Genomic DNA, 57671 nt, shown 5'->3' with positions numbered 1-57671 from the left:
CGGTCCACCTGGTAGGCGTGCAGATGGGTGTCGGCGGGCGCGAGCTGCCAGTAGCGCCAGGGGTTCGCGGGCGTGCCGAGCAGGGCCGGCGCCGCCTCGGGTGCCAGCAGCAGCCCGCCCACCCAGTACTTGTCGCCCTGGCCGCCCGGGACGAGGTTCAGGCTGGGGGTGCGCAGGAGGGGCTGGGTGGCCCAGTAGGCGCCGTCGGGGTCGCGCGGGGTGACGATGCCGGTGACGCGGACGGCGAGCGCGGGCCGGCCCTGGCCGGGCACGTGGATCACCGAACCGACCTTGATGTGCAGCGACCTGGCCGTGCTCTCGGTGACGGCGGCCTCCACCTGGGGCGTCCTGGCCGTCACCGACGCATTGGCGCGGGGCAGCCGGCCGGTGACCTTCCCGACGTGCGCGCCGAGGCCGTTCTGCGCGGCGAGCGAGAACAGCGCGGGCAGCCCGCTCGGCTGCGGCAGCCAACGGTCCGAGGAGGCCAGCGGCAGGGCGGTGCGCACTCCGTACGTCGACTGCGTGCGGTCGGCGACCAGGGGGCGCGGGAGGGCGCGCAGGACGGCGGCGTACTGCGCGGCGAGGATGTCGGGGCGCAGCGCCTGCTCCCGCTGTTCGGGCGACCGGAGCGGTGAGGGTCCCTGGGCCCACAGGCCCACGCTGGTGCTCTGCGGCCGTGCCCGCTCGACCGCCCGCCTGAGCCCGGCGTCCTCGTACCGGTCGACCGCCCGCGGCAGGGCCGCGGCCAGACACGCGGTCAACGCCACGAGCAGGGCCAGCGCGAGCGAGGCGAGCGGAGCGGAGCGCAGCCGCGTACGGACCCAGGGAGCAGGCACCGCGCTCACGTCACGCACCGCCCGCCGGAGCGGACTGCCCGCGCGCCGGTTTCCCGCGACCACGCCATGTCACTCGCCCCCCTGCTCCCGCAACGACACCACCGGGTCCCCGCGCCGCACCGCCAGCGCGGCCGTCACCACCAGCGGCGTCACCGCCACCGCCGCCAGCAGCGAGGCCACCTCGGGCAGCGGCAGCCGGACCAGTACCGTCGGCACCGGGCGGGTCGCCCGGGTGGTCAGGACGATCAGCGGGATCACCGCGCGGGTCAGCACCGTGCCGAGCGCCGTCCCCACCACCAACGCCAGTGCCACCAGCACCCCTTGCTCGACGGCGATCATGCGGGCCAGGCGGCGGCGCGGGGCGCCCAGGGCGCGCAGCAGCGCGAGTTCCGCGCGCCGTTCGCGCAGCGAGCCCGCCGCGCTGACCGCGAAGCCCACCGCGGCCAGGGCCGCCGCCACCTCGGCCGCCGCGGCGAACGCCGCCTCCGGGCCCGCCCCGAACGGGTCGTCCCGCAGCTGCGCGGCGGCCTCGTCCCGCACGACGACCTGCCCGGAATCCAGCTCGGGCAGCGCGCGCAGGGCCGCGGCGACCCGGCCCGAGGCGCCCGCGTCGGTGCGCAGCCACCATTCGGTGGGCGTCACGCTCACCCCGTACCGCGCCTGCAGCACCCGGTTCACCGCCCGCAGGTCCATCAGCAGCGCACCTCCGTCGGCGTCGCCGGCCGTCGGCAACTGCCGCACGGCGCGCACGATCCGCACCGGTACGGTCTGCCCGGCGAACGTCACGTCCAGGCGCTGTCCGGGGTGCGCGCCGGCCGAGGCGAGGAAGCGGTCGGTGGCCAGCGCGGTGATCTCGGGTGGGGCGGGCCGCGCGACCTGGAGCCGTAGCGTCAGCGACGCGAGGACCCAGGTCTCCTCGACAGGCACGTACCCCGTGCCGTAGGCGACGGTGAGCGGACGCGTCGAACTCACCTCGGGCGGCGTGGGGTTGGTGCCCGCATCGGGTGACGGCTCCGCCCCGTCGGTGGTCGAGACGGCCTCCCAGGAGGCCGGCAGCGCGATCCGCCGCTCCGTCCCGTCCGCTCCCGTGGCGGTCAACCCGTCGATGACGAGCCGCTGTTGCTCCCGCTTCCCGAACGGCACCGGCACCACCAGCTGCACCCCCGTCAGCTTCAACGGCCCCTTGGACCCGGGGAGTTCGAGGACGTGCGGACGGCCGTCGGCGGGGAGTTCGCCCGCCGGGACCGCGTAGGGGGTGCCGTAGGAGTCCTCCAGGGTCACCGTCACGTCGGCCGGCGTGGCCACGGCACCCGAGCTGCGCAGGGTCGCCGCCAGCCGCAACCGAGCGGTCCCCGCGGGCACTTGGGCTCCGGCGGAGGACGACTTCGGGCCCAGGGGAGCCAGCAGCCGCCGTACCGGTTCGGGAGCCAGGTCGCGGCGCAGCAGCAGGGTGTCCTTCGCGTGCGCGGTGTCCACGGCCAGCAGGGCCGCCGTACGGTCGCCGGAGAGCGGGAGTTCGGTGCGCACCGCGGGGGCCGCCTCGCGTACGCCGCTCAGGGCCGCGTAGCTGTCGGTGCGGCCCACCTCGTCCTCGCCGGCGGCCAGGACGCGGATCGGGGCACCCGCCGCGAAGTCGGCCTGGTCGCCCTGCGAGCGGCTCCAGGAGGCGTCCTGGCCGATGGCCAGCATGCCCAGCGCGACGGCCAGGACCAGCAGCAGCACCGGGCCCGCCCCGCGCATCGGACGGCGGCTGAGCTGCCAGCCCGCCAGCGCCGCCGTCAGCCCACGCCCGCCGGCCGCCCGGCGCTCGGCGAGCCGCGCCACCAGGGGCAGCAGGCGCAGGGTCAGCACCGTGCCCGCGAGCAGGGCCAGCGCGGGAGCCGCGACGAGGAGCGGGTCGATGCCCAGCGTGCCGGACCGGCCGGCGGTCACCGCGCCCGACGTCTGCCGTCCCAACTGCCAGTACGCCACCCCCGCCACCGCAAGCAGCCCCAGGTCCGCGCCCGCCCGCACCGCACCGGGCAGCACCCGCGCCCGGCGCGGCCCGAACCCCTCGGCCGTCAGCGCCGGCAAGGTCACCGCCAGCGCGCACCCCAGGGCCACGCCCACGGCCACCAGCCACACCGCGAGCCGCCCGCCGGCCGGCGCGTCCAGCCGCAGCCCGATCCGGGCCAGCGCCCCCTGCCCGGCCAGCCACCGGGTCAGCGGCCCCGACAGCAGCGGCGCGCACACCACCGCGGGCAGCGCCAGCAGCAGTGCCTCCAGGGCGGCGAGCCCCGCGATCCGGGCCCGGGAGGCGCCGCGGGCCCGCAGCACCCGGGTCTCACCGGTGCGTTCGGCGCTCAGCAGCCGGGCCACCAGCAGCAGCGCGCAGCCGGCGAGCAGTCCGAGCTGCAGGGCGATGATCAGCAGGGTCGAACGGGCCACGAGCAGCGAGCGCTCCACCCGGTCGAGGACCTCGGGCAGGTCGGTGGTCGCCGCTGTCGAACCGCTGAGCGCGGACTTGGTGCGCAGGGCCGCGGCGCCGGAGCGGGCCGCCTCGCGCAGGTCACCGATCCCCGCCGTGGTCAGCTGCGAGAAGTCGGCCGAGGCCAGCCAGCCCGAGGGACCGGCGCTCACCCGGCCGCCGGCCAGCACCTCGGGGGCGGCGAGCAGGGGGCCGTAGGTCGTGAAGTCGACGGTCCTGACGCCCCGGCCGCCGAGGTCGTCCAGCCTCCAGTAGGGCGCGTTCGCCGCCGTCGGCCGGTACAGGCCGGTCAGGGTGATGTGCAGCCGCGGGCCGCCGAGGCGGTCGACGAGGGTCAGACGGGCGCCGGGACTCAGGCCCAGGGCCCGGGCGGCGGTCTGCGGGAGGGCCGCCTCGACGTCGTGCGCGGTGTCCCGGGGGGCCCGGCCGGCGACGATGCGCACCTGGGTCGCGTCCAGCGCCGCGACGTACGTCAGATAAGGGTCGCCGGAGCGGGCGGCAGGGGGCTGCAGCGAGCGGGGCAGGGCGTACGGGCCCGACCGCACGAGCGTCCGCACGGTCACCGGCAGCCCCTCGAAGGTGCGGCGCGCGCCCTGCCGTACGGCGGCGTCGGCGGCCCCACGACGGGAGGCGGGCACGTCGGCCTTGACGATCAGCGCGCTGTCGGCGGCGTTCTGGGGGCTGCGTAACGAGTGGCGCAGGGCCGCGTCGCCGATCGCGGAGGAGTAGGCGGTGAGGGCGGCGAGGACGGCCGTGGTCAGCAGAACGGTGAGCAGGGCCGCGGCCAGCAGCAGGCGGTGCGCGCGGGCACGCAGCAGGACGAGACGCGTCACCGCCGCCAACGCCGTCACCCCGACCCCCCGTGGTCGTCCGGAAGTGGTCCGGACCTGCGGGTGATGCTGTCAGAGGGGCAGGCGGATGAGTAAGCGCTTGTGGATCGACCTTGACCGGATTGTGACCGGGTTCAGTCGGGAGTGTTGATCATCGAGGCCGCGGCGTAGGTCAGATACCGCCACAGCTCCTCCTCGTGCTCCTCGGACAGACCGAGGTCGTCGAGGGCGTCGCGCATGTGCCGCAGCCACGCGTCGTGCGCCTCGCGGTTCACGGTGAAAGGGGCGTGGCGCATCCGCAGCCGGGGGTGGCCGCGGTTGTCGCTGTAGGTCGTGGGGCCGCCCCAGTACTGGATCAGAAAGAGCGTCAGCCGCTCCTCGGCCGGGCCCAGGTCCTCCTCGGGGTACATGGGCCGCAGGACCGGGTCCTCGGCCACACCCTCGTAGAACCGGTGCACGAGGCGACGGAACGTCTCCTCCCCACCGACCCGCTCGTAGAAGGTCCGCGTCTCAACCGTGCCTCGCCGGATCTCAGTCACGTTCCCATGGTCTCAGACGCCGGGAACCAGGACCCGAGCCCTAGGACCACCACCGGACCGGCCGGCTCCGGTACTCGCCCCGGGCCGCGTCCGGCAGGACAGTGGAGGTATGGGCACGCACGTACTCGACAAGGACCTGGGGGGGCTCGCCGCGTCCGCGCGGGCCGCGCTGGTGCGGGAGATCGCGGCCAGTGGGGCCTGGGACGGGGACCCGCTGTGGCGAGAGGCGTTCGAGGCGGTGCCGCGGCACCTGTTCGTGCCGTACTACTACGCCGGCGTCCGGGGCGGGTACGAGCGGCGCTGGGGTCAGAGCCCGGACCCGCGCAACCGGGAGCGGTGGGTGCGCGGTGCCTACGCCGACGTGCCGCTGGCCACGCGGCTGCGGGACGGGGAGCTGATCTCCTCCAGCAGCCAGCCCTCGCTGATGGCGCGGATGCTCGCCGAACTGCGGGTCGAGGACGGCGACCGGGTGCTCGAGGTCGGTACCGGCACCGGCTACAACGCGGCCCTGCTGGCCCACCGGCTCGGCGACGACGACCTGGTCACGACCGTCGACCTGTACCCGGACATCACGGAGGCGGCCCGGCAGCACCTCGCCGCCGCCGGGCATCATCCGACGGTCATGACGGGTGACGGCGCGCGCGGTGTGCCCGAGCGGGCCCCCTTCGACCGGATCATCGCGACCTGCGCGCTGACGTCGGTTCCGCACGCCTGGGTCGCCCAGTGCGTCCCCGGCGCCCGCGTCCTTGCCCCGCTCGCCACCGGACTGCTCGCCCTGGCCGTCTGGGACGCCGGCTATGCCGAGGGCCGCTTCCTGGACACCGCCGCCTACTTCGTGCCCCTGCGCGGGGTGAGCCGCCCCGAGCCGGAGCCCGCGCGCCTCGGCGGGGTCCCGCAGCCGGCGCGGGACAACGAACTCTTCCGCTTCCTGCTCGCCCTGACCCGCGGCAGCCTCGACCCGCGGGAGGCGTACGCCCTGTGGGAGCGCGAGCACCGGCCGCCGCGCGAGCGGTACGGCGTCACGGTCGCCGACAGCGGCCAGTGGGCGTGGCTGGACGACCCGGAGGGGCCGTACGTCTGGCCCCTCCCGTCCTAGTGCCCGGGGCGCTCAGCCCCTGCGGATCGTGATCGTCGTCCAGGCGCCCACGTGGACGCGGTCGCCGTCCTGCAGCGGTATCGGGACGAAGGGCTGGATCGGCTCCTCGGAGCCGTTGACGGTCGTGCCGTTCGTCGAGTTCTGGTCGACGACGGCCCAGGTGCCGTCCGGCTGCTGGACCAGGACCGCGTGCTGGTGCGAGACGCCCGGGTCCTCCGGCGGCACCGACAGGTCGATGTCCGGGGTGTCGCCGGTGGAGTGCCGGCGGCGGCCGATGGTGATCTGGTTGCCGGACAGCGTGCGCTGCTGCTCGGGCGAGTACGCCGGCAGGTTCAGGCCGGCCGCCTCGGGGCCGGAACGCTGCATCATCGCCATGAAGTACTCGCGGTCCGGGCCGATCGTGGCCGTCCAGGTCGCCGGACCGGCGGACGGCTGCCCGTAACCGGGGCCGGGCTGGGGCGGGGCCTGGGTGGCGCCGGGCTGCGGGTAGCCGTAGCCGCCGCCCGGGCCGCCGGGACGGCCGGGGGCGGACGGACCACCGGGGCCGGAGGACGGCGGGGAGATCACCCAGTCGTCGTCACCGCCGCCGAAGGACGGACCGCCCTGCGGTGGGCGCTGCGTCTCCTGGGGGAACGCGGGCGGGGCGGGCGGACCGGACTGGAACGCCTGCGGGCTGCCACCGGGGCCGCCGGGGGCGTTGGCCGGCGTCGGGCCGGGCGGGGGCGGGACCGGGCGGGACGGATCGGGGCCGAAGTTGGACGGGCCGCCGGGACGCGGGTCGCTGCCGAAGCCGCCGGGACGCGGGTCGTTGCCGAAGCCGCCGGGACGCGGGTCGTTGCCGAAGGCGCCCGGTCCACCCGGACCGCCCGGGCGCGGGTCGTTGCCGTAACCGCCGGGGCGTGGGTCGCCGAAGGGGGTCGGGCCGGAGGGTTCGCTGGTGAAGGGCGGGATCGGCTCGGCGGGGCGGTTGACCTGGGAGGGACGGGAGCCCTGGTACTCGTAGGAGTCACCGCCGCCGTACGACGGGCCGGGCTGCTGCTGGTAGCGCGCGTTCGGGCCGGGGGCCGGCGGGCGCGGGGCGGCCGGGGTGTACGAGGTGGCCGTGTTGGTGAGGAAGTTCCACCGGCACTCCTCGCAGAAGGGCGCGCCGCCCTCGCGGGGCGTACGGCACTGCGGGCACAGCTCCGGTTCCGGGTCGGGGACCGCGGACAGGTGCGGGCGGCCGCCGCCGGGCTGGGTGGCCTGCGGAGGCGGGAAGCCGTAGCCACCGCCGGGCGGGGGCGGGGGCGGCGGGGGCGGAGGCACGGCACCGGCCATGCGGTGACCGCAGACCTCGCACCAGTCGTCGGAACCCGACTGGTGTCCGTTCGGGCAGGTCGGCATGTCGGCGCTTCCCCCTCTCCTTCAGGGTCCTACGGTCGTAGGAGGGTCGTACTCGGTGGGTGATACGTCACTTCTTTACACGAACTGTCTTTGTGGACCGAGTCTCGAGAGTCATCTCGTCGGCCTCCTCGACCTTCGCCTTCAGTCGCACAGTACCGGTCGCGGCGTCGACCACGTCCACCACCTTCGCAAGCAGTTTCGCAGTATCCGCGTTTCCGGACGCGCTGGCGAGCTGAACGGCCCGGCCCAGTTTGGCCGTTGCTCCATCCATATCGCCCGCTTTGCGGAGATCGAGACCCTGTTGGATGACCTGGGCCAGTTCGGCCTGGCCGGTGTAGTGGGCGACCTGCGGGTTGATCGACGTCGAGGCCGCCATGTCGTCCGTCCACACCGCCCTGACCAGGCCCTGGGCGCCCAGGTTCTCGGTCGTGCCGTCCGGCCGCGGGACGACCAGGGAGACCCGCGCGGCCAGCATCTCCTGACCGACGCTCGCGACCGGGACCTCGACGCAGACGTGGTAGTCACGGGACTCGTCTCCCCAGGAGCCGGTGGGGTAGTCCCCGGCCCGCGGGCCGGCCTCGGTGCGGCGGTCGGTCAACTCCTCCACGGTGGGAGCCACTTGCTTGACGAACCTGATGGTCGTGCCCACCGGCGTCCACACCCTGAGGGCGACGTCGGCGACCTCCTTGCCCATCGCCGTCTCCATCATCTGCGTGAAGTCGGCGGCGAGGGCCGCCGGGTCGGCGACGATGTCGGCGGTGCCGAGCAGGGCGGAGGCGATCCCTGTGACTTCTTTCACTTCCCAGTCGGTGCCCACGCCCCGTGCGTCACAGGTGAACCGTCCGGCGCAGTCGTCCAGCGCCCGCTTCAGGTCCTCCGGCGACTCGTGCTCGTTGCGGCCGTCGGTGAGCAGGATGCCGTGCCGGATGGCGACGTCCGCGGAGGACAGCAGCCGGTCGGCCAGCCGCAGCCAGGTGCCGATGGCCGTGCCGCCGCCCGCGCTCAGCTTGCGCAGCGCCTCCTTGGCCTGCGCCCGGGTGGTCGCGTCGGCGACGGCGAGGCGGCCGCCGCCGGGATACACCTCCTTGGCCACGTGCGTGCCGCCGATCACCGCGAAGTGCACGCCGTCGCGCAGGGTGTCGACGGCCGCGGCGGTCGCGTCCCGGGCGTTGCGCATCTTGGTCGGCGGGTAGTCCATTGAGCCGGAGCAGTCGACCATGATCGCCACCCCCGCCGAGGGGCCGTGCCCCCGCGAGTAGAGCTGCGGCGCGGCGACCGCGCCGCCGATCGTGCCGCCGCCGGTCGCGGTCACCGTGACGATCGCGTTGACCTCCCGGCCGCCCTCCGGCAGGAACTCGTTCTGGTACACGTCCATCGAGAACGTCGGCACGTTCGACTTCGAGAAATTGGCCATGCGTACTCAATCCCCCTCGAGACCCCGCGTTCGCGAGGCGACGACTGTGAGCGGACCGGTCCCCTCCGGCCCGCCGAGACCTTCCCCGTGCTCGGCCTCAGGCCGATCCTGCCCCCTGGGACACGGCCGGGAACGGGACGACGGCCACTGTTACGTTGTCGTGGCCCCCGCCGTCCAGGGCGTGACCGACCAGCACCTGCGCGCCGTGCAGTGGCCGCGCGGCGGCGTCGAGGGGCACGACCTCGGCCATGTCCTCGGCCGCCTCCGCGTAGTTCCACAGCCCGTCCGTGCACACCACCACCACTCCGGGCCGGTCCGGCTTGAAGGAGGCGGTGTGCGGCTCCAGTTCGTAGGCGTCCGCGCCGAGCCAGCCGGTGATCGCGTGGGCGCGCTCGTCGGCGTACGCCTCGGCCTCGTTCATCAGGCCCGCGGCGACCATCTGCGCGGCCCAGGAGTCGTCTTCGGTGAGCCGGGCCGGCGGTGTGGTGCGGTCCACCGGCACCCAGTAGGCGCGGCTGTCGCCGACCCAGCCGACGATCAGCAGACCGGAGGTGACGACGGCGCCGACGATGGTGCACGCGGGCGCGTTCTGGTGCGGGGAGTGCTCGCGGGCGGTGGCGGGCTCGGCGGCCAGGGCGTTGACCGCGTGCGAGGCGGCGACGATCGCCTCGTGCATCGCCTGCTGCGGGTGCGTGCCGCGCGGCAGGGCGGCCAGCAGGGACTCGCTCGCCGCGCGGGCGGCGGCGAGGGAGGCGTCGTCGGGGCGGGTCGCCGAGGAGACGCCGTCGCAGACGATCGCGAGGGTCGCCGGGGTGCCGTCGGGCAGGGCGGTGTGGCCGAGGCCGAAGGCGTCCTCGTTGCGGTGGTGGCGCAGCCCGCGGTCGCTGACGGCGGCCGTCGGGCCGCACTCCTGTTCCATGTGGTCGCGCTCCCGTGGCTGGGCGTGCCCGCAGTTCTCGCAGTAGCCGTCGCTGTCCACCCGCCCGGCGCGGCAGGCCACGCACAGCTTGGCCTCCCCGGCGGGCGCCGCGAGTTCGGCGAGGCGCGGGTCGGGCGCCTGCAGCGGGTACTCGTCGGGCTCCGGCGGCCGGTCGAAGCGCACCCCGGAGGCCGGGGAGACCGGCGATCCGGTCGGCGGCCGCTCCGGCGGCAGCGGGGTGCCGCCTGAGTCGGTGCCGCGCAGGTCGGTCGGCAGATGCGTGACGGCCGCGACACCGGAGCCCGGTTCGGACGCGCTGGGCCAGCCGGTGCCGTCGCCCTCGGGCGCCGGGCCGCCCAGCGTGATCGTGGGGTGGTCGTCCGGCCGGGGCGGCACGGCGGACAGGTCGTATCCGCACGCACCGCAGAAACGGTCACCCGACTCGAGCGGCCACTCGCAGCTCGGACAGTTCGACAGAGCTGCCTGCTGGGGCATCTGCGACATCAACTACACCCACGTCCGGGGGCGGTAACGGTTGGCACGTTCCACCAGGTCGATCCTCTCCTCGCCGCCCCGCGCCAGCCGGGCCAGCGTGCGGTACGAGCGCTCCAGGCCGAAGCGGAGTCCCCGCTCGTCCAGGTCGTTGCCGAGCACGCGCCGTCCGGCCGGCGCGGAACCCTGGCCCCCGGAGAGTATCCAGTCCAGCGCCGAGCCGAGGACCTCGGCCGACAACTGCTCCCTGCGGGCCGGGTCCAGACCGTACGCGTCCAGCGCCTCGACCTGCCCGGCGGCGGCCGTCAGGTCCTCCAGGAACGGCGCGTCGGAGGCGGCGGCGGTGCGTTGACGCAGCCGCGCCCGTACGGCCGCCACCCGCGCGGCCGTGTAGTGGATGGACGACTCCGGCACCGACTCCAGCGTCCGTACCGCGCCGCGCCGGTCGCCGCCGGCCAGCTGGACGCGGGCCAGCCCGAAGGCGGCGCTGACACAGCTCGGGTCGGTCGACCACACCAGGCGGTAGTACTCGGCCGCGTTGTCCAACTGGCCCAGCACCTCGGCGCACAGGCCGAGGGCCAGCTTGGGTGCCGTCTCGCCGGGGAAAGCGTCGTAGATCGCGTCGAAGGCGAGCGCGGCGCCCTCGTGGTCGTGGGTGACCAGCGCGGCCACGCCCCGGTACCAGACCACCCGCCAGTCGTCGGGCCGCTCGTCTTCCAGCGCGGCCAGCGAGGTCAGCGCCGCCTGCGAGTCGCCGTTCTCCAGCCACGCCCGGATCTGCCGGAGCCGGGTCTCCACCGAGACCGAGGGCGCGGCGGCCAGGGCGCCCAGCAGTTCGGCCGGCGCGGTCGCCATCAGCCCGGCGAGGAAACCGGCGTTGGGGTCGGCGGCATCCACGCGCGGCACCGGGAGGGCGAGGGCGGCGGCGGGGGAGTCGACCGGTTTGACGATGGCCTGGGTGCCGTCGGGCGAGGCCGCGAGCCGGGCCCGCTGCTTCTTCGGCTGCACCGCCCGCGCCCCGAGCCGTGAGACGTCCCCTTCGAGGCGGGGGAACAACTCCGCGTCCGTGACGCGCAGTTCGGGCCCGAAGAGGGTCGACAGGGCGGGCCGGGCGCGGCCCGTCTGCAGTGAGACGACCTCTCTGAGCACGCCGGTCAGCTGCTCGCCCATCTCCTGCGCGGAGGCGAACCGGCGGGCCGGGTCGGGATCGGTGGCGCGGACCAGCAGGCGGTAGAAGGACTCGTACTGGCGGAAGACCTCGATGTTGTCCGGGTCGGGCAGGGAGTCCACGAAGACGTTGGTGTAGCCCTGGAAGTCGAAGGTCAGCACGGCCAGCGTGCGGGCGACGGTGTACAGGTCGGACGCCACGGACGGGCCGACCTCGGCGACCTCGGGCGCCTGGTAGCCGACCGTGCCGTAGATGGCCGACTCCTCGTCGTCCATCCGGCGCACCGCGCCCATGTCGATCAGCTTGAGCTGGTCCTCGGTCTGGATGGCGTTGTCGACCTTGAAGTCGCAGTACAGCAGGTTGCGGCTGTGCAGGTGGCCGAGCGCCTCCAGGGCCTCGATGCCGTACGCGCAGGCCTGCTCCACCGGCAGCGGGTCGCGCTTGCCGTCCGGTGTGCGGCGGCCGTTGGCGATCTCCTTCAGGGACTTGCCGCCGACGTACTCCATGACGATGTAGCCGTCCAGGGAGCCGGTGCGCTTGTCCAGGTGCTCGACGAAGTTGTAGATCCGCACGATGTTGGCGTGCTCGATCTCGGCGAGGAAGCGCCGCTCGGAGATCGCCGCCGCCATCGCGTCCTGGTCGCCGGTGTCCAGCAGGCCCTTGAGGACGACCCAGCGGTCGGAGACCGCCTTGTCCACGGCGAGGTAGACCCAGCCGAGCCCGCCGTGCGCCAGACAGCCCACGACCTCGTACTGGCCGTGTACCACGTCGCCGGCCTTCAGCTTCGGCACGAAGGAGTACGGGTGCCCGCACTTGGTGCAGAAGCCTTCGGTGCGGCCCGGTCGGTCGCCGCGTGAACGGCCCACCGGCGCCCCGCAGTCGGAGCGCGAGCAGAACCGCTTGCGCTCGGGCACCTCGGGGTCGTCCTGCACCATCGCCCGCGGGTCGGGCCGCGGCACGTCCGGCACCTGCACCAGGCCCGCGCCCAGCCGGCCCCGGCCGGAGGAGGTGTTGGTGCCGGAGCCGGAGCTGCGCACCGACACCGAGCGGCCCGTGGCCTTGCCCGACAGGGAGCGCGAGAGGCGTCCCGACACCGAGCGCCGCGACTTCGAGGACTGCGAGGACGTACGGGAGCTGCCCCGGCTGCCGGTGCGGGAACTGCCGCTGCCCTGCGAGCCCTTGCCGCCGGCGGTGATGCCGGTGGGCGGCGAGGACACCATGCCGGACGACGAGACGACCGGCGCGTGGCCGCACGTGTCGCAGTACAGCGCGCCGCCGCCCACGTCCTCGTACGTGCCCTCGCAGTCGGGCCGCTGGCAGGTCTGCTGTGCCTGGCTCATGACTCCCCCCGACGCCTCATGACGACTCACCCCTGTGGTCGTGGCTGTCCCGCGGTGCGCCCTGCTCCGGCACCCGAGAGGAGCCGAGCGCCTCGGCGGCCGCCCGCTGGTAGCGCAGCACGGCCTGCTCGGCGACCCGCAGGTCGCAGGGCGCGCTCCACAGCATGCGGCGGGCCGCGTCGTACCGCTCGATCAGGAACGGGTCCTCGGCCAGCCCGTGCCGGGCCACCTTCGCCTTGTACGCGTCCAGCCGGCCGCGCAGCTCCGCACGGACCGCGAGCGGCGCCGTGACGGCCGTCAACGACTCGCGGGCGCGCAGCAGTTCGTCCTCCGCCTTCTGCTCCAGTGACTCCAGGAGCGGGGACAGCCGGTGCCACTGGGCGTGTCTGCGGTACTCGGCGGCCGTCGCCAACTGCTCCTGCAGCGCGGTCGGCGGGCCGCTGACCACGGGCACCTCCGTGGCGGCGATCTTCGCCAGGACCTCACCGCGCGCGGTGCGCGCCTCGGCGAGGGTGCGGTCCGCGCGGGAGAGCACGTCCCGCAGCCGCACCAGGCGCTGCTCGGCGTCCTGGCGGACGGTCAGCACGGCGTCGATCTCCCGGCGCACGTCCTCCAGGGCGCGCGCCTCACGGTCGTACACCGTGGTGTCGGGGCGGCCGCCGCCCGGCGCGGAACTGCCCTGCGCGGGGATCCAGTGGGCGAGCGGGTCGGAGATGACCTGCTCGCGCAGGGACGTCAGGGTGCGCGTGATGCGTTCGAGGTCGTCGCCCGCCGGATGCTCGCCGGGGCGCACGCCGACGGAGTGGGCGAGCGTGCGGGTGCGCTGGAGCTCGGCGGCCAGTAAATCTATCCGGGCGGGCAGCGCGGACCAGACCGCGTCGGCGGCGACGACCATGTCCAGGCTCTTCGCGTACAGCTCGTTCATCCGCTCGACCAGGTCGGTCAGCGAGAACTGCTCGCTGAGTCGGCCCGAAGCGCCGTGCAGCGTCTGCGCGTTCGCCAGGGCCGTCGCGGAGCCCGCGACCGTGACGGAGGAGCCGCGCAGCAACTCGGTCAGCTCCACCAGGTCCTCACGGCTGGACCAGCGGCGCCGCGAGCGGATCTCCCGGGCGGAGCGCAACGCGTCCGTGTACGCGTCGAAGTACGTCCACAGCAGCGTGATGGACGCCTCCGCGGCCGTCCAGCGCTCCTTGGTGACGCCGGTGAGTTCGGCGCCCTCGAGGAGCCTGCGGCCCGCGTGGTCCTGCAGGGCGAGGAGCGAGGTCTCGATCGCCTCGTGCTCCGCGCCGAGCCGCGCCAGCGCACGGTCCACCTCGTCCCGGTCCATCACCGGCCCGGCGGGGTCCGTGACGCCCATCGATCACCTCTCGCTGCTGTCGAGTTCCGTCTGCTGCCTGTCAGTCTCGATGGTCGGTCACCTGTAGTGCGCTTCGGGAGGGGTCGCCGAGGCCGACTTGGTGCCGGGCTGGTCCAGGGTCGGGTGCAGCCAGGTCGCGTACGAGGCCTGCCAGCCGCCGTCCTTGACGTAGTTCTGCAGGGTGCGGTTGACCTGGCGTACCAGATCGTCGGAGTGCAGCTTCATCGCCACGCCGTAGTACTCGTGGGTGAACAGCCCGCCCTTGAGTTCCACCGTGGGGTCCTGCGCGGCCTGACTCGCGGCGAGCGCGCCGTCGGTCACCACCGCGTCGACCTCGCCGAGCTGCAACTTCACCAGGCAGTCGAGCTGGTTGGGCACCTGGGTGGAGATGTCGGTGGAGGCGGGGATCTTGGTGCCCCGGTCCGCCTTGAGGGCGTCGTAGGCGGTGGACCCCTGCGCCGAGCAGACCTTTTTGTGCGCCAGGGACTGGTCGTACCCGGTGATCGTCGAGGTCTTGGGGGCGAGGACCTGCTGGCCGGTGCTGAAGTACGGGGCGGAGAAGGCGACGTCGGCCAGTCGCTTGCAGGTGATCGTCATGGTGCGCACCACCATGTCGACCTCGTCGTGCTGGATCGCCGGGATGCGCTGGTTCGTCGGTATGGCCTTGAAGGAGACCGCGCCCGGGTCGCCGAGGAGGTCCTTGGCGATCCGGTGGACCAGGTCGATGTCGAAGCCCTCCAGCTCGCCCTTGACGTTGTTGGGGTTGAGGTAGCCCCAGCGGTAGCTGTTGGTGTCGACGCCGACGATCAGCCGGCGGTCCTTGCGGGCCTTGATCCGGTCGATGGTCGGCGTGCTGCCGTCACCGCCGGACGGTGACAGGCTCTGGTCCTGCGGGTCCTTGCAGTCGTCGGCGGCCCTGGCCTGGGTGCCGTGCGCCAGCCGCTGGCCGGCGCTGTCAGTACCGCCGTCGGACTGGGTCAGCGGCAGCAGCAGCGCGAAGGCGACGGCGAGGGCGCAGACGGCCGCCATCGCGCCGACCCCGCCCCAGCCCCGCAGCCCCGACCGCAGACGCCTGACGAGACGCTGTGCGTTCATGTTCGCGCCCCCTCTCACCGGTACTCCGACAGCCTGCGCCCGATGCCGACGACGGCGCCGGCCGCGCCGAGCACCGCGAGGACCGCGGCGCCGTACGGCAGCCCGGTCAGCGCGTCCCGGCCGCCGCTCGCGGCCTGCTTGAACTCGGTCTGCTCATGGTCGAGGGCCTGCACGAGGGCTTTGTCGACGTTGTCGAAGCACACGCTCGTGGGGTCCTTGCCGACGCCGATGACCTTGTCGCGCGCCTGCTGGTACTCGCCCTTGTCGTTCAGGCTCTGGGCGACGCCGTGCCGGTCCTTCCACGCCTGCATGAAGCTGTCGGCGTTCTTCACCGGTGTGCGGCCGGCGGAGTCGTCGGCGAGGGCGTGCGCCTTGGTGAGCGCCTGGGAGAGCTTGCCGATCTGGTCGTCGTAGCCCCAGGAGTACGCGTCCAGCGTGGTACCGCCGACCGTCTTGGTGTCGGCGCCGCGGCGGATCAGGCTCAGGTTCTCGTCGCTGCGGGCGGTCAGGGACGCGATGCGGGCGTCGTGCAGGACGTTCAGGGAGCGCACGCCGTGGTCGTAGGAGTCGTTCAGGCCCATGCGGGCGACGGTGTGGCCGACGACCAGCCACAGCACCACCACCACACAGGCCGCCGACGCGGTGACCAGGCCGTGGTTGAGGACGCGGTTGGTGTGCAGGAAGGTGCGCCGCTGCGCCCAGGCCAGCGCCGCCAGGACCACGACGCCGAGGCCGACCGCAGCCCACGGGAAGGCCTTGGCGTCCGCGTAGTCGGAGTTCAGCCGCTGGTTCTCGCGCTGGTACAGGGACTCGGCCCGCGGCAGCATCTGCTGCTGCATCATCTCGTTCGCCGCGCGCAGGTAGGCGCTGCCCACCGGGTAGCCCTGCCGGTTGTTGGCGCGGGCCGTCTCCACCAGGCCCTTGTAGCGCGGCAGCAGTTCGTTGAGCTGGGCGATGACCGTGGCCGAGTCGGAGCCGGGATCGGAGTTGGAGGCCGCCGTGACGAGCTTGTCGGCGGCCGTGCGGATGTCGGTCTCGTACCCCTGCCGCACCTCGGGCTTCTCCTGGGGGCCCGCGAGATAGCCGCTGGCGGCGGCCGTGTTGGCGTCGGCGAGCGAGCGGTAGATGTCGGCCGCGTCAGAGCTGAGCGGCTGGCTGCTGGTGAGGACGTCGTTCGCGGCGTTCGAACGCTCCGTCATCTGCCAGGCGGTGACCGCGCCGAAGGCCACGACGACCACGGCGAGCAGCGCGCCGATGATGCGCAGCCGCCCCGGCTCGGTGGTGGCGGCCGTGCGCAGCCGCTCCACGCCCTCGGCGAAGGCGGTACGGCGCGCGGCTCCGGTCCCGGCTACGGCGGCGGGGCCCGGCGGCATGGGGGGCTCGGGCGGGCCCGGCTGCGGCGGCACGGCCGGGATCGTGGGCACCGCGGAGCCCGGTGGCGCCGCGCTGCTCTTCGGCGGGTGTGTCACTGTTGACCTCCCCCATGGTCATCCGTCCCCGCAAGTATCGCCGCCGCGACCGACATCCGCACCGGCCTTCACGGGATCTTGATCGGATCGCAGTGGCTTCGCCGCCCCACCGGCGCACGACACGGCGCTCCGTACCACCCCCCTGCCCATGAATACGCCGCCGGAATCAGTTCGGTTCCCACCGGGGTCACCTGAGGTCAACCCTCGAAGTGGGCCCGCACCCGTTCGTGCACCTCCCGCTGAGCCCCCACCCGGTCGAGGCCCAGCAGCGCCGCGCCCAGCACCGGGCTCGCCGTCACCACCCGCGCCACCGCCTTGGGCGCGCGGACCGCCAGCAAGTCCCTGATCCCGTCGTTCAGTCGGGGGTGCTGGGCGGCCAGGACGCCACCGCCGAGCAGCACCGGGGTCTCCTCCGCCAGCAGGTCGAGGCGGGTCAGCGCGACCGTCGCCATGGTCACCACCTCGTCCGCCAGCCGGTCCACCAGCGCGCGGGCGATCCGGTCGCCGTCCGCTGCCGTCGCGAACAAAACCGGCGTCAACTCGTGCCTGCGGACGGGCTCGACCTGCTCCAGGTGCAGCGCTTCGACCAGCGCGAGCATGCTGGCGTAGCCGAAGTGCGCCGGGAGCGTGCGGGCCAGCGCGGTCTCCTCGCCCCGGCCGTCCTCCGCGCGCGCGGCGTGCCACAGGGCCTCCTCCGCCAGGCCCCAGCCGCCGCCCCAGTCACCGGAGATCCGGCCGAGCGCGGGAAAACGGGCGGTCCGGCCGTCGGGGCGCATGCCGACGCAGTTGATGCCCGCGCCGCACACCACGGCGACCCCGCGCGGTTCGGTGATGCCCGCGCGCAGGATGGCGAAGGTGTCGTTGCGGACCTCCACCGAAGTCCCCCACGCGCGTGCGTGCAGCGCGGCCGCCAACTGCTCCTCCTCCACGGGGAAGTCGGCGTTGGCGAGACAGGCGGAGACGTGATCCACCGACGCCACTCCGGCGGCGGCGAAGGCCCGGCCGACCGCGTCGGCCAGCGCGTCCACGGCGGTCTCCACGCCCACCACCGGCGGCCGGAACCCGCCGCCGCGGGCCGTGGCGAGGATCGTCCCGTCGGCCGCCACGACCGCCACGTCGGTCTTGCTGTTGCCCGCGTCGACGGCGAGGACACGTGCGATCATGCCCACGCGAGGTGCTCCCGGTTGTGTGCGATCAGTCGGTCGGTGAGGGTCTCCGCGTACGCGTACTGGCCGATGAGCGGGTGGGCGAGCAGCGCCCTGAACACCCGGTCCCGGCCGCCCCGCAGGGCCGCCTCCAGGGCCAGGTCCTCATACGCGGTGACGTTCGCCATCAGGCCCGCGTACAGCGGGTCCACTGCGGGCACCGGCAGCGGGGTCGGCCCCTTCGGCCCCACCGCCGCCTGTACCTCGATCACCGCGTCGTCGGGCAGGAACGGCAGTGTGCCCCGGTTGTAGGCGTTCACCACCTGGTACGGCGACCCGCCCGCGCCCAGCAGCGAGGCCGCGAGGTCGACGGCCGCCTCCGAGTAGTAGGCGCCGCCGCGCTTGGCCAGCAGCTCCGGCTTCTCGTCGAGGGCCGGGTCGCCGTACATCTTCAGCAACTGCCGCTCCATCTCGGCGACCTCGGCGGCCCGGGACGGCTTGGTGCGCAGTTCCCGCACGACCTCGTCGTGCGCGTAGTAGTAGCGCAGGTAGTAGGAGGGGACCACGCCGAGGCGGTCCAGGATCTCGCGCGGCAGGCGCAGGTCGGCGGCGACGGCGTCGCCGTGCTCCGCCAGCAGCCTGGGCAGCGCGTTCTCGCCCTCGGGGCCACCGAGGCGGACGCCGGTCTCCCAGGTGAGGTGGTTGAGGCCGACGTGGTCGAGGTGGATGTCGGTGGGGGAGACGTCGAGCAGGTTCGCGAACTTCCTCTGGAAGCCGATCGCCACGTTGCACAGGCCGACCGCCTTGTGGCCGGCCTGCAGCAACGCGCGCGTGACGATGCCGACCGGGTTGGTGAAGTCGATGATCCAGGCGTCCGGGTTCGTCCGGCGCACCCGTTCCGCGATGTCCAGCACCACCGGCACCGTGCGCAGCGCCTTGGCGAGGCCGCCCGCGCCGGTGGTCTCCTGGCCGACGCAGCCGCACTCCAGTGGCCAGGTCTCGTCCTGCTCGCGCGCCGCCTGCCCGCCTACGCGCAGCTGCAGCAGCACCGCGTCGGCGCCCTCGACGCCGGCGTCCAGGTCGGAGGTGGTGACGATACGGCCGCTGTGGCCCTGCTTGGCGAAGATGCGCCGGGCGAGCCCGCCGACCAGCTCCAGGCGCTCGAAGGCCGGGTCGACCAGCACCAGCTCCTCGATGGGCAGGGTGTCGCGCAACCGGGCGAACCCGTCGATGAGTTCGGGCGTGTAGGTCGACCCTCCGCCGACCACGGTGAGTTTCATATCGGGGTTAACCCTTCACTCCGGTGAGCGTGACGCCTTCGACGAACGCCTTCTGGGCGAAGAAGAACACGAGGATCACGGGGGCCATGACCAGCACGGTCGCGGCCATGGTGAGGTTCCAGTCGGTGTGGTGCGCGCCCTTGAAGGACTCCAGGCCGTAACTGAGGGTCCACGCGCCCGGGTTCTCCGAGGCGTAGATCTGCGGGCCGAAGTAGTCGTTCCAGGCGTAGAAGAACTGGAACAGGGCGACGGCGGCGATGCCGGGCCTGGCCATCGGGATGACGACCTTGAGCAGCGTCCGCAGGTCCCCGCAGCCGTCGACCTTGGCCGCGTCCACGTACTCGTTCGGGATGGTCAGCAGGAACTGGCGCAGCAGGAAGATGGAGAACGCGTCGCCGAAGGCCATCGGGATGATCAGCGGCCACAGCGTGCCCGACAGGTCCAGCTGCTTCGCCCAGAACAGGTACATCGGGATGATGATCACCTGCGGCGGCAGCATCATCATGGAGATGACCAGCATCAGGGAGAGATTGCGGCCCCGGAAGCGGAACTTGGCGAGCGCGTACGCCACCGGGATGGAGGAGACGACGGTGAGGACCGTTCCCAGTCCCGCGTAGATCAGCGTGTTCTTCCACCAGGTGAGGAAGCCCGGGGTGTCGAAGACCTTCCGGTAGTTGCCCCACTCCCAGGTGTGCGGGATCAGGTCCCGGCTGAGGGCCTGACTGTCGCTCATCAGGGAGGTCAGGAACACGAACACGAACGGCAGGGTGAAGAAGAGCGCGGCAGCCACCCCGAGGGAGTGGACGGCGATCCACTCGAACAGGGACCTGCGGCGGGCCGTGCGCTCGGCGGGCGAGACCGGGGCGTGCACCTGCACCGGCTTGTCCAGTACTTGGGCCATGGTCAGTCACCTGCCAGGTTGAGACCGCCCCGGCGCCGCATCAGGAACGCGGTGAACACCATGGACAGGGCGAACAGGACGAGGGCGACGACACACGCGGAGCCGTAGTCGAAGCGCTGGAAACCGAGGTTGTAGACGAGCTGCGGGAGGGTCAGCGTGGACTTCTCCGGGTAGCCGGGCTCGAACTGGGTGCCCGCGCCCTGGATCACCCCCGAGGCGACCTTCCCCGCGATCAGCGGCTGCGTGTAGTACTGCATGGTCTGGATCACGCCGGTGACGACGGCGAACATCACGATCGGCGAGATGTTGGGAAGGGTGACATACCGGAACCGCTGCCAGGCGGAGGCGCCGTCCAGCTCGGCGGCCTCGTACTGCTCCTGCGGGACGTCGAGCAGCGCGGCCATGAAGATGACCATCAGGTCGCCGATGCCCCACAGGGCGAGCAGGGTCAGGGCCGGCTTGGACCAGGACGGGTCGTTGAACCAGCCGGGGGCGGGGATGCCGACCTTCTCCAGGATCGAGTTCACCGGGCCCGTACCGGGGTTGAGCAGGAACGCGAACGCCATGGTCGCGGCGACCGGCGGGGCGAGGTAGGGCAGGTAGAACAGGGTGCGGAACACCCCCGTGCCCGTCTTGATCTTGGTGATCAGCAGGCCGACGCCGAGTCCGAAGGCGACCCGCAGGGTCACCATGACGACGACCAGCCACAGGGTGTTGCGCAGCGCGGGCCAGAAGTAGGGGTAGTGCTCGAAGACGTACGTCCAGTTCTTCGCGCCGCTCCACGTCGGCGCCTTGAAGCCGTCGTAGTGCATGAACGAGAAGTAGACCGTCGAGATCAGCGGGTACGCGAAGAACACCGCGAAGCCGATCAACCAGGGCGACATGAAGGCGAGGGTGCGAAGCGCCTGCTTCCGCTGCTTCGCGGCGAGGCCGGGGGTGCGGCGCTTCGACGCCAGGGTGATGGTGCTCATCGTCGGGACTACTTCGCCTGCGCGATGTCGGTGTCGATCTGCTTGGCCGTGCTCTGCAGGGCCGACCGGAGGTTGGTGACCTTTCCGCTCTCGTAGTCGTAGCCGAGGTTCTGGATGGTCACGAGGTACGAACCGCCGTTGATCGAGGCGGGTGTCGTGGTCGAGTTCGGGTTCGCGGCGATGTCGAGGAACGTCTTGAAGCGCGGGTCGTACTTCAGCTTCGGGGACTTCAGGGCGGCCAGCGTGGAGGGCACGTTGTGGATGCCGTTGGAGAAGTTCACGACCGCGTCGGTGTCCGTGGTGATGTACTTGACGAACTCCCAGGCCGCGTTCTGCTTCTTGCTGGTGGCGGCGATACCGGCGATGGTGCCGGTGATGTAGCCCTTGCCGTACTGCGAGGCCTGGTTGTCGGGTACGGGCAGCGGGGCGACGCCGATGTCGAGCTTCGGGTTGGCGTCCGTGGCCATCCCGAGCCGCCACTCGCCGTCGAGCTGCATGGCGACCTGGCCGGTGTGGAAGGGGTGCTTCTTGCCCCACTCGTCGCCGAGCGTGGAGCGGTAGGTCTCCAGCTTCTTGAAGCCGCCGAGTTCGTCGACGAGCTTCTTCTGCAGCTGGAACCCGGCGGCGAACGCCGGGTCCTTCGCGAGGTCGGACTTGCCGGCCTGGTCGAAGTACGTCGGCGAGAACTGCGCGAAGTAGTGCTCGGTCGTCGTCTCCCAGCCGTGGTAGTCCGGCATGAAGCCGAGCTGCTTGTAGGTGTCGCCCTGGGGGATCGTCAGCTTCTTGGCGTCGGTCTCGAACTCGGACCAGGTCTTCGGCGGGCTGGTGATGCCGGCCGCCTTGAACTCGGTCTTGTTGTAGTAGAGGCCGTAGGCGTCACCGAGCAGCGGCACCGTGCAGCGGTTGCCGTTGAACTGGGTGTACTCGTTCATCGGCTTCGGGAAGGTGGTCTGCGGGTCGATGCCGTCCTTCTTGAAGAAGGGGTTGAGGTCGACCAGCGCGCCCGAGGAGCAGAACTTGCCGACGTTGTTGGTGGTGAAGGAGGAGATGACGTCCGGCGCCTTGTCGCCGCCGGTGCGCAGCGCCTGGTTGATCTTGTCGTCGGTCACGTTGCCGACGACGTTCACATGGATGTTGGGGTGGGCCTTCTCGAAGCCGCTGATCAGTGCTTTGACGGCCGCGACCTCGTTCGGGGCGCTCCAGGCGTGCCAGAAGTTGATCGTCGTGTTCTTGGAGGCGTCGTCGCTCGAGCCCGAGCTCGACTGACCGGTACAGGCGGTGGCGAGGAGGGCGAGGGAAGCGGACGCGGCGAGCGCGACCACCGTCTTCCGGGTCGCTTCGGGGGTGACTTTCCTGGACTTTTCGGGCATGGCAGGGTCTCCCAGGGGCGGGACGGGACAGGTGAGGAAGGCGCGGGGGGTGAGTGCGAGGTGCGGGGCGGGGGTGCCGCGTCAGCGCGAGGTGTCGAAGACCTCGTCGCGGGTGGCCGCGAGGGCGCTCTCCAGCGCGCCCCGCAGCACGGGATGGTCACGGACGTCACCGACGACGAGCCGGGGACGGGCCGCGGCCAGTTCCTCCAGCTCGTCCTGGACGAGGGAGCGCAGCAGCTCGCCGCCCGAGGTCAGGGAGGCGCCGCTGAGCACGACGAGTTCGGGGTCGAGCACGGAGACGAGGGAGGCGAGACCGGTGGCCAGCCGGGTCGCGTACGTCTCGAGGAGCTTGCGGTTCAGGACGGTGTCCTCGGCGGCGGCCCGCTCGAGGAGCGCGGCGGCAACCTCGGCGTACGGCCCCGAGGGGATCCGCTCGATGCCGAGCTGGCGGGCGAGGTGCGGGACGGCCTGGGAGCCGGCCAGCTCCTGGTAGCCGCCACTGTTGGCTTTGGTGACCTGCCGGACCAGGGGTGCGCCCGGAACCGGAAGGAAACCCACCTCGCCCGCGCCGCCGGTCCAGCCGCGGTGCAGCCGGCCGCCCAGGACCAGGGCGGCACCGAGGCCCCCCTCGTTCCACAGCAGCACGAAGTCCTCGTGCCCGCGGGCCGCGCCCAGCCGTTGTTCGGCGACGGCGACGAGGTTGACGTCGTTCTCGTACTCCACCGGCATCGGCAGCGCGGCGGCGATCTCGTCGAGCAGGGCCGGGGTGTGCCAGCCCGGCAGGTGGGAGGCGTAGCGCAGCCGGCCCGTGTTCGGGTCGAAGGCGCCCGGGGTGCCGATGACGAGGCGGTGCACGTCGTCCCGGGCCAGCCCCGCCGCCTTCACCGCGCCGTCGAGGGCGTCGGTGACCTGCCGCACGACGGGCTGGGCCGGACGCCTCCCGGGGGTGGGGAGTTCGTACGAGCCCACCGTGCGGCCGGTCACGTCGGCGACGGCGGCGAGGATGCGCTCCGGGGTGACGTCCAGGCCCGCGGCGTACCCGGCGGCCGGGTTGACCTCGTACAGCTGGGCGTTGGGTCCCGGTCGTCCCTCGGTGGTGCCGGTGGCGAGGACCAGGCCCGCCGCTTCGAGGCGGGCGAGCAGTTGGGAGGCGGTCGGCTTGGAGAGGCCGGTGAGCTTGCCGATCCGCGTGCGGGACAGCGGCCCGTGCTCCAGGAGGAGGTCCAGGGCGGCGCGGTCGTTCATGGCGCGCAGGACGCGCGGGGTGCCCGGCGTACCGGCGGATCCTGCCATGTGTCGACACCTGCCTTTCGACTGTCCAGCTTCTCATCCAGCCACTGTTAGGAAAGTTTCCTATCGGCTGGAGAGGAACGTAATCCCAGGGCGAAGGGGGCGTCAATAGACGCCGCCCCCGAGGCAACACACTCGTTACCTCGGGGGCGGTGGGACTTCGGTGGGACTGCGGTAAGACTGCGGGGGGACTCCGGTGGGGCGAGGAGAGCGGGCGGCTACTTCGGCACGGTCCGCTGCTGGACCATGGGTGACGCCGCCGCCGACTGCGGGGAGTCCGGGGCGGCATGGACCGAGGGGGCCGCGACCGCCTCCGTCGCGTCGGGGGCGTTCGTGGCGTCCTCCACGGCCGTCTCGCCGCCCACGATGTGGATGTCCGCCGCGTCGAAGGCCCGCTTGACGCGCCAGCGCAGCTCGCGTTCGACGGCCAGGGACTTGCCCGGCATGGTCCTCGCGGAGATGCGGATGACCATCGAGTCCAGCAGCACGCTGTCGAGGCCCAGGACCTCGATCGGGCTCCACAGGAGCTCGTTCCAGGGCTCCTCCGCGCTCATCTTCTCGGCGACCTCGTCGAGGGTGGCCTTCAGCCGGTCCAGGTCCTCGTTCGCCTTCACGGTGACGTCGACCCCGGCCGTGGCCCAGCCCTGGGAGAGGTTGCCGATCCGCTTGACCTCGCCGTTGCGGACGTACCAGATCTCGCCCTCGGAGCCGCGCAGCTTCGTCACGCGCAGGCCGACCTCGATGACCTCGCCGGATGCCACGCCCGCGTCGATGACGTCACCGACGCCGTACTGGTCCTCCAGGATCATGAAGACACCGGAGAGGAAGTCGGTGACCAGGTTGCGGGCGCCGAAACCGATGGCGACACCGGCGACACCGGCGGAGGCCAGCAGCGGGGCCAGGTTGATCTGGAAGGCGCCCAGCACCATGAGCGCCGCCGTGCCGAGGATCAGGAAGGACGCGACCGAGCGCAGCACGGACCCGATGGCCTGGGAGCGCTGCCGGCGGCGTTCGTTGTTGACCAGCAGCCCGCCGAGCGCCGTGCCGTCCACGGCCTGCGCGGTGCGGGTCATCCGGTCGATCAGCTTGGTGATCGCCCGCTGCACGACCGCTCTGAGTACCGCCGCGACCACCAGGATGAGCAGGACCCGCAGGCCGATGGCGAGCCAGGTCGACCAGTTCTGCTCCACCCAGCTGGCGGCGTTGGTCGCGCTCTTCTGGGCGTCCTGCACGGTGGGGAGCGTCACGGCCGTCGACTCCGAGGAGGACGGGGACGGCGACGAACCGGCGGCCAGTAGGACGGCGGTCAAGGACACGGCGGGTACCTCCAGGTGCACACGTCCGCCCTCCGGTACGCGACGCGGTCAAGGTCACGAAAAGGTCACCGGGCGGGCAGGTTCACCACACTATCGGGGCACCGTGTGTGAATCCTTGCCAACTTCCGAGGAGAGACCGTGCGCACTCCGAGATGAGCAGGTGGGATAAAGCGCAGCCGGTCCGGGGGATGCATCAGATGTGGTCGAAAACACTCCCAGCCCGTTACCGGGACATGGTGGCGCTTCCACCAGGCAAGAGGGGAGACTGACTACAGATCGTCCCGGCGCGAGCCACGCGCCGCCGACGCCCAAGGAGGCATCCGTGCCGCATGTCCTGGTCCTCAACGCGTCGTACGAGCCACTCGGCGTCGTACCGCTCCGCCGCGCGCTCGTCCTCGTCCTGGAGAACAAAGCGGTCTCCCTGGAGGAATCGGGCGCCTTCATGCACAGCGCAACCGTCACAGTCCCCGCACCAAGCGTGGTCCGGCTCAAGCGATTCGTCCGGGTTCCCTATCGGGGGCCCGTTCCTCTTACCCGCAGGGCGCTCTTCGCCCGTGACGGGGGCCGGTGCATGTACTGCGGTGGCGTCGCAACCAGCGTCGACCACGTCATCCCGCGCAGCCGCGGGGGCAAGCACGTCTGGGACAACGTGGTGGCCTCGTGCCGCCGCTGCAACCACGTGAAGGCCGACCGGCACCTCTTCGAGATCGGCTGGCGGCTGCGCCACAAACCAGCCCCGCCCACCGGTCTGGCCTGGCGCATCATCGGCACCGGCCATAGGGACCCGCGCTGGCTGCCGTACCTGCAGCCGTACGGCGCGGACGACGCCCTGGCCCGGATCGACGGCATCTCCGCCTGACGTCCGGGCCTTCGCACAGCCGTGCGCGCGCGGGCCATGCGGCCACAGGGTGTCCGGCCCCGGGGCTCCCCCCCCCGCGCCCCGGGGCCGGAACGTCATGAGCGGCGCAGCTCGGCGGGTGGGCCGTGCGCCGCGGAGCCAATGGAGCCCAGAATGTGAGGAGAGGCACGGAGTTCCTCGTTGTACGTCTGCCGTCGCGTTCGCTGGGTAGGGCTGCGTTGATCCCGCAAGGTCGCCGTACTCAGCCAAAGGAGGCCCTCGTGGCCGCACCGGCATACCCCCTCTCCAAACCCGTGGCGCAGTTGCCCTCCCTCGAACCCGAGCCGCGCTTCTGCGTCTTCAGCGCGGAGGGCGCCTGTGCCGGGACCCCGCTCACCAGCGAACCGCCCCTGCCCGACGCCGAACCCCTGACCAGCGAACCCCCGCTCGCCGAGGCCGCGCCGCTGACCAGCGAGTCGGTGGCCCCCGAGCCGGACTGCACGAGGCCGTAGATGGCAGCGCAGGGGCCGGCCGAACCGCCCTCCGAGGAGCTGACCAGGCTCGCCGAGCTGCACGGCGTGGCCACCTCCTACAGCCCGTCGCCGGACCGTACGGTCGCGGCCTCGGCCACCGCCGTCACCCTGGTCCTCGCCGCCCTCGGCGTCGACGCCGGCACGGAGCAGGCGGCCCACGCCGCCCTCGCCGCCCGCGAGCGGGAGCTGGCCGAGCGGCTGCTGCCGCCCACCGTGGTGCTGTGGAGCGGCGGTACGTCCCCCGCGCTGGACGCCCTCCCGTCCGGCACCCGGCTGAGCGTCGAGACCGAGCAGGGCGAGACGCGGACCGGCGTCGACCAACTCCCGCCGGGTGTCCACCGGTTGACGGCCACCGCGCCCGACGGCCGCACCGCCGAGGCCCACCTGGTCGTCGCCCCGCCCCGGCTGCCCACGCCCACCGTCCGCTCGTACGGACTCCTCGTCCAGCTCTACTCCCTGCTCTCCCGGCGCTCCTGGGGCATGGGCGACCTCGGTGACCTCGCCGAGCTCACCGCCTGGGCCGGCCGTGCGCTCGGCGCCGGCTTCGTCCAGGTCAACCCGCTGCACTCGGCCGTCCCCGGCGCCCCCACCGACCCGTCCCCGTACCGCCCCTCCTCCCGCCGTTTCCCGGACCCGGTGTACCTGCGCGTCGAGGACCTGCCCGAGTACCCGTACGTCGAGGACCGCGAGAGCCTGCGGGCGCTGTCGTTGAAGGCCGCCGCACTGCGCGACTCCGTCCTGGAAAAGGGCGCCCTGATCGACCGGGACGCCGTGTGGGAGCTGAAGCGGGAGGCGCTGGAGCTGGTCCGCGAGGTGCCGCTGGGGCCGGGGCGGCGGGCCGCCTACGCCGACTTCCTGGCCCGGGAGGGCGAGGCGCTCGAGGACCACGCAACGTGGTACGCCCTCGCCGAGGTGCACGGTGCGGACTGGCGGAGCTGGCCGGAGGGACTGCGCGATCCCCGGTCGGCCGAGACCGCGCGCGCCCGGGCCGAGCTGATGGACCGGGTGGACTTCCACTGCCGGCTGGCCTGGCTCACCGACGCCCAGCTGGCGGCCGCCCAGCGCACCGCGCGCGACGCCGGCATGGCGGTCGGCGTCGTGCACGACCTCGCCGTGGGCGTGCACCCCGAGGGCGCCGACGCCTGGGCGCAGCAGCGGTACTTCGCGGCCGGTATGTCGGTGGGTGCCCCGCCGGACGCCTTCAACGCCCGCGGCCAGGACTGGGGTCTGCCGCCCTGGCGCCCGGACCGCCTGGCCGAGTCCGGGTACGAGCCGTACCGCCGCCTGCTGCGCGCCCTGTTCCGGTACGCGGGCGCCCTGCGCATCGACCACGTCATGGGCCTGTTCCGGCTCTGGTGGGTGCCGCAGGGGCATCCGCCCACCGAGGGCACCTACGTCCGCTACGACGCCGAGGCCATGCTCGCGGTCCTGGTGCTGGAGGCCTCCCGCGCCGGGTCCGTCGTCATCGGCGAGGACCTGGGCACCGTGGAGCCCGGCGTGCGGGAGAAGCTGCGCGAGCGCGGGGTGCTCGGCACGTCGGTGCTGTGGTTCGAGCGGGACTGGGAGGGCGACGGCCGGCCGCTGCCGCCCGAGGCCTGGCGCGCCGACTGCCTGGCCACCGCCACCACCCACGACCTGCCGTCCACCGCCGCCCGCCTCACCGGCGAACATGTCGAACTCCGCCACCGCCTGGACCTGCTGACCCGCCCGCTGGAGGAGGAACGCGCGGAGGCCGCGGCCGACACGGGGGAGTGGCTGGCCGTGCTCACCCGGCTCGGGCTGTTGCACGCCACCGGCGGCGGGCAGGCCACCTCCGAGGAGGAGGCCGAGATCCAGGCCGTCCACCGCTTCCTGCTGCGCACCCCGTCCCGGCTCGTCGGCGTCTGGCTGCCGGACACGGTCGGCGATCGCCGCCCGCAGAACCTGCCGGGCACCTGGGACCAGTACCCGAACTGGCGGCTGCCGGTCGCGGACGCGGAGGGCAGAGCGGTGACCCTGGAGGAGCTGGCCGGGTCACCGAGGCTGCACGCCCTGATCGACGTGCTGCGGACCGGGTAGCGGCGGGGTGGGGCCGTACGGTACCCCCCGCACGCGCGGCCCCGTTCGTCGTTCGATACTTTTGTCACCGTGGACAAGAAGAACGCCCTGCGCGCCGGCGCCCTGGCCGCCGGTACGACGCTGATGATGCTGCTCATGTCGTCCCCCGCGCTCGCGCTGACCCGCGACGACGGCGACGACCCCGGCCACGGCCTGAGCGTCATCCAGACGCTGGGCCTCTATGTCGCCATCCCGCTCGCCCTCTTCGGGACCATCGCCGGGCTGGTGATGGTCCTGGACAAGTCCAAGATCCGCACGGTCAAGCCCGGCGCGGAGAAGACCAGGGCGAAGGCCTGACTTCACACTCCGTCGAGGGCACCGGCCCCGCCGCCCGTTCGCGCACCAGGCGTACGAGGGCGAGACCGGTGCCCTCGACGTGTTCCGGCGGCTAGGGGCTCGGCGCCGTGAGGTACCGCTGCAGCGTGGGGGCCAGCCAGGCGACGAGCTCCTCCGGGTGCAGGTCCACCGCCGGCGTGATCCGCAGCACGTAACGCGTCAGCGCCAGCCCCAGCAGCTGCGCCGCCACGAGCGCGGCCCGGGCCGGCACCTGTTCCGGGTCCGGGCACACCTGACGGGTGGCCGGCAGCAACTGCTCCCGGAAGATCCCCTGCATCCGCTCCGCCCCGGCCCCGCTGGCCGCCGCGACCCGCAGCAGGGCGGTGAGCTCCTCGTTGTTCTCCCATACGTCGAGGAAGTGCGTCACGAGCGCCCGGCCGACGTCCTGGCGGGGCACCGCTCGCAGGTCCGGCAGCTCCAGGTCGACGGCGACGGCCGCCGCGAACAGACCCTCCTTGTTGCCGTAGTAGCGCATCACCATCGACGGGTCGATGCGCGCCTCCCTGGCGATGGCGCGGATGGTGGCGCGCTCATAGCCGTCGGCGGCGAAGCGTTCACGGGCGGCGGTGAGGATCGCCTCTCGGGTGGCGTCGGAGCGGCGGTGGGATTGCCTCGGGTCAGGGCTGGATCTCATGCCAACAAGCGTAGGCCAACGAGTGTGGGCCAACAAGTGTTGACTCCCCTGAGTCGCCCGCGCTACCTTCGTCAACGAGCGTTGGCAAACAACCGTTGGCAAACACGCGTTGGCCCCGGAGGTCCTCATGAACGGCACCCCGAACCCCGTGATCGTCGTCGGCGCCGGCCCCGCCGGTCTCCTGCTCGCCGGTGACCTCGCCACCGCCGGCGTCCCCGTCACACTTCTCGAGAAGCGCCCGCACGGCATCAGCAACCTCTCCCGTGCCTTCGTCCTGCACGCCCGCACCCTCGAACAACTCGACGCCCGGGGCCTGGCCGACCAGTTGGAGGCCGTCGGCCGCCCCCTCGACCGCCTGAACCTCTTCGGGCGCCTCACCCTCCGGCTCGAGACCCTCCCCTCCCGCTTCTCCCACCTGCTCGTCATCCCGCAGTACGAGGTGGAGAAGGCGATCGAGCGGCGTGCGGTCGAGGCCGGGGTGGACTTCCGGTACGAGACCGAGCTGACCGGCCTGACGCAGGACGCGGACGGCGTGACGGTCGAGGTGCGCGGACCCGGCGGAACCGCGCGGTCCCTGCGCGCCGGGTACGTCGTCGGCACCGACGGCATGCGCAGCGCCGTACGCGAGGCGGTCGGGCTGCCCTTCCCGGGGCGCTCCGTGATCCGTTCCGTCGTCCTCGCGGATGTGCGGCTGGCCGAGGAGCCCGGCAGCCTGCTCACCGTCAACGCCGTCGGTGACGCCTTCGCCTTCCTCGCGCCCTTCGGCGACGGCTACTACCGGCTGATCGGCTGGAACCGCGCCCGTGACGTCGCGGACAGCGAGCCCCTCGACCTCGACGAGATCAAGGAGGTCACCCGTCTCGCCCTCGGCCGTGACTTCGGCATGCACGACGCCCGCTGGATGTCCCGCTTCCACAGCGACGAACGCCAGGCGCCCGCCTACCGCGTGGGCCGCGTCTTCCTCGCCGGGGACGCCGCACACGTCCACACCCCGGCCGGCGGTCAGGGCATGAACACCGGCCTGCAGGACGCGGCCAACCTGAGCTGGAAGCTCGCGCAGGTCGTGAACGGCCACGCGGACCCGGCCCTCCTCGACACCTACCAGGCCGAACGCCACCCCGTCGGCAGGTCCGTCCTGCGCAGCAGCGGCGGCATCGTCCGCCTCGCGATGGCCAAGGGCCCCTGGGAACTGGCGTTCCGCGCCGCGCTCACCACCTTCCTCGACACCGTCGCCCCGGTCCGCCGCAGGATGGCCGCCCAGATCACCGGCATCGGTTACCGGTACCGGGCCCCGCGCGGCGCCCACCGCCTCACCGGCACCCGGGTCCCCGACGTCGCCCTCGGCAACGGCCGCCTCCACGAGGCCCTGCGCGGCGGCCGCTTCGTACTGATCACCCCGGACGCGGACGCGTACGGGGACCAGGGCGGCCGCAAGGACCGGCTGGCCGTGGACCGCTGGGCGAGCGGCCGCCGTACGACCGTGCTGGTGCGGCCCGACGGGTATGTGGCGTGGGCGGCGGACTCGGCGGACGCCCCGGCGGTCGAGCGGGCCCTCGCCGCCCATGTGGGGTGAACGGCTCTTCGGCCACGGGACTCCCACGTCCCGGCGGGCGGCCCACTCATCGCCCCGCCCGCCCCTCGCCTACGCGCTGAAGTAGTGCCCCTCCTCCAGGTCCTCCAGCAGCTCCGGGCCGGTCGGTTCCCAGCCCACCCACTTGCGGGTCAGGACGTTGGACGCCGGTACGTCGAGAGGGGCGACGTGCGCGAGCCAGCCGAAGTGGGAGGCCGCCTCCTCGGGGGAGACGGAGCGGACCGGCAGGTCCAGGTGACGGCCGATGACGGCGGCGATGTCGCGAAACGGCACACCCTCCTCGCCGACCGCGTGCAGTCGGGTGCCGGCCGGCGCCGACTCCAGGGCGAGCCGCACCAGACGGGCCGCGTCCGAGCGGTGCACGGCGGGCCAGCGGTTGGCGCCGTCGCCGACGTGGGCCGCGAAGCCCTTCTCGCGGGCGATGTCGATCAGCATCGAGACGAAGCCCTTGTCGCCCCGGCCGTGCACGGTCGGGGAGAAGCGGACGGCCGCCGACCGGACCCCGCGGTCGGCCAGCGCGACGGCCGCCTCCTCGTTGCGCGCCCGGACCGCCCCGAACGACTCGGGCGGCGCGGTGTCCTCCTCGGTGGCGACGCTGCCCGGCTTCAGCAGCGCCGTGCCGGAGGAGATCACGAACGGCTTGTCCGAGCCGGCCAGCGCCGCTCCGACGGCCTCGATGGCCCGCAGGTCGGCCGCGCAGGCGGCGGCGAAGTCGAAGGTCCCCGAGAAGTCGTGGATGAAGGCGAGATGGGCGACGCCGTCGGCCGCGGCGGCCCCCGCGGCGAGGGTGTCGGGGTCGGTCAGGTCCCCGCGGTGCACCTCGGCCCCGGCGGCCGTCAGCGCCGCGGCGGACGCGTCGGAGCGGGCGAGCCCGGTGACCTGATGCCCGGCGTCGAGGAGTTCGCGGACCACGGCGGAACCGATGAAACCGGTGGCGCCCGTGACGAATACACGCATGGTGCGGCCCTTCGGAAGGGTGGTGGGTGGGTGTGCGTCCATCCTCCGCAGGAGGCGGCGGCCGCGTCCAAAGCCTGTTCCGCATGGCGCAATACGATCCGGGCATCACCCCAGGTGAGTACGCTGGATGACATGGCCGACCTCGATCTCCGGCTGGTCCGGTACTTCATCGCTGTAGCCGAGCACCGCCACTTCGGCCGTGCCGCCGAGGCCCTGCACGTCACGCAGCCCTCGCTCAGCCGGCAGATCGCGAGCCTGGAGCAGCAGATCGGCGCCCGGCTCCTCGACCGCACCCCGCGCGGTACCCGTCTCACCGAGGCCGGCGAGGTGTTCCTGCCCCGCGCGAGGACGCTGCTGCGCTCCGCGGAGCAGGCCACCGCGGAGGCCCGCGCCGCCGCCGAGCCCGGCCGGTTCACCGTCGGCTTCACCAGCGGCGTGATCGTCACCGACGCCGTGCGCGAGCTGCGGCGCCGGCATCCGGAGGCCGACGTGCGAAGCCGGCACCTGCGCTGGGACGGGGCGCGCCCGGCGCTGCTCGACCACCGGGTGGACGCGGTGGTGACCCGGCTGCCCTTCGCCACCGACGGGTTGGACGTGACCGTCCTCTACGACGAGCCCAGGGCCGTGGTGATCCCCGTCGACCACCGCCTGGCCGGCAAGGAGTCCGTCACCGTCGACGACATCGCGGACGAGCCGATGCCCCGGATCATCGGCGCCGACCCCGCCTGGGCGGCCTTCTGGCGTCTCGAACCCCGGCCGGACGGCCGCCCGGCGCCCGAGGGCCCCGAGATCCAGGACCTGGAGGACAAGTTCGAGGTCGTCGCCGCCGGGGAGGCCCTGGTCGTCACGGCCTACCCGACCGGCATCCGGCTGCGTCCCGACCTCACCAGCGTCCCGCTGCACGGCGTGGAGCCCAGCCAGGTCGTCCTCGCCGTCCGCGCCGGCGACCGCGGCCGCCTGGTGACCGCCTTCCGGAAAGTCGCGCGCACCCACATCACCCGCCCCGACCCGCGATAGCGTCACACCGTCCCCGTGTGACGCAACCTGCGGAGGTGCCCGTGGTCGGCGATGTCTGCGCGGTCTGTGGCAAGCCGCTGCCCGCCCGGGCCGGCCGCTCCGGCCGCAGCTCCCTGTACTGCTCGGCGGCCTGCCGGCAGAAGGCGTACCGGCAGCGGCACGGGCCCGAGGAGAGCGGAGTGGAGGGGCTGATCGAGGACATCGCGCGGCAGGTGAAGGAACTGGCTCCGCAGCCGCCCTCCGTCCTGTACTCGGGGGCGAGCGAACTGTCCTCGGCGGTCGCCCGGCTGCGCCGCGTGGCACGGCTGGCACGGGACACGGCGAAGGAATCCGTCACGCCTGCCGCCGTTACGCAACCCGGCACCGGGCCCCTGCTCACCGAGACCGACTTCGCCGCCCTCACCGAGTCCCACCGGCGGGAGATCCAGGTCCACTGCTACCGGATGACCGGCTCCTACGACGACGCCGAGGACCTGGTGCAGGAGACGTTCCTGCGCGCCTGGCGGGCCCGGGACGCCTTCGAGGGACGGGCCGGCGCGCGCACCTGGCTGTACCGCATCGCCACCAACGCCTGCCTCGACTTCCAGCGCCGCACCGCCCGCCGCCCGCAGCGCTACGAGCCGGTCCCCGGCATGAACCACGGCACCGGCGAGCCGCCCGCCCGCGTCACCTGGCTCCAGCCCTACCCCGACGACGAACTGCCCTCCCCGGACGAGCAGCCGGAGGCCGCGGCCCTCTCCCGGGAGACCCTGGAGCTGGTCTTCCTCGCCGCCCTGCAACACCTGCCGCCCCGCCAGCGCGCGGTGCTCATCCTGCGGGACGTGCTGGGCCTGACCGCGGCCGAGACCGCCGAGGCCCTCGGCCTGACCGTGGCCTCCGCCAACAGCGCCCTGCAACGCGCCCGTCCCACCCTCCGCGACCACCTGCCGGCCCGGCGCGCCGACTGGACCGCCGCCGGGCCGACGCGGGCCCAACGCGCCGTCCTGCAGCGGTACATGAGCGCCGCCGAACAGCTCGACCTCGCTGCGATGACCGACCTGCTCGCCCAGGACGTCACGCTCACCATGCCGCCCAACCCGTTCTGGTTCACCGGCCGCGACGCCCTCCTCGACTTCCTGCGCCCCACCCTCGACCCGGCCTCCCCGATGTTCTTCGGCCACTGGCGCCACCTGCCCGCCCGCGCCAACGGCCTGCTCGCGGCGGGCGGCTACGTCCGCAGGCCCGGTACCAACGTCCACCGCGCCCAGGTCCTCGACGTGCTCCGTTTCGACGCCGACGACCGGATCGTGGAGATCACCTCCTTCGAGCCGCACCTGTTCCCGGCCTTCGGGCTGCCGCTGCGGCTGTGACCCCGCCGACCGATGAGCGGCCGCCGTCCCGTGCGTCTGTACGACCGACCGCTACGGAACACCCCTGAGGGAGATCACCATGCTGCTCACCGACAAGACCGCGATCATCTACGGCGCCGGCGGTTCGATCGGCGCCGCGGTGGCCCGCGCCTTCGCCGCCGAGGGCGCGCGGGTGCACCTCGTCGGACGGACCCGCAAGACGCTGGAGGCGGTGGCCGACGGCATCGAGGGCGCCGAGGTCGCGGTCGTGGACGCGCTGGACGAGACGGCCGTGGAGGAGCACCTCGCCGGTGTCGGCGCCGTCGACGTCTCCTTCAACCTGGTCTCGCGCGGCGACGTGCAGGGCGCCCCGCTCACCGAGATGCCGGTGGACGACTTCCTGCGGCCCGTGCTCGCCGGCACCCGCGCCAACTTCATCACCGCCCGCGCCGCCGGGCGCCGCATGGCCGAGCGGGGTTCCGGGGTGATCCTCACCCTCAACAGCGGCTCCGCACACGGCAGTCCGATGATGGGCGGTACCGGCCCCGCGGACGCCGCCACCGACACCCTCGTACGCAACCTGGCGATCGAGCTGGGCCCGCGCGGGGTGCGGGCGGTGGGCCTGTGGGCGGCCGGTGTGCCGGAGACGTTCACCGTCGAGAAGCTGTCCGCGGTCAACCCGGCGATCGACGAGGCCGCCGTCCAGGGCATCGTCGCGGGCCTCGCCGGGATGCGCATGACCCACCGCAACCCCACCCTCGCCGAGGTCGCCGCCACCGCGGTCTTCCTCGCCTCCGACCAGGCGGCCGGCATCACGGGCACCTTCGTCAACGTCACCGGCGGCATGGTCGTGCGCTGAGGAAAGGCAAAGGGCGCCCGGCAACAAACACCGGGCGCCCTGAACGCCCTCAGGGGCGCGGGACCCTGTCTACATGCGGCTCCGCCGCGTGGGCGCGACAAGCCACGACGGCGCCGCAGACGACCGACGACCTGTGCCGGCCTTCCAGCGGAGCGCCTACGCCGCCGCGTCCGCGGCCTGGGCCTTCAGCGCGCGCTCCACGCCCGAGCGGGACTCCGAGACCAGGCGGCGCAGGGCCGCGCCCGGCTCGGCCTCGGCCAGCCAGGTGTCCGTGAGCTCCAGCACCTCCTGGGACACCTGGACGGACGGGTACAGGCCGACGGCGATCTGCTGGGCCATCTCGTGCGAACGGGACTCCCAGATGCCCTTGACCACCTCGAAGTACTTCGCCGTGTACGGCGCCAGCAGCTCCCGCTGGTCCGTCTGCACGAAGCCGCCGATGACGGCCTCCTGGACGGCGTTGGGCAGCTTGTCGGACTCGACGACCGACGCCCAGGCCTCCGCCTTCGCCTCCGCCGTCGGACGGGCGGCACGGGCGCTGGCCGCGTGGCGCTCGCCGGCCGCGGTCCTGTCCCGCTCGTACTCGCCGGCGATCTCCGCCTCGTCGAATCGGCCGACCGCGGCGAGCCGCTGCACCAGCGCCCAGCGCAGCTCGGTGTCGACGGCCAGGCCCTCGACGGTCTGCGAACCGTCCAGCAGGGACTCGAGCAGGTCAAGCTGCTCCGGCGTGCGGGCGGTGGCCGCGAAGGCCCGCGCCCAGGCCAGCTGGTGGTCGCTGCCGGGCTCGGCCGCACGCAGGTGGGCGAGGGTGGCGTCGGTCCAGCGGGTGAGCAGGGACTCGCGGGCGGTCGGGTCGGCGTACAGGTCGATCGCGAGCTTGACCTGGCGGTGCAGCGACTGCACGACACCGATGTCGGACTCCTTGCCGATGCCCGACAGGACCAGCGAGAGGTAGTCGCGGGTGGCGAGCTCCGCGTCCCGGGTCATGTCCCAGGCCGACGCCCAGCACAGGGCGCGGGGCAGGGAGGACTCGAAGTCGCCGAGGTGCTCGGTGACGAACGCCAGAGACTGCTCGTCGAGGCGGACCTTGGCGTACGACAGGTCGTCGTCGTTGAGCAGCACGACGGCCGGACGGCGCCGGCCGGCCAGCTGCGGTACGGCGGTCAGCTCGCCGTCCACGTCCAGCTCGATCCGGTCCTCGCGCACCAGCTTGCCGCTGGTCTCGTCGAGTTCGTACAGGCCGACCGCGATGCGGTGCGGACGCAGGGTCGGCTCTCCCTTCGCCCCGGCGGGGAGGGCGGGGGCCTCCTGGCGGATGGCGAAGGAGGTCACGACGCCCTCGGCGTCCGTCTCGATCTCCGGGCGCAGGACGTTGATGCCGGCCGTCTGCAGCCACTTCTGCGACCAGGTCCCCAGGTCGCGGCCGGAGGTCTCCTCCAGGGCGCCCAGCAGGTCGGACAGGCGGGTGTTGCCGTAGGCGTGACGCTTGAAGTACGCCTGGACGCCGGCGAAGAACTCGTCCATGCCGACGTAGGCGACGAGCTGCTTGAGGACGCTGGCGCCCTTGGCGTACGTGATGCCGTCGAAGTTGACCAGGACGTCGTCGAGGTCGCGGATCTCGGCCATGATCGGGTGGGTGGAGGGCAGCTGGTCCTGCCGGTAGGCCCACGTCTTCATGGAGTTGGCGAACGTCGTCCAGGAGTGCGGCCAGCGGGAGTCCGGGTGGTGGGCCTGGCAGGCGATGGAGGTGTAGGTGGCGAACGACTCGTTCAGCCACAGGTCGTTCCACCACTCCATGGTGACCAGGTCGCCGAACCACATGTGGGCCAGCTCGTGCAGGATGGTCTCCGCGCGCAGCTCGTACGACGCGTCGGTGACCTTGGAGCGGAACACGTACTGGTCCCGGATGGTCACGGCGCCGGCGTTCTCCATCGCGCCCGCGTTGAACTCCGGTACGAACAGCTGGTCGTACTTCTTGAACGGGTACGCGTAGTCGAACTTCTCCTGGAACCACTCGAAGCCCTGGCGGGTGACCTCGAAGATCCCGTCGGAGTCGAGGAACTCGGCGAGCGAGGGCCGGCAGTAGATGCCGAGCGGCACGGACTGGCCGTCCTTCTCGTACACGCTGTGCACGGAGTGGTACGGGCCGACGATCAGGGCGGTGATGTAACTGGAGATCCGCGGGGTCGGCTCGAAGACCCAGACGTCGTCCTTGGGCTCGGGCGTCGGGGAGTTGGAGACGACGGTCCAGCCCGTGGGCGCCTTCACGGTGAACTGGAAGGTGGCCTTCAGGTCCGGCTGCTCGAAGCTCGCGAACACGCGGCGGGCGTCCGGTACCTCGAACTGGGTGTACAGGTAGGCCTGTTGGTCGACGGGGTCGACGAACCGGTGCAGGCCCTCGCCGGTGTTGGTGTACGCGCAGTCGGCCACGACCCGGAGGACGTTACGGCCCTCGAGCAGCCCCGGCAGGGCGATCCGGGAGTCCTTGAACACCTCGTCGGGCGCCAGCGGGTCGCCGTTCAGCGTGACCTCGTGGACGGTCGGGGCGACCAGGTCGATGAAGGACTCGGAGCCGTTCTCGCGGACGTCGAAACGCACCGTCGTCACGGACCGGTACGTACCGCCCTCCTGCGCGCCGGAGAGGTCGAGATCGATCTCGTAGGACTCGACAGTGAGCAGCTGAGCCCGCTGCTGAGCCTCTTCGCGGGTCAGGTTTGTGCCAGGCACGCGGTCATCTCCTCGGTAGGTGGGTCCGGCGGTGCGGCCATCCTTCCACGGCGGCGAGGGGAAGCGCGATGTCCATTTACCGCCGGTCGTCAGGCCCGCACCGCGCGAGCCGGGGACGTATGACGACCTACACCGCACGCCCCGTCGCCCGAGCCACCCTTGATGAACTGCGCGTCACCGACGACGCGGGTCACCCGATGGCCCCGTTCACCGACGACGAGGGCGGCGCACCCCTGCGCTGCTGTCTGCGGCGCAGCGAGCCGGGGGAACGGATCGCGCTCGTGGCGTACGCGCCGCTGCGCCGCTGGGCGGCCGAGACAGGCGCCGAGCCGGGAGCCTACGACGAGCAGGGGCCCGTCTTCGTCCATGCCGACGAGTGCCGGGGACCGGACACCGGCGCCCCCTACCCCTTCGGGGGTGCCCACCGCACCGTCCGCCGCTACTCCGCCAGCGGTCACATCCTCGTCGGCAGCGAGCTGGTCGACGCCCTCGACGACGCGGCCTTCCGAAAAGCGTTCGACGACCCGGAGGTGGCACTCGTCCATGTCCGGGCCGTCGAGTACGGCTGTTTCCTCTACGAGGTGCGCAGACCCCGGCCCCGCAGTTCGGCCGCCACCAGCTCCGCGATCTGTACCGCGTTCAGTGCGGCGCCCTTGCGGAGGTTGTCGTTGGAGATGAACAGGGCGAGACCGTTGTCCACCGTCTCGTCGCGGCGGATGCGGCCGACGTAGGCGGGGTCCTGGCCGGCGGCCTGGAGAGGGGTCGGGATGTCGGAGAGTTCGACGCCCGGGGCGGCGGCCAGCAGCTCCGTCGCGCGCTCGGGGCTGATCGGGCGGGCGAAACGGGCGTTGACCTGCAGGGAGTGGCCGGAGAAGACCGGGACCCGGACGCAGGTGCCGGAGACCTTCAGGTCCGGGATCTCCAGGATCTTGCGGGACTCGTTGCGGAGCTTCTGCTCCTCGTCCGTCTCGTTCAGGCCGTCGTCGACGAGGTTGCCGGCGAAGGGCAGCACGTTGAAGGCGATGGGGCGCTTGTAGACGCCGGGCTCGGGGAAGTCGACCGCGGAGCCGTCGTGGGTCAGCTTGTCGGCGTCGGCGATCACCTTCTGCGCCTGCCCGTGCAGCTCCGCCACGCCCGCGAGGCCCGAACCGGACACCGCCTGGTAGGTGGCGACGACCAGCGCCTCGAGGCCCGCCTCGGCGTGCAGGACCTTCAGCGCCGGCATCGCGGCCATCGTGGTGCAGTTCGGGTTGGCGATGATGCCCTTGGGGCGGTCGGCGATCGCGTGCGGGTTCACCTCGGAGACGACCAGCGGGACCTCGGGGTCCTTGCGCCAGGCGGAGGAGTTGTCGATCACGACGGCGCCCTGCGAGGCGACCTTCTCGGCCAGCGCCTTGGAGGTCGCGCCACCCGCGGAGAACAGCACGATGTCCAGGCCGGTGTAGTCGGCCGTGGCCGCGTCCTCCACCGTCACACCGTCCAGCTCGGTCCCGGCGGAACGGGCCGAGGCGAACAGGCGCAGCTCGGTGACCGGGAAGTTCCGTTCCTTGAGGATCCTGCGCATGACCGTGCCGACCTGACCGGTGGCTCCGACGATTCCGACCCTCACGGCGACTCCTTCTGCGTGTACGTGCGTGTCTGCGGCTTTTCCATCATGCGGCCGACCCGGGCCCGCCTGTCCAATTCTTTGCGCCCCATGCCCGAGGAGTGGAACGCCGGACGGTGTGACCTACGCCTCCACACAACTTCTCGGGACCGGCCCGAACGTTTCCGGGTGCTGCGGCGTCGTAGAAGAAACGCGGTGAGGGGGTGGCTCGTGCTGCGCAGAAAGGCCCGCCGCGCGCCGGAGGGTGACGATCCTCTGGACGCGGCTCAGGAACGCCGGGTGCGGGCGGTGCTCGCGCTGGGCGGGGTGCCGCAGGCGGACCTGCCGGACGGGGTGCAGCAGGTCCGCCTGCGGTTGCTGGAGCGCGCCGCGAAGGGGTACGAGGCCCCGCGTGACGTCTCCGCGTGGGCGGCCGTCGTCGCCTCCAACCTGGCCATGGACTGGCACCGCGCCAAGCGCCGCCAGGAGCGGATCGGGGAGCGGCTGGCCTCGCTGCGCCAACTGGAGCACCCGTCGGGGGAGGACACCAGCGTGCTCTCCCTGGCCGTCGCCCAGGGGCTCGACGAGCTCCCCGACTCCCAGCGCCAGGTCCTCGTCCTGCGCTTCTACGCCGACCTGCCGGTCCGCTCGATCGCCGAGGAGCTCGGCGTCCCGGAGGGCACGGTCAAGAGCCGGCTGCACACGGCGGTCCGGGCCCTGCGCGCCCGTCTGCACGAGGACGAGGTGGTGTGAGATGACCGCCGACGACCAGACGTACGACGGCGCCGACGCGCTGATGGCCGCGATCACCGGCGAGCGGCCCCCGGACGGCGCCGACGCCGCCTTCCTCGCCGAGCACCGCGCGGCCGAGGCCGACCTGGCGCTGCTGCGGGAACAGCTCGGGATCATCGGGGACGCGCTGGCCGGGGAGCAGCAGGCCTCGAGGACGGCGACCGCTCCGGTACGGCCGTCCCGCAGCCGGCGCCAGGTGCGCCGGTTCGCCTTCGCCGGCCTCGCCGTGACCGCCGTCGCGGGCCTGCTGTCGGGGGTGATCTGGCTGCTGGGGCAGGCTGCCGGGGACAGCGCGAACTCCGCGTCGGGCACCAGCGCCGACGCGGGCGGCAAGTCGATGGAGTCCGCCGCCCGCGCCCCCCTGTCCAGCCCCGGCTACCTCGCCTGCACCCGTCTCCTCGTCGAGGGCACGGTCACGGCCGCCGAGCCGGTCCCCTCGGCCACCGGGCAGGTACGGATCACCGTGCACGTCACCCACGCCTACAAGCCGCGCAGGGCCGAGCCGGAAGTCACCTTCGTGCTCGACGCGCGTCAGCTCGCGGGGCCCCTCCACCGGGGCGACCACGTCCTGGTCGCGTTGCCACGGCACGCGGCCGTCCCGCAGCAGGTCCTGGTCGGTGAGGCGTCCATCGCCCGCGAACGCGCGGGGATCGAGCGGGCGCTGGGTGAGTCGGCCGGCGCGACCTGCGGATGAGGAAGGGCGGGCGCCCGAACGGACGCCCGCCCCTACCGCCGTACCCACCGGTTACGGCGTGACCCTCTCGATCTTCACGCTGCCGGTGCCCGCGACCGTGCCGCGGCCGTTCACCAACTGGACCTGGCCGAAGAACTCACGTCCCGCGGGTGCCTCCGCCGTGGCGGTGACGCTGCCGGAGACGCTCGCCGAGGCGCCCGTGCCGAGCCTGACCGGCGCCGAACCGTCCACGGTGACCGTGCCCAGGGACGGGGAGAAGAAGACGTCCCGGTAGTCGTACGCGGTCGAACCGGACGGCACGGAGTAGCCGTCGACCTCGATGGTGTACGTGCCGGCGGCGGGCGAGGCGATGGAGACCGCTTCCTCCGAGTCGCCGTCGGCGGACTGGCCGACGACCGTGCCGGCCGCGTTCCTCACGGTCAGGTCGAGGTCGGCGGCCCCGTCGGAGACGTTGCCGATCGCCACGTCGAGCGACTTGGCGCCCTCCGGCACCTCCACGGCCGTGGTCTGCGTCTGCCCCTGCCCGATGGTCGGGCGGGCCGACTTCGCCGAGCCGAGCGGGCCGCCGACCAGGTGGCCGTCGATCGCGGCGAGCCGGTTGGTCACCTTCCAGGAGGCGGCGGCCGGGGTGCCGGCCTTCGCCTCGGGCACGGTCACCGTCGCCGGGTCGAAGGCGGCGCCGTACACGGCGAGGTCCAGCCGGTACGGGTTGTCCAGCAGCGGCGAGGTGCGGCGCGACTCGACCTCGATCTCCCAGACGCCCGGCTGCGGGTCGGCGTACGCGCGCACGTCGGGCTTGCAGCCGTTGCCGTCGAGGTAGTTGTTGTAGCAGTACGGGGTCGAGGTGTTGTCGACCGGGACGCCGTACGGGTGGATCGCGATGAACCGGGTCTGGCTGCTGTCCTTCAGCCCGCCGATCGCGACCTCCAGCGACTTCGCGCCCTCGGGCACGGTCACGAAGTACGACCGCGTGCTGTTGCGCTGCACAGAGCCGGCCGCGGCGTAGGTGTACCTCACCGGCGTGGAGACCACGACGGTGGTGAGGATCTGCCGGTCGACGCCCTCGGTCCGCGGGTCGTCGACCTCGAGTATCGCGCTCTTCAGGCCGGCCGACCCCGGGTTCGCCTGCACCTTCACCGTCACCGGCTGGTTCAGCGGCAGCCGCACCTCGTGCGAACCGAGGACCTTGAAGGTGTCACCGGCGTTGTTCGTCAGGCGCAGCTCGTGCCGGATCGGCTTGTTCGCGCCGGAGGTGCGGGTGATCGTGACGTCGTACGTCTTCTTCTGCCCGGCCTTCAGGCCGCCCTCGCGGTCGTAGAGGCCGCTGCCGAAGCCCGGCGTCTTCAGCGCGGAGTCGAGCGCGGTGTCGACCGGCGCCTTCACCGTGTAGTCGTGGGCGGTGGCGCCGGCGCGGACGGCGTCCCAGGCGTCGACGACGTCGATCAGCCCGGCGCCTTCCTCGTACGCCTGAACTCCCTTGATGTGGTGGGCGGTCGAGGTCAGCGCCGTGCGCAGGTCGGCGGGCGTCAGCTCGATGCGCTTCTGCTTCGCGGCGCTCAGCAGCAGCGCGGTGGCGCCGGTGGCCTGCGGGGAGGCCATCGAGGTGCCCTGCAGCATGGAGTAGCCGGCCGGCAGCGGGTAGCCCGCCTCGGCGACCGGGGAGCCCGGCAGCCAGGTCTGGGTGGTGTTGATGGCGGCACCCGGCGCGGACAGGGTCGGCGTGAAGCCGCCGTCCTCCCGCGGACCGCGCGAGGAGAACGGCATCATCGCGTACTTCTTGTCCACGACCGAGCCGTAGTTGGCCGCCCAGGTCTCCTTGGAGATGGTCGCGCCGACCGAGATCACCTTGTCGGCCAGACCCGGGTCGCCGATGGTGTTCGCGCCGGGGCCGGAGTTGCCGGCCGAGATCACCAACTGCACGCCGTAGGTGTCGATGAGACGGGTGTACAGCTCGGCGCGCGCGTTGTTGCCGTCGTTCAGGGCCGGCAGGCCGCCGATGGACATGTTGACGATGTCCACACCGCGGTTGACGACCAGGTCGATCATGCCCTCGGTGAGCGCGACGTTGGTGCAACCGCCGGTCCAGGTGCAGGCGCGGGAGGAGACGAGCTTCGCGCCGGGGGCCGCGCCGTTCATCCGGCCGCCGAACAGGCCGCCTGCGGCGGTGATGCCGGCGACGTGCGTGCCGTGCTCGGACTCGATGACGCCGATGTTGACGAAGTCGGCCTTCTTGCCGACCCAGTCGCCGCCGTAGGGGTCCATCGGCACGTCCTTGCGGATCTGCACCACGAACGGCTGACGCTCCACCACATCGGTCTTCGGGTCGTCGGTCCCGAAGTAGCCGACCTGGTACCCGTCCTTGTACGGCTTCATCGGCGTGTCGTCGCTGAAGTCGAAGTTGTTGTTCAGGTCCACACGGACGGTGCCGGCGGCGGCGTCGTAGAGGACGCCCCACTTGTCCGTCGTGTCCCCGTCCCGGTTGGCGTCGCCCTTGGCGTCACCGCCCGCGGTGGCGGCCTCGCTGAAGGTGCTGACCTGGTACGACCCTGCGGGCGCCGTCCAGGTGCGGCCGCCGTAGGTGAAGGTCGGGCCGGAGACGGAGGTGACCATCGGGCGCCAGGTGGCGTCGTTGTCGACGATCGGGTCCGTCGCCGTCACCCAGTCGACGATCTTCCGCTCACCTGTGGTGGTCTTCTGCAGCGCGGGGTGACCGAGGTCGACACCGGAGTCCAGGATGCCGATGGTGACACCGCGTCCGTCCGCCTTCGGGTGCTCCTTGACGAAGTCGACCGCGCCCGTCTCGAAGGACGGGTTGTAGGGGTTGCGGGCCGGGGTGTTCTTGCCGGGCGCACGGTAACTGGGCTTGGACGGACCCGACTTGGGGCCGCCGCCCGCGCTCGGGTCGTCCAGCGGTATCTCGTCGCGCAGGTCGATGCCGTGCACGGAGGACAGCTTCGCGGCGGCGGCGATGGCCGCGTCCGCCTTCGCGGTGGGGACGGTGGCGCGGACGTAGCCGAGCCGGTCGTAGGTCCGGCCCACCGAGCCGCCCTTGACCGCGTCCAGTTCCTGGGCGACCTGCTCGGTCTGCCCGGGGGCGGTGGCGATCATCATCGTGACGTTCTCGGCGCCGTCGGCCTTGGCCTCGGCGAGCAGGTCCGCGTCGTGGGAACCCAGCTTGTCCCGCGCGGACTTGACGGTGCCGTCCGCGGGCGTACCGGTGGACGGGGCGTCGGCGGAGAAGGCCAGGGGTATCGGCCCCGCCGCGCAGAGCGCGGCGACGAGTCCGGCGGCCACCGCTGTGCGGGCCACGGGTCTGAGGGTCATCGGCATCCCTTGGAGGTGAAGGAACGGGCGTCAATGACCGCTCAGCTTTACCCAACCGACAGTTGTTTGGGAAGTGTTGACCGACGGGATACGAGTGTATGGGGAAAACCCCCGGTGTGCTTTAGGTACGTCGGTAACCAAGCCGGGCAAATCGTGCGCGGGTTCATGGTTCCTTCGAGCGTGCGTAATGCCGTGAGGTCCGCACCCGGCTTCCGTACCGTGCCTGTGTGAGACGGAAACTGAGGGTGGCGGCCTACGCCATGTGCGTCCGCGACGGCCAACTCCTGCTCGCCCGCTGGACCGGCCGTGACGGCGTGCCCGAATGGACCCTGCCGGGCGGCGGGATGGAACACGGCGAGGACCCCTACGACACGGTGCTCCGGGAGGTGGAGGAGGAGACGGGTCACCTCGTCGAGATCACGGCCCTGCTCGGCGTCCACACCCACCGCCTCCGCCTCCCCGGCCGGTTCGGCCGGCCCGTCGACCAGCAGGGCCTCCGCCTGGTCTACGAGGCCCGGATCACCGGCGGCGAACTCCGCCCCGAGGTCGGCGGTTCGACGGACCTGGCGGCCTGGCATCCCCTGGAGGCGGTGGGCGGGCTGAACCGGGTCGGGCTCGTCGACGTCGGGCTGGCGCTGTGGCGGGAGCGGCCCGTGACGGGTCGGGTACCCGCGAAGATGAACACCGCGTGACCGCCTCCGGGCGGCTCGTCGAGCGGTCATGGACACGCAGGGTGCGCCAAGATCCACGTACGGTGATCGGCGTCGGTCGTTGCCGTCTCGTTCACGCGCAGGTCATTCCCGGTGCCAAGCATCATCGGCGAGCGGGTCGTTCGCGTCAGCGAAAACCCGCGACCACTGCCGACGCGTTCGCACTCGGGGAGACCGCGCCATGTCGCGCACACGCTCTGTCGCCGGCCCCAGGCCCGCGATCAACCGCCGTACCGTCCTCGCCGCCGCCGGCGCGACAGCCGCCTCCGCAGGCGTCGGCTTCGCCCTGCGGCCCACCGACAGCCAGGCAGCCACCACGGGCGCCCACGAAGTGATCGTGGCCCACTCGCGCCAGGCCGAGGCCGCACCCCTCGCGCCGTACACCAAGGGCACCACCCTCGCCACGGTCGCCGCCCCGCGCAACAGCTCCGGCTACCGCCGCCTCGGCGACGGACCCGGCTGGAGCCGCGTGGTGCGAAGCGAACTCGCCGCCCCCAAGGCGGGGCGCGCCGGCCGCCGTACGACGCTCGCCGCGTTCGTGCAGCTCACGGACATGCACCTGTGCGACTCCCAGCACCCGCTGCGCCTGGAGTACCTGCGCTCCACCGACAAGGACACCTGGCGTCCGCACGAGGCGCTGTCCGTGCAGGGCGCCGTCTCGCTGGTCGAGCGGATCAACGCGCTGCGCGGCGCCCCGGTCACCGGTTCGCCGCTGCACTTCGCCATGACCACCGGCGACAACACGGACAACAACGCCAGGACCGAGCTGGACTGGTATCTGTCCGTCATGAGCGGCGGCCGGATCACCCCCAACTCCGGTGATCCGCGGCACTACGAGGGCGTCCAGAACAGCGGCCTCAAGCTGTACTGGCAGCCCGACTCGGCCGTCCGCGACGGCGACAAGCAGCTCGGCTTCCCGCACCTGAAGGGCTACCTGGCGGCCGCGATCCGCGAGGTCCGCAGCCCCGGCCTGAACCTGCCCTGGTACTCCACCGTCGGCAACCACGACGCCCTGCCGCTGGGCTGCTACGGCCACGGCGACTCCTGGCTCGCCGAGTACGCCGTCGGCGGCAAGAAGCTGATGACCCTGTCCGCGTCCGAGGCGAAGAAGCTGCGGGACACCATCCGGGGCGGCCGGGACCCGCAGGGGACCGCGTTCCGGGACCTGCTGAAGGCACACGCGCGCAGCATGCGTTCCGTCACGCCGGACGAGAGGCGCGCCCCCTTCACCCCGGCCGACTACATCAAGGCCCACCTGGACCCGGCCCACCGCGGCCTCGGTCCCGTCGGTCACGGCTACTCCACCGCCAACCTCGACGCGGGCACCCAGTACTACACCTTCCGCATCTCCGACGACGTCATCGGCATCAGCATCGACACCACCGACCCCGGCGGCCACTACAACGGGTCCATCGGCACGGCCCAGTTGAAGTGGCTGGACCAGCAGCTGCGGGACAACAAGGACGCGCACGCCGTCGTCTTCAGCCACCACACCAGCCAGTCGATGTCGAACACGGCCGTGGTGGACCCCGCCCACCCCAACGAGCGCCGGCACAACGGTGACGAGCTGGTCGCCCTGCTGGGCAGCCACGCCAACGTCCTGGCCTGGGTGAACGGCCACATCCACCGCAACTACGTCATTCCGCACAAGGGGTCCGCCGGCCGCTCCTTCTGGGAGATCTCCACGGCCTCCCACGTGGACTACCCGCAGCTGGCCCGGATCATCGAGATCGCCGACAACAAGGACGGCACGATCTCCCTGTTCACCACGCTCGTCGAGTCGGCGGCCCCGCACCGCACCAGCTTCTCCGACCTCAGCCAGACCGGGCTCGCCGCCCTGTACCGCGAGCTCTCCTTCAACGCTCCCAACCGCAGCACGATCCTGGGCGGCGACCCGGGCGACCGGAACACCGAGCTGGTGCTGAAGAAGGGCTGACACCCACGGCCCGGCTAGCGGCTCGCCGCGATCGCCGCGCGCAGGTGTCGTACGGCCTCCTCCACCATGCCGTCAGCGAGGTTGCCGTAGCCGAGGACCAGGCCGTGGTCGGCGTGGTCCTCGGTGGCGTGGTAGGCGGCGAGGTCGGCGACCAGGAGGGAGCGGGCCGCGGCCGCAGTGACCACGGTGCGGGTGTCCACGTCGGAGGGCAGCCGGAGGATGAGGTGGAGGCCGGCCGCGACGCCGGACACCGGCGCGTCCGGCAGCTGCTCGGTGAGCGCCCGCACCAGGGCGTCCCGCCGCTCTCGGTACCGCTTGCGGCAGGCGCGCAGATGACGGTCGTAGGCGCCGGACTCCAGCAGGTCGGCGAAGGCCAGTTGGTCGAGGGGCGGGGGCTGGGCCGCCGTCTGGTCGGCCAGGTGCAGCGCGCGGGTCCAGCGTGGCGGCGCCACCAGCCAGCCGATGCCGAGCGCCGGGGACAGGATCTTGCTGAGCGACTTGAACAGGACGACCCGGGACGGGTCCATGCCCTGCAGCGCCGCGACCGGCCGCCGGTCGTAGCGGAACTCGGCGTCGTAGTCGTCCTCGAGTACGACGCCGTCGACGTCGACTGCCCAGCGAAGCAGGGCAGCGCGGCGCTCGGGGGCCAGCACCGTGCCCAGCGGGAACTGGTGCGCGGGGGAGGCGAGGACGGCCCGCAGTCCCGGGTGCCCGGCGAGGTCGTCGACGCGCAGGCCGCCCGCGTCGACCCGTACCGGCACCGGCCGCAGACCCGCCGCGCTCACCACCTCACGCAGCCGCGTCCAGCCGGGCTCCTCGCAGCCGACCGCGGTGACGCCCTCGGCGCGCAGCACCCGGCACAGCCGCCGCACCCCGTCGGTCACGCTCGTGCACACCGTGACGTCCTCGGGGGAGGCGGACACCCCGCGGGAGCGGTTCAGGTACGCGGCGAGCAGGCGCCGCAGGCGGGGATGGCCGCCGGGCGGCGGATAGCCGAGCTCCGTGAAGGCCACGGTCGCCGCCTGCGCGCGGACGGCCTCGGCCCAGCGGCGGCGCGGGAACGCCCGTAGGTCCGGCAGGCCCGGGGCGAGGTCGAAGCGGGCGGCGGTGGCCGGGCGGGACGGGCTGCGGGCCCCTTCGTCCTCGTCCGCCGGGTTCGACCAGCGCACGCGGGTCGCGGAACCGGTCCGCGCCTCCAGATACCCCTCGGCGACGAGCTGCCCGTACGCCTCCGTCACCGCCCAGCGCGAGACGCCGAGGTCGGCGGCGAGCTGCCGGCTGGGCGGCAGGGCGGTACCGACCTCGATCCGCCCCGACCGGATCGCCGTCCGCAGGGCGCGCTTGACCCGCTCGTGCAGCGGTCCGGTGCCGTCCCCGCCGAGCCGGAGCAGCAGATCGCCCGTCAGCCCGGCCGGATTGGTCTGTGTTTCCCGCATGCCATTGGACGGTAGCAGCGGGCCGTTTCTCCCTACCGTCGAACCATGGCAGACCTCAGGCGCTCCCGACCGACCCCACCCCACCAACTGCTCTCCGCCGTGTTCGAGGACTGGTCCACGAAGGCCGGCGTCTTCTCGGCTCTCCCCGACGCACCGGTCGTCCCCCCGGCCGAGAACCGGCCGAAAAACACCCAACCGTCCCGCGCCCCGTCAACCACCACAGCACCAGCCGTGTCCGTCTCTGCAGAACCGGTGTTGGTGACAAGGGGGAAGACATGCGTGTACGGACGATCCTGGTGGCGACGACGGCTCTGGCTCTGACGGCCGTCCTGGCCGGCCCCGCCGTGGCGGCATCGCCCGCCACCGACCACGCGGCGACCCGTGCGGCCGTGGAGGCGGCCGTACGGGACGGGGTCCCGGGCGTCACGGTGACGGCGAGGGACGCGCACGGCACCTGGTCGACGACGGCCGGAGTGGGCGACATCCGCACGGACAGGCCGCGTTCGGCGCACGACCGCTACCGCGTCGGCAGCGTCACCAAGACCTTCGTGGCGACGGTGATGCTCCAACTGGAGGCCGAGGGCAGGCTGTCACTGGACGACACGGTGGAGAAGTGGCTGCCGGGCGTGGTCCACGGCCACGGCCACGACGGCAGCCGCATCACACTGCGCCGACTCCTCAACCACACCAGCGGTATCTTCAATTACACCGAGGACGACCATTTCCTCAACGCGTACTTCGTGAAGGACGGCTTCTTCAAACACCGTTACGACCCCAAAACGCCCGAAGATCTCCTCGCGATGGCGATGTCCCACCGGCCGAACTTCGAACCGGGCACGTCCTGGAGCTACTCGAACACGAACTATCTCGTCGCGGCGCTGGTGATCGAGAAAGTCACGGGACATTCTTACGGTCAGGAAATCCACGACCGGATCATCGCCCCGCTCCACCTGACCGCCACCTCGGTCCCCGGCACCCGAACCACCGTCCCGCGGCCCAGCAGCCGCGCCTACTCGAAGTTCTCCGGGTCGGCCACGGACCCGTCCTACGACGTCACCTACCTCAACCCCGCCATCGCCTACGGCTCGGGCGAGATGATCTCCGACTCGGCCGACCTCGGCCGCTTCTACCGGGCCCTGCTGACCGGACGTCTCCTCCCGCCCCAGCAACTGAAGGAGATGAAGACGACGGTCCAGGTCGCGGACCACGCCCGCTACGGCCTCGGCCTGATGGACCGCACCCTCTCCTGCGGCGTCCACGTGTGGGGCCACGACGGCGGAATCCTCGGCTCCGTCACCGAGGCGGTGACGACGGCCGACGGCAGCCATTCCCTCGCCTTCAACCTCAACGGCGACTGGGTGGGGGACACCGACACGGTGATCGAGGCCGAGTTCTGCGGCAGGTGATCGCCCGTTCACAAAGCCCGGTAAAAAACGCCGGGTGTAATCGACAGGACTCCGACACGAAGCGCTCCGTTAATCCGTACGCAATATTCATGCCGCCTCATATCGGCTAACCCGCACTTCACGGGGATGGCTCGATTTCTCACAAGGCGGGTGGTCGTGTGCGTGCGAGGCGCGGACTGCACGTGCTCTCGGTCTACGAGGGTTTCTTCTCCGGCGGCGCCCGGATCGTTCACACGGACGTCGTCCTCGGCCTTCAGGAAGGTGACCAGCACCATCGCGTCCTGAGCCTGCACGGCGAGGTGCACCGCGAGGCCACCCGCCAGCGCATGGAGGACGACGCCTGCTACCGGTCGCTGACGGCGGCGGGCGTCGGCGTCACCTCGCTGGGCCGCAGCTTCGGACCGGGCGGCGCCGGCACCGATCCGGCCGTCTTCACCGGGCCGGAACTGGCCGATACGGCACGGGCGACGGCGGACGCGGACGTGATCCTCTCCCTGAAGGAGCAGCCCCTGCGCCTCCTCAATCAGGCAGGCCTGCCCCGCCGCCCCGTCGTCGTCTGTCTGCACCGCTCCGACCCGGAGAACCAGGGCGCGGCCCTCGACGAACTGAAGGCCGCCATCGCCGACGGGACGGTCGTCGCGTGCGTGTGCTGCGCGGAGTCGACGCGGGCGGCGTACGAGGCGGCGGGCGTGCCGGGGGAACTGCTGCACGTCATCCCGAACGGCGTGGACCTCCTCCGCTTCCGCCCCGACCCGGCCCGCAGACTCGCCCTGAGAACCGCCCTCGGCATCCCCTCCACCGCCCCCGTGGTGGTCTTCGCCGCCCGCTACGACGCCATGAAGAACGTCCCGCTGTTCCTGCGGGCGGCACGGCAGTGGCTGGCGCGGGAGCCCGAGGGGCACGTCCTGATGTGCGGCGCGGGCATGACACCGGTCAACCTCGGCCTCGACGCGGACATCGCGCTCGCCTTCGACGAGGCGCGGGGCCTGACCGACAGACTGCGCCTGCTGGGCGTCCGGCACGACATGGAGCAGGTGTACGCCGCCGCGGACGTGGTCGCCCTCACCTCCTCCTGGGGCGAGGCGGCCCCCCTCTGCCTCGTCGAGGGCATGATGTGCGGCGCCGTACCGGTCGCGACGGACGTCGGCGACAGCGCGGCGATCGTGGCGGGCCACGGCTTCGTCACCCCACCGGACCCGGTGGCGATCGCGTCGGCCTGGACCGAGGCGGCCACCGCCCGCCCCGACCTCGCCCCGGCCCTGACAGCCAGTCGCGAACGCTTCAGCCGCACCCGCATGATCGCGGCCTACGCCGCCCTGATCGACGGCGTCCACCTGAGGGCGACGATGCCACCGGCACTGCCTGATCCGCTGTGAGACGTCGCTCCGGCCCACCCAGGCATGACGAGGAGGGGCCGCCCCCGTCAAGTCGGCGGCCCCTCCTCTCCCCTCCTGGTGCTCAGGGCCTGCCCGGCGGATCATGTCGGCGTCGCGGGGGCTGTGGCACGCTCCCCCAGAGGGGGTGCCCCCAGCGGCGTTGTCGTCGGTTGCCGACTCCCCCACGCTCGAACAGCCTCGCGCGGGGGACCCCCATCGCGTCGACGCCCTCCTCCGCCTTGCAGTTGCACGCCCCAGACCCCGCTCGGGTCGGCCAAGCCGCGACGTGCCTCCAGGCCGACCTGATCCACCGGGCAGGCCCTGCCCCGGTCCGTCACTACCGGGGCAGCACCACGACGTAGGCGGCCGGGTCGCGGTCGGCGGAGGCCATCAGGGCCGTGCGGACCACCGTCGCCTGTTGGTCCATCGCTTCGCGGAGCTTCTTCGGGGTGATGTGGACGACCGTGATGCCGAGGCGTTCCAGGGTCTCCCGCTTGCGGGCGTACTCGGACCACATCGCGTCCTCGTCCTGGCGGGGGGCGCGGGTGTCCAGTTCCACCGCGACCGCCTGCTCCGGCCAGTAGGCGTCCAGGCCGCCGAGGTGCGGGCCGCCGGGCAGCCGCAGGTCGACGTTCCAGACCGGGTCGGGCAGGCCGTGCTCTCGGACCATGCGGTAGAGGCGGTCCTCGGCGATCGCCCGGCCCTCGGCGAGCAGCGAGTCCACCGCGTCGACCACGTGCGGCCGGCTCAGCAGCTTCGCGTTGGTCAACTCCCTCACCACCGAGGCCGGTTCGCAGTGGCCGCCGCGGACCGCCTCGGTCAGCAGCCGTCGTACGGCACCGGCGTCCGCCAGTTCGGACACCGCGTCGGCCAGGGCGCGCGGGACCGGGGCGAGGGGAACTCCCGTGACGTGCCGGGGAGTCGGCAGGGACGGCGTGCGGACGATCCTCGCGCAGCCCGCCGAACGCAGGCGGCGCAACCGCGGGACCAGGACGTCGATCTTCTCGATCGACAGCAGCGGGGGCGCGGAGGTGAAGCCGTGCAGGGTCAGGGCCGCCAGGCCCGTGATCATCGCCTCCGCGTACACCGGGTGCGGGGACACGGCGCTCGGCTGGGCCGGCACCGCGGGGCCGGCCGACTCGCGGGCCGCGTACATCAGCACCGCGTGCAGCCGCTCCTCGCTGGTCGGCGCGCCCGGGTGGAGCAGGAAGACTCCGGGGAGGATCTGCTGCCAGGGGCCACCGGCGCGGCACTGCTCGGCCATCTCCGCCGAGGGGACGCCGTGCGCGCGCAGCTGGGCCGTCGTCATGACCCGGCGATGCACCTCGGACAGGTGGCGCACGGGGCGGGGGGAGGCCGGGGGGAGCGGGGAGCGCTGGGTGTCGTGGTTCATGACTCGGGGTTTCCCGCGCCCGAACCGCCCTTTAACCGCTGTTACACGTCCGTCGACGAATACGGACAAGGCGGCACTAAAGGACGGGTGTTCGGGTGCCGATGGGGCACCGAAACCCCTGGTCCACATGGGTGGGGCCAGGGGTTACGGGTGTGATGGAACGTATTCCGTAACGGTCACCGCCGGCTTAGCCGTTGGCCACAGCTTGGGCTCGGAGCGCCCGTGCGAGATCGTCCCGGGCCTCCAGCACCAGCCGGCGCAGCGCGGGCGCCGCCCCCTCGTGCGCCGCGAGCCACGCGTCGGTCGCCTCCAGCGTCCCCGGCGAGTCCTGCAGCGCCGGGAACAGGCCCCGCACCACGTCCATGCCGATCTGGATGGACCGTTCCTCCCAGACCCGCTCGATCGCCGCGAAGTACTTCGGCGCGTACGGCGCGAGCAGCTCCCGCTGCGAGGGCTGTGCGAAGCCCGCGATCGTCGCCTCCACCAGCGCGTTGGACAGCGCGTCCGACTCCACCAGCTGGGCCCACGCCTGCGCCTTGACCGCCTCGGACGGCCGCGCGGCCAGGCACCTGACCTGGTGGCGCTTGCCGGAGGCGGTGTCGTCGCGGGCCAGTTCGGCGGCCAGCACCGCCTCGTCCGCGACCCCGTGCGCGGCCAGCGGCTCCAGGAACGTCCAGCGCAGCTCCTGGTCGACCTCGAGCCCCTCGACCTTCTCCGTGCCCTCCAGCAGCCCCCGCAGCAGCCGCAGCTCCTCCGGAGCGGACGCCACCGTCGCGAAGAACCGCGCCCACGCCAACTGGGGCTCACTGCCCGGCTCGGCCGCCCGCAGCTCGCGCAGGGCGCCCTCCGCCAGCAGCCGCCCGCCGGTCTCCCGCCATGCCGGTGCCACGTAGTGGACCAGCGCGGAGTCGGCCCACGCGTGCAGCATCTGCAGGACGCCGATGTCGGACTCGCGCCCCGCGAAGCGCAGCACGATCTCCACGAACTCCCGGGCCGGCAGCAGCGCGTCCCGGGTCATGTTCCACAGCGCCGACCAGCACAGGGCCCGCGCCAGCGGGTCGGTCATCGAGCCCAGGTGCTCGCGCAGGGCGGCCAGCGAGGTCTCGTCGAAGCGGATCTTGCAGTATGTGAGGTCGTCGTCGTTGACCAGCACCAGCTCGGGCGCCTCGGCACCGGCCAGCTCACCCACGACCGTCCGCGCCCCGTCGACGTCCACCTCGGCCCGCGCGTACCGCGCGAGCGCGCCCTCGGGGCTGCGCCGGTACAGGCCCACCGCCACCCGGTGCGGCCGCAGCTCCGGGTGCGACTCCGCGGCCTCCTGCACGACGGCCAGCTCGTCGACGCGTCCGTCCGCGTCCAACAGCACCTGCGGGGTGAGGGAGTTGACCCCGGCCGTCTGCAGCCAGGACCGCGCCCAGCTGCCCATGTCCCGGCCGCTGGTCTCCTCCAGTACCGACAGCAGATCACCGAGGCGCGTGTTGCCGTACGCGTTCCGCTTGAAGTAGCGGCGGGCGCCCTCCAGGAACGCGTCCTGGCCGACGTACGCGACCAGCTGCTTGAGGACGGAGGCGCCCTTGGCGTAGGTGATGCCGTCGAAATTGAGCTTGGCGTCCTGCAGGTCGCGGATGTCGGCCGTGATCGGGTGGGTGGAGGGCAGCTGGTCCGCGCGGTAGGCCCAGGCCTTGCGGCGGTTGGCGAAGGTGATCCAGCCGTCCTCGAAGCGGGTCGCGCCGACCAGCGCGAAGGCGCCCATGAAGTCCGAGAAGGACTCCTTCAGCCACAGGTCGTCCCACCACTCCATGGTGACCAGGTCGCCGAACCACATGTGCGCCATCTCGTGCAGGATCACGTTGGCCCGGCTCTCGTACGAGGCCTTGGTGACCTTGCCCCGGAAGATGAACTCCTCGCGGAAGGTCACCAGGCCCGGGTTCTCCATCGCGCCCAGGTTGTACTCCGGCACGAACGCCTGGTCGTACTTCCCGAAGGGGTACGGGTAGTCCACGTGGTCGTGGAAGAAGTCGAGGCCCTGCTTGGTGACCAGGAAGACGTCGTCGGAGTCGAAGTAGGGGGCCAGTCCCTTGCGGCACAGGGCGCCGAGGGGGATCTCCAGCGTCGTACCGTCCGCGAAGGTGCGGGAGTAGGAGTCGGTGGTGTAGTGGTACGGGCCCGCCACCACGCAGGTGATGTACGTCGAGATCGGCTTGGTCTCCGCGAACCGCCACACCCCGTCGGTCTGTTCGCCGACGCCGTTGCTCCACACCGTCCAGCCCTCCGGCGCGCGCACCTCGAAGCGGAACGGGGCCTTGAGGTCGGGCTGCTCGAAGTTCGCGAAGACGCGGCGGGAGTCGGCCGGCTCGTACTGGGTGTAGAGGTAGATCTCGCCGTCCTCGGGGTCGACGAAGCGGTGCAGGCCCTCGCCGGTGCGGGAGTAGGCGCACTGGGCGTCGACCACCAGCTCGTTCTCGCCCGCCAGGTCGTCGAGGAGGATGCGGGAGCCGTCGAAGACCTGGCCCGGGTCGAGGTCCTTGCCGTTGAGCGAGACGGAGGTCACACTCGGCGCGATCAGGTCGGCGAAGCTCGACGCGCCGGGCTCGTTGCAGCGGAAGCGGATCGTGGTGACCGAGCGGAAGGTGCGCGGACCCTCCCCGGTCTCGTCGCCCACCGCCGAACGCAGGTCGAGCGACACCTCGTACCCGTCGACGGACAGCAGCGCGGCCCGCTCCCGGGCCTCGTCACGGGTCAGATTCTCACCGGGCACGGGCGGCACTCCCTCGGCAGCTGTTCGGCATGTGGACAGGGCTGATCCTGCCATGCGCCCCTGACAGCGGGCAGCAGGGAATGAGGGCGGCCGACCGGGAATGGGGACGGCGACGCCCGGTGTTGGTGGTTGAAAAGAGCACTTTTCCTAGGAGAGCCATGTCCGAGACCTCGACGAGCACCGCCAAGACCCCCGTCGACTTCTGGTTCGACCCGCTGTGTCCCTGGGCGTGGATGACCTCCCGCTGGGTGCTGGAGGTGCAGAAGGTCCGGGACATCGACATCCGCTGGCACATCATGAGCCTGGCGGTGCTCAACGAGGACCGGATCGACGAGCTGCCCGAGGAGTACCGGGAGATGCTCGCGACCAAGGCGTGGAAGCCGGTGAAGGTGGTCACCGCCGCCTGGCAGAAGCACGGCCAGGACGTCGTCGGCCCGCTCTACACCGCGCTCGGCACCCGCTTCCACAACAACGGCGAGGGCCCGACCGTCGAGGCCATCGCCGCCGCCCTCGAGGAGGTCGGGCTGCCCGCCGACCTGATCGAGTACGCGGACCAGGAGGACTTCGAGTTCGAGGCCGAGCTGCGCGCCTCCCACAAGGAGGGCATCGAGAAGGTCGGCCAGGAGGTCGGCACCCCGGTCATCGCCGTGCCCGGCGCCGACGGCGAGCAGATCGCCTTCTTCGGCCCGGTCGTCACCCCCGCCCCCAAGGGCGAGGAAGCGGCCAGGCTCTGGGACGGCACCCTCGCCGTCGCCTCGGTCCCGGGCTTCTACGAGATCAAGCGCACCCGGACCAAGGGGCCGGACTTCAGCAACCTGTAGGTCACTCGGGGGCGGCGGCCTCCTCGTCCTTCTTCTCCCGGAACTTCTCGGGGAGGACGCCGCCGTCGTCCTTCCGGAAGTAGGGCTGGTACCAGAGACAGCCCTTGGCGGTGCAGCGCCAGAGGTCGTGCACGTAGTGGCGGGGACCCTTCTCCTCGCGGACCGCGGCCCTCTCCGCGTCGTTGAGCTTCCGGAAGTCCTGTCTGCTCCTGCAGGTCGGGCACATCCGGCTCGTCGTCATGAACCCCTCCTCGCGTTCACCGCCGGGCGTCGGCCGACGTGCGTGCCCGCGCCAGGCGGTCCAGATGGTCCGCGTAGGCCTCCGCGTAGTACGCCGCCCGTGTCGCGTCAGGTTCCACCACTGATGTCGGTTTCGTCCATACCCTCGCGTCCAGCGGGACCCCGTACCGCTCCGCCGCAGCCAACACCGCGCCCCGCGCGCCCACTTCGCCCTCGACGACCCGCAGCGGGCGCCCCAGGACGTCCGCCAGCAGCCGCATCCACGCGGGGCTGCGGGTGCCGCCCCCGCAGACGGCGAGGGTGCCGGTGAGGCCGGCCGCCTGCAGACAGTGGCGGGCCGCGTAGCCGATGCCCTCACAGGTGGCGCGGACCAGGTCGGCCTTCGTGGACTCCAGGCTGACGCCGGTGAGTTCGGCACGCAGCCGGGGCTCGACAAAGGGGGCGCGCTCTCCGGAGGGGGCGAAGTACGGCAGGACGCGGACGCCGTTCGCGCCGGGCGGGGTGTCCGCGAGCAGGGCGTCGACCTCCTCGTGCCGGACGCCGGTCGTCGACAGCACCCAGTCCAGCGCCGCCGTGCCGACCATCGCCGGCATGGCGCGCAGCCAGTGCCCCGGACGGTCGGTGGAGATGTACAGGCCGGCCGGCTCGCCGGTCAGGTCCAGGTCGGTCGTCGCGACGAGGCTCGCGAGGCAGGTGCCGACGATCAGCAGACCGTCGCCGGGCGCGGTGACGCCCGCGCCGAGGGCACAGGACGGCAGGTCGTACGGCCCGTTCGCCAGCCGGGTGCCGGCCGGCAGGCCCTCGCCGAGCGCCTCCGCGATGGCGATCGGGTCGCCGACCGGGGCGAGGAGACCACGGCGGTGCGCAAGGCCGAGGAGTTCGACGACCCGGTTGTCGTACGTCCGGGTCCGCGGGTCGAGGAACGGCATCGACGCGTCCGACACGTCCGTCGTCACCGGGGCGCCGGTCAGGCGCCGGAACACCATGTCCTTGCAGTACACGGCGGTGGCCGCGGCGTCCAGGGACCGCGGTTCGTACCGGTCGAACCAGGCCAGCAGCGGGCCCGGACAGCCCGGGAACATGGCGCTCCCGGTCCGGCGGAAGACGGCCTCGAAGGTGCCGTCCGCCAGCCACTTGTCGAGGAGTTCGTGCGCCCGTCCGTCCATCCAGGAGGCCGCGGGCCGCACCGGCCGCCCCTCCTTGTCGACCAGCCACACCCCGTCCCCCTGCCCGGTGAGCCCCGCGAGCTCGACGGGTCCGGCGACCCGCGAGGTCAGCGCCTCGAGGACGGCGACGACGGCCCCGTACACCTCCTCCATGTCCTGCTCGACCACGCCCCCACGCAGGGAGAGCCCGACCGGCCGCGCCTCGACGGCCAACTCCCGCCCCTCTTCGTCGAACGCGGCGGCCTTCACCATGGACGTGCCCACGTCGATCCCGACGTACATCGCTCTCCTCCTTTGGCTTCGTTCGCCTCCGGGGGCGCTTGGTGCCGGTGTCGAGAGGCCGGGGGGGGGGGGGGGGTGGGGGCCCCGCCCCCGACCCCCCCCGCGCACCCCCCCCCCCCCCCCCCCCCAGCCCCGCCCCCGGGGGGGGGGGCGGGGG

At 72.5% G+C, this 57671-nt stretch carries 43 protein-coding genes and 1 pseudogene (1 of these 44 cut by a window edge); 17 read left to right on the top strand and 27 right to left on the bottom strand.

The window, feature by feature from the left end; genetic code table 11:
* The 3 genes from ACIRVK_RS15505 to ACIRVK_RS15495 form a co-directional block, all read right to left on the bottom strand.
* Positions 1 to 845 carry the beginning of an ABC transporter permease gene (locus tag ACIRVK_RS15505; protein ID WP_404247082.1) on the bottom strand. 1876 nt of this gene lie to the left of the window's left edge, so the window shows 845 of its 2721 coding nt (coding positions 1-845); its start codon is at positions 843 to 845; its stop codon lies off the left edge, out of view.
* A 60-nt stretch (positions 846 to 905) separates the two neighbouring features.
* Positions 906 to 4154 carry an FtsX-like permease family protein gene (locus ACIRVK_RS15500; protein ID WP_404247080.1) on the bottom strand — a complete coding sequence of 1083 codons (3249 nt, stop codon included), beginning with the start codon at positions 4152 to 4154 and terminating at the stop codon, positions 906 to 908.
* Positions 4155 to 4267: 113 nt separating this feature from the next.
* The gene (locus tag ACIRVK_RS15495; protein ID WP_404247078.1) at positions 4268 to 4672 is read right to left on the bottom strand and encodes a globin; all 405 of its coding nucleotides are present in this window, start codon (positions 4670 to 4672) and stop codon (positions 4268 to 4270) included.
* Between the two features lie 109 nt (positions 4673 to 4781).
* Between ACIRVK_RS15495 and ACIRVK_RS15490 the strand changes: the two genes are divergently transcribed.
* Complete coding sequence (locus ACIRVK_RS15490; protein ID WP_404247076.1) at positions 4782 to 5768, top strand: methyltransferase domain-containing protein; 987 nt, start codon at positions 4782 to 4784, stop codon at positions 5766 to 5768.
* A 12-nt stretch (positions 5769 to 5780) separates the two neighbouring features.
* Here the strand turns inward: ACIRVK_RS15490 and ACIRVK_RS15485 are convergent, their stop codons facing one another.
* The 14 genes from ACIRVK_RS15485 to ACIRVK_RS15420 all read right to left on the bottom strand — a co-directional run bounded on the left by ACIRVK_RS15485 (position 5781) and on the right by ACIRVK_RS15420 (position 24678).
* Positions 5781 to 7151, bottom strand: a complete 1371-nt coding sequence (locus ACIRVK_RS15485) for an FHA domain-containing protein (protein ID WP_404247074.1) — start codon at positions 7149 to 7151, stop codon at positions 5781 to 5783.
* Positions 7152 to 7218: 67 nt separating this feature from the next.
* Entirely contained in the window at positions 7219 to 8565 is a 1347-nt protein-coding gene (locus ACIRVK_RS15480) for a VWA domain-containing protein (RefSeq protein ID WP_404247072.1), read from the bottom strand.
* 97 nt (positions 8566 to 8662) lie between these two features.
* Positions 8663 to 9988 carry a PP2C family serine/threonine-protein phosphatase gene (locus ACIRVK_RS15475; RefSeq protein ID WP_404247070.1) on the bottom strand — a complete coding sequence of 442 codons (1326 nt, stop codon included), beginning with the start codon at positions 9986 to 9988 and terminating at the stop codon, positions 8663 to 8665.
* A 3-nt stretch (positions 9989 to 9991) separates the two neighbouring features.
* Positions 9992 to 12484 carry a tetratricopeptide repeat protein gene (locus tag ACIRVK_RS15470; RefSeq protein ID WP_404247068.1) on the bottom strand — a complete coding sequence of 831 codons (2493 nt, stop codon included), beginning with the start codon at positions 12482 to 12484 and terminating at the stop codon, positions 9992 to 9994.
* 16 nt (positions 12485 to 12500) lie between these two features.
* Positions 12501 to 13841 carry a hypothetical protein gene (locus tag ACIRVK_RS15465; RefSeq protein WP_404247067.1) on the bottom strand — a complete coding sequence of 447 codons (1341 nt, stop codon included), beginning with the start codon at positions 13839 to 13841 and terminating at the stop codon, positions 12501 to 12503.
* 57 nt (positions 13842 to 13898) lie between these two features.
* Positions 13899 to 14936 (bottom strand): glutamate ABC transporter substrate-binding protein, encoded by a 1038-nt coding sequence (locus tag ACIRVK_RS15460; RefSeq protein ID WP_404247065.1) that lies wholly within the window; start codon positions 14934 to 14936, stop codon positions 13899 to 13901.
* Positions 14937 to 14950: 14 nt separating this feature from the next.
* Positions 14951 to 16405: a hypothetical protein gene (locus ACIRVK_RS15455; RefSeq protein ID WP_404247063.1), complete on the bottom strand. Its 1455-nt coding sequence runs from the start codon at positions 16403 to 16405 to the stop codon at positions 14951 to 14953.
* Positions 16406 to 16602: 197 nt separating this feature from the next.
* The gene (locus tag ACIRVK_RS15450; RefSeq protein ID WP_404247061.1) at positions 16603 to 17574 is read right to left on the bottom strand and encodes an N-acetylglucosamine kinase; all 972 of its coding nucleotides are present in this window, start codon (positions 17572 to 17574) and stop codon (positions 16603 to 16605) included.
* On the bottom strand, positions 17565 to 18830 hold the full coding sequence (locus ACIRVK_RS15445) for a 6-phospho-beta-glucosidase (RefSeq protein ID WP_404247059.1): 1266 nt from the start codon (positions 18828 to 18830) through the stop codon (positions 17565 to 17567). The genes ACIRVK_RS15450 and ACIRVK_RS15445 overlap by 10 nt, the downstream gene beginning before the upstream one ends.
* Before the next feature lie 7 nt (positions 18831 to 18837).
* Positions 18838 to 19731, bottom strand: coding sequence for a carbohydrate ABC transporter permease (locus ACIRVK_RS15440; RefSeq protein ID WP_404247057.1), 894 nt, complete (start codon positions 19729 to 19731; stop codon positions 18838 to 18840).
* A gap of 2 nt (positions 19732 to 19733) precedes the next feature.
* Positions 19734 to 20702: a carbohydrate ABC transporter permease gene (locus tag ACIRVK_RS15435; protein ID WP_404247055.1), complete on the bottom strand. Its 969-nt coding sequence runs from the start codon at positions 20700 to 20702 to the stop codon at positions 19734 to 19736.
* An 8-nt stretch (positions 20703 to 20710) separates the two neighbouring features.
* Positions 20711 to 22072: an ABC transporter substrate-binding protein gene (locus ACIRVK_RS15430; RefSeq protein ID WP_404247053.1), complete on the bottom strand. Its 1362-nt coding sequence runs from the start codon at positions 22070 to 22072 to the stop codon at positions 20711 to 20713.
* A gap of 81 nt (positions 22073 to 22153) precedes the next feature.
* Positions 22154 to 23365 carry an ROK family protein gene (locus ACIRVK_RS15425; protein ID WP_404247051.1) on the bottom strand — a complete coding sequence of 404 codons (1212 nt, stop codon included), beginning with the start codon at positions 23363 to 23365 and terminating at the stop codon, positions 22154 to 22156.
* Positions 23366 to 23580: 215 nt separating this feature from the next.
* Positions 23581 to 24678 carry a mechanosensitive ion channel family protein gene (locus ACIRVK_RS15420; protein ID WP_404247049.1) on the bottom strand — a complete coding sequence of 366 codons (1098 nt, stop codon included), beginning with the start codon at positions 24676 to 24678 and terminating at the stop codon, positions 23581 to 23583.
* Positions 24679 to 25000: 322 nt separating this feature from the next.
* On the opposite strand from ACIRVK_RS15420, the gene ACIRVK_RS15415 reads away from it, so the two are divergent.
* From ACIRVK_RS15415 to ACIRVK_RS15400, 4 genes are all read left to right on the top strand, one after another.
* Positions 25001 to 25537 (top strand): HNH endonuclease, encoded by a 537-nt coding sequence (locus tag ACIRVK_RS15415; protein ID WP_009323657.1) that lies wholly within the window; start codon positions 25001 to 25003, stop codon positions 25535 to 25537.
* 260 nt (positions 25538 to 25797) lie between these two features.
* Entirely contained in the window at positions 25798 to 26028 is a 231-nt protein-coding gene (locus tag ACIRVK_RS15410) for a hypothetical protein (RefSeq protein ID WP_404247047.1), read from the top strand.
* Positions 26029 to 28107, top strand: coding sequence for a 4-alpha-glucanotransferase (gene malQ, locus ACIRVK_RS15405; protein ID WP_404247045.1), 2079 nt, complete (start codon positions 26029 to 26031; stop codon positions 28105 to 28107). It begins immediately after the preceding gene.
* Positions 28108 to 28176: 69 nt separating this feature from the next.
* The gene (locus tag ACIRVK_RS15400) at positions 28177 to 28443 is read left to right on the top strand and encodes a hypothetical protein (protein ID WP_404247043.1); all 267 of its coding nucleotides are present in this window, start codon (positions 28177 to 28179) and stop codon (positions 28441 to 28443) included.
* Between the two features lie 91 nt (positions 28444 to 28534).
* Here the strand turns inward: ACIRVK_RS15400 and ACIRVK_RS15395 are convergent, their stop codons facing one another.
* Complete coding sequence (locus ACIRVK_RS15395; protein ID WP_404247041.1) at positions 28535 to 29116, bottom strand: TetR family transcriptional regulator; 582 nt, start codon at positions 29114 to 29116, stop codon at positions 28535 to 28537.
* Between the two features lie 127 nt (positions 29117 to 29243).
* Here ACIRVK_RS15395 and ACIRVK_RS15390 point away from each other — a divergent pair, with 127 nt between their 5' ends.
* Entirely contained in the window at positions 29244 to 30689 is a 1446-nt protein-coding gene (locus ACIRVK_RS15390; protein WP_404247039.1) for an FAD-dependent monooxygenase, read from the top strand.
* A 69-nt stretch (positions 30690 to 30758) separates the two neighbouring features.
* Here ACIRVK_RS15390 and ACIRVK_RS15385 read toward each other — a convergent pair whose 3' ends face one another.
* Positions 30759 to 31664 (bottom strand): SDR family oxidoreductase, encoded by a 906-nt coding sequence (locus ACIRVK_RS15385; RefSeq protein WP_404247037.1) that lies wholly within the window; start codon positions 31662 to 31664, stop codon positions 30759 to 30761.
* A gap of 132 nt (positions 31665 to 31796) precedes the next feature.
* Between ACIRVK_RS15385 and ACIRVK_RS15380 the strand changes: the two genes are divergently transcribed.
* The 3 genes from ACIRVK_RS15380 to ACIRVK_RS15370 all read left to right on the top strand — a co-directional run bounded on the left by ACIRVK_RS15380 (position 31797) and on the right by ACIRVK_RS15370 (position 34868).
* Complete coding sequence (locus ACIRVK_RS15380; RefSeq protein ID WP_404247035.1) at positions 31797 to 32681, top strand: LysR family transcriptional regulator; 885 nt, start codon at positions 31797 to 31799, stop codon at positions 32679 to 32681.
* Between the two features lie 17 nt (positions 32682 to 32698).
* Positions 32699 to 34030, top strand: coding sequence for a sigma-70 family RNA polymerase sigma factor (locus ACIRVK_RS15375; RefSeq protein WP_404247033.1), 1332 nt, complete (start codon positions 32699 to 32701; stop codon positions 34028 to 34030).
* A 79-nt stretch (positions 34031 to 34109) separates the two neighbouring features.
* Positions 34110 to 34868 (top strand): SDR family NAD(P)-dependent oxidoreductase, encoded by a 759-nt coding sequence (locus ACIRVK_RS15370; protein WP_404247031.1) that lies wholly within the window; start codon positions 34110 to 34112, stop codon positions 34866 to 34868.
* Between the two features lie 156 nt (positions 34869 to 35024).
* Here ACIRVK_RS15370 and pepN (ACIRVK_RS15365) read toward each other — a convergent pair whose 3' ends face one another.
* Complete coding sequence (gene pepN / locus ACIRVK_RS15365) at positions 35025 to 37595, bottom strand: aminopeptidase N (protein ID WP_404247029.1); 2571 nt, start codon at positions 37593 to 37595, stop codon at positions 35025 to 35027.
* Positions 37596 to 37714: 119 nt separating this feature from the next.
* Between pepN (ACIRVK_RS15365) and ACIRVK_RS15360 the strand changes: the two are divergent.
* A pseudogene (locus tag ACIRVK_RS15360) lies at positions 37715 to 38188 on the top strand (DUF1203 domain-containing protein); the annotation flags it as partial.
* On the opposite strand, the gene ACIRVK_RS15355 reads toward ACIRVK_RS15360, so the two are convergent.
* The gene (locus tag ACIRVK_RS15355) at positions 38170 to 39204 is read right to left on the bottom strand and encodes an aspartate-semialdehyde dehydrogenase (protein WP_404247027.1); all 1035 of its coding nucleotides are present in this window, start codon (positions 39202 to 39204) and stop codon (positions 38170 to 38172) included. The pseudogene ACIRVK_RS15360 and the gene ACIRVK_RS15355 sit on opposite strands and share 19 nt — an antisense overlap.
* Before the next feature lie 207 nt (positions 39205 to 39411).
* Between ACIRVK_RS15355 and ACIRVK_RS15350 the strand changes: the two genes are divergently transcribed.
* Both ACIRVK_RS15350 and ACIRVK_RS15345 read left to right on the top strand, forming a co-directional pair.
* On the top strand, positions 39412 to 39933 hold the full coding sequence (locus tag ACIRVK_RS15350; RefSeq protein WP_404247025.1) for a sigma-70 family RNA polymerase sigma factor: 522 nt from the start codon (positions 39412 to 39414) through the stop codon (positions 39931 to 39933).
* Between the two features lies 1 nt (position 39934).
* The gene (locus ACIRVK_RS15345) at positions 39935 to 40666 is read left to right on the top strand and encodes a hypothetical protein (RefSeq protein ID WP_404247023.1); all 732 of its coding nucleotides are present in this window, start codon (positions 39935 to 39937) and stop codon (positions 40664 to 40666) included.
* 51 nt (positions 40667 to 40717) lie between these two features.
* On the opposite strand, the gene ACIRVK_RS15340 is transcribed toward ACIRVK_RS15345, so the two are convergent.
* The gene (locus ACIRVK_RS15340; protein ID WP_404247021.1) at positions 40718 to 43990 is read right to left on the bottom strand and encodes a S8 family serine peptidase; all 3273 of its coding nucleotides are present in this window, start codon (positions 43988 to 43990) and stop codon (positions 40718 to 40720) included.
* 227 nt (positions 43991 to 44217) lie between these two features.
* On the opposite strand from ACIRVK_RS15340, the gene ACIRVK_RS15335 reads away from it, so the two are divergent.
* Both ACIRVK_RS15335 and ACIRVK_RS15330 read left to right on the top strand, forming a co-directional pair.
* Positions 44218 to 44682 carry an NUDIX hydrolase gene (locus ACIRVK_RS15335; RefSeq protein ID WP_404247019.1) on the top strand — a complete coding sequence of 155 codons (465 nt, stop codon included), beginning with the start codon at positions 44218 to 44220 and terminating at the stop codon, positions 44680 to 44682.
* Between the two features lie 199 nt (positions 44683 to 44881).
* Positions 44882 to 46636, top strand: a complete 1755-nt coding sequence (locus tag ACIRVK_RS15330; RefSeq protein WP_404247017.1) for a TIGR03767 family metallophosphoesterase — start codon at positions 44882 to 44884, stop codon at positions 46634 to 46636.
* A 14-nt stretch (positions 46637 to 46650) separates the two neighbouring features.
* On the opposite strand, the gene ACIRVK_RS15325 is transcribed toward ACIRVK_RS15330, so the two are convergent.
* The gene (locus ACIRVK_RS15325; protein ID WP_404247015.1) at positions 46651 to 48072 is read right to left on the bottom strand and encodes a PLP-dependent aminotransferase family protein; all 1422 of its coding nucleotides are present in this window, start codon (positions 48070 to 48072) and stop codon (positions 46651 to 46653) included.
* Positions 48073 to 48347: 275 nt separating this feature from the next.
* Between ACIRVK_RS15325 and ACIRVK_RS15320 the strand changes: the two genes are divergently transcribed.
* Positions 48348 to 49478, top strand: a complete 1131-nt coding sequence (locus tag ACIRVK_RS15320; protein ID WP_404247013.1) for a serine hydrolase domain-containing protein — start codon at positions 48348 to 48350, stop codon at positions 49476 to 49478.
* A 182-nt stretch (positions 49479 to 49660) separates the two neighbouring features.
* Positions 49661 to 50854: a glycosyltransferase gene (locus ACIRVK_RS15315; protein ID WP_404247124.1), complete on the top strand. Its 1194-nt coding sequence runs from the start codon at positions 49661 to 49663 to the stop codon at positions 50852 to 50854.
* A gap of 337 nt (positions 50855 to 51191) precedes the next feature.
* Here the strand turns inward: ACIRVK_RS15315 and ACIRVK_RS15310 are convergent, their stop codons facing one another.
* Together ACIRVK_RS15310 and pepN (ACIRVK_RS15305) are read right to left on the bottom strand one after the other, a co-directional pair.
* A complete protein-coding gene (locus tag ACIRVK_RS15310; protein WP_404247011.1) occupies positions 51192 to 52247 on the bottom strand; it encodes a hypothetical protein in 1056 nt (351 codons plus the stop codon).
* 187 nt (positions 52248 to 52434) lie between these two features.
* On the bottom strand, positions 52435 to 55005 hold the full coding sequence (gene pepN / locus ACIRVK_RS15305; RefSeq protein ID WP_404247009.1) for an aminopeptidase N: 2571 nt from the start codon (positions 55003 to 55005) through the stop codon (positions 52435 to 52437).
* Positions 55006 to 55163: 158 nt separating this feature from the next.
* On the opposite strand from pepN (ACIRVK_RS15305), the gene ACIRVK_RS15300 reads away from it, so the two are divergent.
* On the top strand, positions 55164 to 55826 hold the full coding sequence (locus ACIRVK_RS15300) for a DsbA family protein (RefSeq protein WP_404247008.1): 663 nt from the start codon (positions 55164 to 55166) through the stop codon (positions 55824 to 55826).
* 1 nt (position 55827) lies between these two features.
* On the opposite strand, the gene ACIRVK_RS15295 is transcribed toward ACIRVK_RS15300, so the two are convergent.
* A complete protein-coding gene (locus tag ACIRVK_RS15295; protein WP_404247006.1) occupies positions 55828 to 56067 on the bottom strand; it encodes a hypothetical protein in 240 nt (79 codons plus the stop codon).
* A gap of 16 nt (positions 56068 to 56083) precedes the next feature.
* Entirely contained in the window at positions 56084 to 57514 is a 1431-nt protein-coding gene (locus ACIRVK_RS15290) for an FGGY family carbohydrate kinase (RefSeq protein WP_404247004.1), read from the bottom strand.
* Between the last annotated feature and the right edge of the window lie 157 nt (positions 57515 to 57671).

Source organism: Streptomyces sp. NPDC101152 (assembly GCF_044768275.1).
Taxonomy (GTDB): Bacteria; Actinomycetota; Actinomycetes; order Streptomycetales; family Streptomycetaceae; genus Streptomyces.
Note: the sequence above shows the minus strand (reverse complement) of the source record. Positions and strands in the feature narration are given on the sequence as shown.

Coding starts and splice junctions, on each gene's coding strand:
- ACIRVK_RS15490 (WP_404247076.1), top strand. CDS start 4,782: ATGGGCACGCACGTACTCGACAAGGACCTGGGGGGGCTCGCCGCGTCC.
- ACIRVK_RS15485 (WP_404247074.1), bottom strand. CDS start 7,151: ATGCCGACCTGCCCGAACGGACACCAGTCGGGTTCCGACGACTGGTGC.
- ACIRVK_RS15480 (WP_404247072.1), bottom strand. CDS start 8,565: ATGGCCAATTTCTCGAAGTCGAACGTGCCGACGTTCTCGATGGACGTG.
- ACIRVK_RS15475 (WP_404247070.1), bottom strand. CDS start 9,988: ATGTCGCAGATGCCCCAGCAGGCAGCTCTGTCGAACTGTCCGAGCTGC.
- ACIRVK_RS15470 (WP_404247068.1), bottom strand. CDS start 12,484: ATGAGCCAGGCACAGCAGACCTGCCAGCGGCCCGACTGCGAGGGCACG.
- ACIRVK_RS15465 (WP_404247067.1), bottom strand. CDS start 13,841: ATGGGCGTCACGGACCCCGCCGGGCCGGTGATGGACCGGGACGAGGTG.
- ACIRVK_RS15460 (WP_404247065.1), bottom strand. CDS start 14,936: ATGAACGCACAGCGTCTCGTCAGGCGTCTGCGGTCGGGGCTGCGGGGC.
- ACIRVK_RS15445 (WP_404247059.1), bottom strand. CDS start 18,830: ATGAAACTCACCGTGGTCGGCGGAGGGTCGACCTACACGCCCGAACTC.
- ACIRVK_RS15440 (WP_404247057.1), bottom strand. CDS start 19,731: ATGGCCCAAGTACTGGACAAGCCGGTGCAGGTGCACGCCCCGGTCTCG.
- ACIRVK_RS15435 (WP_404247055.1), bottom strand. CDS start 20,702: ATGAGCACCATCACCCTGGCGTCGAAGCGCCGCACCCCCGGCCTCGCC.
- ACIRVK_RS15430 (WP_404247053.1), bottom strand. CDS start 22,072: ATGCCCGAAAAGTCCAGGAAAGTCACCCCCGAAGCGACCCGGAAGACG.
- ACIRVK_RS15425 (WP_404247051.1), bottom strand. CDS start 23,365: ATGGCAGGATCCGCCGGTACGCCGGGCACCCCGCGCGTCCTGCGCGCC.
- malQ (WP_404247045.1), top strand. CDS start 26,029: ATGGCAGCGCAGGGGCCGGCCGAACCGCCCTCCGAGGAGCTGACCAGG.
- ACIRVK_RS15395 (WP_404247041.1), bottom strand. CDS start 29,116: ATGAGATCCAGCCCTGACCCGAGGCAATCCCACCGCCGCTCCGACGCC.
- ACIRVK_RS15390 (WP_404247039.1), top strand. CDS start 29,244: ATGAACGGCACCCCGAACCCCGTGATCGTCGTCGGCGCCGGCCCCGCC.
- ACIRVK_RS15385 (WP_404247037.1), bottom strand. CDS start 31,664: ATGCGTGTATTCGTCACGGGCGCCACCGGTTTCATCGGTTCCGCCGTG.
- ACIRVK_RS15380 (WP_404247035.1), top strand. CDS start 31,797: ATGGCCGACCTCGATCTCCGGCTGGTCCGGTACTTCATCGCTGTAGCC.
- ACIRVK_RS15370 (WP_404247031.1), top strand. CDS start 34,110: ATGCTGCTCACCGACAAGACCGCGATCATCTACGGCGCCGGCGGTTCG.
- ACIRVK_RS15345 (WP_404247023.1), top strand. CDS start 39,935: ATGACCGCCGACGACCAGACGTACGACGGCGCCGACGCGCTGATGGCC.
- ACIRVK_RS15340 (WP_404247021.1), bottom strand. CDS start 43,990: ATGACCCTCAGACCCGTGGCCCGCACAGCGGTGGCCGCCGGACTCGTC.
- ACIRVK_RS15330 (WP_404247017.1), top strand. CDS start 44,882: ATGTCGCGCACACGCTCTGTCGCCGGCCCCAGGCCCGCGATCAACCGC.
- ACIRVK_RS15325 (WP_404247015.1), bottom strand. CDS start 48,072: ATGCGGGAAACACAGACCAATCCGGCCGGGCTGACGGGCGATCTGCTG.
- ACIRVK_RS15320 (WP_404247013.1), top strand. CDS start 48,348: ATGCGTGTACGGACGATCCTGGTGGCGACGACGGCTCTGGCTCTGACG.
- ACIRVK_RS15310 (WP_404247011.1), bottom strand. CDS start 52,247: ATGAACCACGACACCCAGCGCTCCCCGCTCCCCCCGGCCTCCCCCCGC.
- ACIRVK_RS15300 (WP_404247008.1), top strand. CDS start 55,164: ATGTCCGAGACCTCGACGAGCACCGCCAAGACCCCCGTCGACTTCTGG.
- ACIRVK_RS15295 (WP_404247006.1), bottom strand. CDS start 56,067: ATGACGACGAGCCGGATGTGCCCGACCTGCAGGAGCAGACAGGACTTC.
- ACIRVK_RS15290 (WP_404247004.1), bottom strand. CDS start 57,514: ATGTACGTCGGGATCGACGTGGGCACGTCCATGGTGAAGGCCGCCGCG.